Annotated in this window: 61 protein-coding genes, 1 other RNA gene and 1 riboswitch (1 of these 63 only partly in view); of the genes, 53 read left to right on the forward strand and 9 right to left on the reverse strand. The window is 35.3% G+C overall.

The features are described from left to right. The first annotated feature begins 18 nt into the window (after positions 1–18). The 4 genes from NSA01_RS05570 to NSA01_RS05585 all read left to right on the forward strand — a co-directional run bounded on the left by NSA01_RS05570 (position 19) and on the right by NSA01_RS05585 (position 3,287). Positions 19–780, forward strand: a complete 762-nt coding sequence (locus NSA01_RS05570) for an ABC transporter ATP-binding protein (protein ID WP_257480518.1) — start codon at positions 19–21, stop codon at positions 778–780. Further along, positions 767–1,576, forward strand: a complete 810-nt coding sequence (locus tag NSA01_RS05575; protein ID WP_257480519.1) for an ABC transporter permease — start codon at positions 767–769, stop codon at positions 1,574–1,576. The genes NSA01_RS05570 and NSA01_RS05575 overlap by 14 nt, the downstream gene beginning before the upstream one ends. 168 nt (positions 1,577–1,744) lie before the next feature. Then, a complete protein-coding gene (locus NSA01_RS05580) occupies positions 1,745–2,815 on the forward strand; it encodes an NAD(P)H-dependent glycerol-3-phosphate dehydrogenase (RefSeq protein WP_257480520.1) in 1,071 nt (356 codons plus the stop codon). 13 nt (positions 2,816–2,828) lie between these two features. Then, entirely contained in the window at positions 2,829–3,287 is a 459-nt protein-coding gene (locus NSA01_RS05585; protein ID WP_117531788.1) for an RpiB/LacA/LacB family sugar-phosphate isomerase, read from the forward strand. Between the two features lie 78 nt (positions 3,288–3,365). On the opposite strand, the gene NSA01_RS05590 is transcribed toward NSA01_RS05585, so the two are convergent. Continuing rightward, complete coding sequence (locus tag NSA01_RS05590; protein WP_257480521.1) at positions 3,366–3,602, reverse strand: helix-turn-helix domain-containing protein; 237 nt, start codon at positions 3,600–3,602, stop codon at positions 3,366–3,368. Between the two features lie 270 nt (positions 3,603–3,872). Between NSA01_RS05590 and NSA01_RS05595 the strand changes: the two genes are divergently transcribed. Then, entirely contained in the window at positions 3,873–4,784 is a 912-nt protein-coding gene (locus NSA01_RS05595; RefSeq protein WP_257480522.1) for a DMT family transporter, read from the forward strand. Between the two features lie 9 nt (positions 4,785–4,793). Here NSA01_RS05595 and NSA01_RS05600 read toward each other — a convergent pair whose 3' ends face one another. Further along, positions 4,794–5,543, reverse strand: a complete 750-nt coding sequence (locus NSA01_RS05600; protein WP_257480523.1) for a hypothetical protein — start codon at positions 5,541–5,543, stop codon at positions 4,794–4,796. Between the two features lie 9 nt (positions 5,544–5,552). Continuing rightward, a complete protein-coding gene (locus NSA01_RS05605) occupies positions 5,553–6,902 on the reverse strand; it encodes a Mur ligase family protein (protein WP_257480524.1) in 1,350 nt (449 codons plus the stop codon). Between the two features lie 462 nt (positions 6,903–7,364). Between NSA01_RS05605 and NSA01_RS05610 the strand changes: the two genes are divergently transcribed. The 25 genes from NSA01_RS05610 (at position 7,365) to NSA01_RS05730 (ending at position 37,600) form a co-directional block, all read left to right on the forward strand. After that, positions 7,365–8,624: a dihydrolipoamide acetyltransferase family protein gene (locus tag NSA01_RS05610; protein WP_257480525.1), complete on the forward strand. Its 1,260-nt coding sequence runs from the start codon at positions 7,365–7,367 to the stop codon at positions 8,622–8,624. A 14-nt stretch (positions 8,625–8,638) separates the two neighbouring features. Then, positions 8,639–10,000 carry a dihydrolipoyl dehydrogenase gene (gene lpdA / locus NSA01_RS05615; protein ID WP_257480526.1) on the forward strand — a complete coding sequence of 454 codons (1,362 nt, stop codon included), beginning with the start codon at positions 8,639–8,641 and terminating at the stop codon, positions 9,998–10,000. 12 nt (positions 10,001–10,012) lie between these two features. After that, positions 10,013–12,475, forward strand: a complete 2,463-nt coding sequence (locus tag NSA01_RS05620; RefSeq protein WP_257480527.1) for an alpha-ketoacid dehydrogenase subunit alpha/beta — start codon at positions 10,013–10,015, stop codon at positions 12,473–12,475. Between the two features lie 407 nt (positions 12,476–12,882). Then, positions 12,883–16,605, forward strand: a complete 3,723-nt coding sequence (locus tag NSA01_RS05625; RefSeq protein ID WP_257480528.1) for a phosphoribosylformylglycinamidine synthase — start codon at positions 12,883–12,885, stop codon at positions 16,603–16,605. A 12-nt stretch (positions 16,606–16,617) separates the two neighbouring features. Then, positions 16,618–17,106, forward strand: coding sequence for a 5-(carboxyamino)imidazole ribonucleotide mutase (purE, locus tag NSA01_RS05630; protein ID WP_007049915.1), 489 nt, complete (start codon positions 16,618–16,620; stop codon positions 17,104–17,106). Positions 17,107–17,120: 14 nt separating this feature from the next. Further along, entirely contained in the window at positions 17,121–17,825 is a 705-nt protein-coding gene (purC, locus tag NSA01_RS05635; RefSeq protein WP_007049914.1) for a phosphoribosylaminoimidazolesuccinocarboxamide synthase, read from the forward strand. Positions 17,826–17,864: 39 nt separating this feature from the next. After that, positions 17,865–19,283, forward strand: coding sequence for an amidophosphoribosyltransferase (purF, locus tag NSA01_RS05640; protein ID WP_007049913.1), 1,419 nt, complete (start codon positions 17,865–17,867; stop codon positions 19,281–19,283). Between the two features lies 1 nt (position 19,284). Then, positions 19,285–20,316, forward strand: a complete 1,032-nt coding sequence (gene purM, locus NSA01_RS05645) for a phosphoribosylformylglycinamidine cyclo-ligase (protein ID WP_257480529.1) — start codon at positions 19,285–19,287, stop codon at positions 20,314–20,316. Further along, positions 20,307–20,927, forward strand: a complete 621-nt coding sequence (gene purN, locus NSA01_RS05650) for a phosphoribosylglycinamide formyltransferase (protein WP_257480530.1) — start codon at positions 20,307–20,309, stop codon at positions 20,925–20,927. Before purM ends, purN begins: the two co-directional genes overlap by 10 nt. Before the next feature lie 27 nt (positions 20,928–20,954). After that, positions 20,955–22,496 (forward strand): bifunctional phosphoribosylaminoimidazolecarboxamide formyltransferase/IMP cyclohydrolase, encoded by a 1,542-nt coding sequence (gene purH, locus NSA01_RS05655; RefSeq protein ID WP_257480531.1) that lies wholly within the window; start codon positions 20,955–20,957, stop codon positions 22,494–22,496. 14 nt (positions 22,497–22,510) lie between these two features. Further along, complete coding sequence (gene purD / locus NSA01_RS05660; RefSeq protein ID WP_007049909.1) at positions 22,511–23,761, forward strand: phosphoribosylamine--glycine ligase; 1,251 nt, start codon at positions 22,511–22,513, stop codon at positions 23,759–23,761. 12 nt (positions 23,762–23,773) lie between these two features. Next, on the forward strand, positions 23,774–24,670 hold the full coding sequence (locus NSA01_RS05665; protein ID WP_257480532.1) for a ComEC/Rec2 family competence protein: 897 nt from the start codon (positions 23,774–23,776) through the stop codon (positions 24,668–24,670). Between the two features lie 3 nt (positions 24,671–24,673). Beyond that, complete coding sequence (locus NSA01_RS05670) at positions 24,674–24,856, forward strand: DUF3006 domain-containing protein (protein WP_257480533.1); 183 nt, start codon at positions 24,674–24,676, stop codon at positions 24,854–24,856. An 18-nt stretch (positions 24,857–24,874) separates the two neighbouring features. Then, the gene (locus NSA01_RS05675; protein ID WP_257480534.1) at positions 24,875–25,666 is read left to right on the forward strand and encodes a hypothetical protein; all 792 of its coding nucleotides are present in this window, start codon (positions 24,875–24,877) and stop codon (positions 25,664–25,666) included. A 10-nt stretch (positions 25,667–25,676) separates the two neighbouring features. Then, positions 25,677–26,753 carry a metallophosphoesterase family protein gene (locus NSA01_RS05680; protein ID WP_257480535.1) on the forward strand — a complete coding sequence of 359 codons (1,077 nt, stop codon included), beginning with the start codon at positions 25,677–25,679 and terminating at the stop codon, positions 26,751–26,753. Further along, positions 26,754–29,204: an ATP-binding protein gene (locus tag NSA01_RS05685; protein ID WP_257480536.1), complete on the forward strand. Its 2,451-nt coding sequence runs from the start codon at positions 26,754–26,756 to the stop codon at positions 29,202–29,204. It abuts the gene before it with no gap. A gap of 13 nt (positions 29,205–29,217) precedes the next feature. Next, the gene (gene mnmA / locus NSA01_RS05690) at positions 29,218–30,303 is read left to right on the forward strand and encodes a tRNA 2-thiouridine(34) synthase MnmA (protein ID WP_257480537.1); all 1,086 of its coding nucleotides are present in this window, start codon (positions 29,218–29,220) and stop codon (positions 30,301–30,303) included. A gap of 69 nt (positions 30,304–30,372) precedes the next feature. Beyond that, positions 30,373–30,846 (forward strand): hypothetical protein, encoded by a 474-nt coding sequence (locus NSA01_RS05695; RefSeq protein WP_257480538.1) that lies wholly within the window; start codon positions 30,373–30,375, stop codon positions 30,844–30,846. A gap of 33 nt (positions 30,847–30,879) precedes the next feature. Then, positions 30,880–32,031, forward strand: a complete 1,152-nt coding sequence (locus NSA01_RS05700) for a M20 metallopeptidase family protein (protein ID WP_257480539.1) — start codon at positions 30,880–30,882, stop codon at positions 32,029–32,031. Positions 32,032–32,182: 151 nt separating this feature from the next. After that, positions 32,183–33,679 (forward strand): ComEC/Rec2 family competence protein, encoded by a 1,497-nt coding sequence (locus NSA01_RS05705; protein WP_257480540.1) that lies wholly within the window; start codon positions 32,183–32,185, stop codon positions 33,677–33,679. Positions 33,680–33,721: 42 nt separating this feature from the next. Then, positions 33,722–34,732 (forward strand): DNA polymerase III subunit delta, encoded by a 1,011-nt coding sequence (gene holA / locus NSA01_RS05710; protein ID WP_257480541.1) that lies wholly within the window; start codon positions 33,722–33,724, stop codon positions 34,730–34,732. Positions 34,733–34,741: 9 nt separating this feature from the next. Then, positions 34,742–35,587, forward strand: coding sequence for a histidinol-phosphatase (locus NSA01_RS05715; RefSeq protein WP_257480542.1), 846 nt, complete (start codon positions 34,742–34,744; stop codon positions 35,585–35,587). Between the two features lie 142 nt (positions 35,588–35,729). Continuing rightward, positions 35,730–36,323, forward strand: coding sequence for an RNA polymerase sigma factor (locus NSA01_RS05720; protein ID WP_257480543.1), 594 nt, complete (start codon positions 35,730–35,732; stop codon positions 36,321–36,323). Next, entirely contained in the window at positions 36,316–37,176 is an 861-nt protein-coding gene (locus NSA01_RS05725; protein WP_257480544.1) for an anti-sigma-I factor RsgI family protein, read from the forward strand. The genes NSA01_RS05720 and NSA01_RS05725 overlap by 8 nt, the downstream gene beginning before the upstream one ends. Positions 37,177–37,249: 73 nt before the next feature. Continuing rightward, entirely contained in the window at positions 37,250–37,600 is a 351-nt protein-coding gene (locus tag NSA01_RS05730; RefSeq protein WP_257480545.1) for a hypothetical protein, read from the forward strand. Positions 37,601–37,639: 39 nt separating this feature from the next. On the opposite strand, the gene NSA01_RS05735 is transcribed toward NSA01_RS05730, so the two are convergent. After that, a complete protein-coding gene (locus NSA01_RS05735) occupies positions 37,640–37,861 on the reverse strand; it encodes a helix-turn-helix domain-containing protein (RefSeq protein WP_257480546.1) in 222 nt (73 codons plus the stop codon). 109 nt (positions 37,862–37,970) lie between these two features. Between NSA01_RS05735 and NSA01_RS05740 the strand changes: the two genes are divergently transcribed. Beyond that, positions 37,971–38,270, forward strand: a complete 300-nt coding sequence (locus tag NSA01_RS05740) for an FxLYD domain-containing protein (protein WP_257480547.1) — start codon at positions 37,971–37,973, stop codon at positions 38,268–38,270. A 64-nt stretch (positions 38,271–38,334) separates the two neighbouring features. Here the strand turns inward: NSA01_RS05740 and NSA01_RS05745 are convergent, their stop codons facing one another. Both NSA01_RS05745 and minD read right to left on the reverse strand, forming a co-directional pair. Next, positions 38,335–38,598, reverse strand: coding sequence for a cell division topological specificity factor MinE (locus NSA01_RS05745; protein ID WP_257480548.1), 264 nt, complete (start codon positions 38,596–38,598; stop codon positions 38,335–38,337). 8 nt (positions 38,599–38,606) lie between these two features. After that, positions 38,607–39,398, reverse strand: coding sequence for a septum site-determining protein MinD (gene minD / locus NSA01_RS05750; RefSeq protein ID WP_257480549.1), 792 nt, complete (start codon positions 39,396–39,398; stop codon positions 38,607–38,609). Positions 39,399–39,564: 166 nt separating this feature from the next. On the opposite strand from minD, the gene NSA01_RS05755 reads away from it, so the two are divergent. From NSA01_RS05755 to crcB, 9 genes are all read left to right on the forward strand, one after another. After that, the gene (locus NSA01_RS05755) at positions 39,565–39,909 is read left to right on the forward strand and encodes a TIGR04076 family protein (protein WP_257480550.1); all 345 of its coding nucleotides are present in this window, start codon (positions 39,565–39,567) and stop codon (positions 39,907–39,909) included. Between the two features lie 28 nt (positions 39,910–39,937). Continuing rightward, entirely contained in the window at positions 39,938–40,654 is a 717-nt protein-coding gene (locus tag NSA01_RS05760) for an MBL fold metallo-hydrolase (protein ID WP_257480551.1), read from the forward strand. Positions 40,655–40,918: 264 nt separating this feature from the next. Next, positions 40,919–41,092: riboswitch (Lysine riboswitch) on the forward strand. An 83-nt stretch (positions 41,093–41,175) separates the two neighbouring features. Continuing rightward, entirely contained in the window at positions 41,176–42,186 is a 1,011-nt protein-coding gene (locus NSA01_RS05765) for an aspartate-semialdehyde dehydrogenase (RefSeq protein ID WP_257480552.1), read from the forward strand. A gap of 1 nt (position 42,187) precedes the next feature. Further along, positions 42,188–43,069: a 4-hydroxy-tetrahydrodipicolinate synthase gene (gene dapA / locus NSA01_RS05770; RefSeq protein WP_257480553.1), complete on the forward strand. Its 882-nt coding sequence runs from the start codon at positions 42,188–42,190 to the stop codon at positions 43,067–43,069. Positions 43,070–43,081: 12 nt separating this feature from the next. Beyond that, entirely contained in the window at positions 43,082–43,831 is a 750-nt protein-coding gene (dapB, locus tag NSA01_RS05775; RefSeq protein ID WP_257480554.1) for a 4-hydroxy-tetrahydrodipicolinate reductase, read from the forward strand. A gap of 10 nt (positions 43,832–43,841) precedes the next feature. Continuing rightward, positions 43,842–44,573 (forward strand): 2,3,4,5-tetrahydropyridine-2,6-dicarboxylate N-acetyltransferase, encoded by a 732-nt coding sequence (dapD, locus tag NSA01_RS05780; protein ID WP_257480555.1) that lies wholly within the window; start codon positions 43,842–43,844, stop codon positions 44,571–44,573. A 323-nt stretch (positions 44,574–44,896) separates the two neighbouring features. Further along, a complete protein-coding gene (locus NSA01_RS05785; RefSeq protein WP_257480556.1) occupies positions 44,897–46,414 on the forward strand; it encodes a 4Fe-4S dicluster domain-containing protein in 1,518 nt (505 codons plus the stop codon). Further along, positions 46,401–46,922, forward strand: a complete 522-nt coding sequence (locus tag NSA01_RS05790; protein ID WP_257480573.1) for an O-acetyl-ADP-ribose deacetylase — start codon at positions 46,401–46,403, stop codon at positions 46,920–46,922. The genes NSA01_RS05785 and NSA01_RS05790 overlap by 14 nt, the downstream gene beginning before the upstream one ends. After that, positions 46,919–47,293, forward strand: coding sequence for a fluoride efflux transporter CrcB (gene crcB, locus NSA01_RS05795; protein WP_257480557.1), 375 nt, complete (start codon positions 46,919–46,921; stop codon positions 47,291–47,293). Before NSA01_RS05790 ends, crcB begins: the two co-directional genes overlap by 4 nt. 37 nt (positions 47,294–47,330) lie before the next feature. Here the strand turns inward: crcB and NSA01_RS05800 are convergent, their stop codons facing one another. Together NSA01_RS05800 and NSA01_RS05805 are read right to left on the reverse strand one after the other, a co-directional pair. Continuing rightward, on the reverse strand, positions 47,331–47,537 hold the full coding sequence (locus NSA01_RS05800) for a helix-turn-helix domain-containing protein (RefSeq protein WP_257480558.1): 207 nt from the start codon (positions 47,535–47,537) through the stop codon (positions 47,331–47,333). Positions 47,538–47,545: 8 nt separating this feature from the next. Next, positions 47,546–48,091 (reverse strand): hypothetical protein, encoded by a 546-nt coding sequence (locus NSA01_RS05805; protein WP_257480559.1) that lies wholly within the window; start codon positions 48,089–48,091, stop codon positions 47,546–47,548. Between the two features lie 170 nt (positions 48,092–48,261). Here NSA01_RS05805 and NSA01_RS05810 point away from each other — a divergent pair, with 170 nt between their 5' ends. Together NSA01_RS05810 and NSA01_RS05815 are read left to right on the forward strand one after the other, a co-directional pair. Further along, the gene (locus tag NSA01_RS05810) at positions 48,262–48,789 is read left to right on the forward strand and encodes a CDP-alcohol phosphatidyltransferase family protein (protein WP_257480560.1); all 528 of its coding nucleotides are present in this window, start codon (positions 48,262–48,264) and stop codon (positions 48,787–48,789) included. A gap of 125 nt (positions 48,790–48,914) precedes the next feature. Continuing rightward, positions 48,915–49,727 (forward strand): DUF1002 domain-containing protein, encoded by an 813-nt coding sequence (locus NSA01_RS05815; protein ID WP_257480561.1) that lies wholly within the window; start codon positions 48,915–48,917, stop codon positions 49,725–49,727. Positions 49,728–49,983: 256 nt separating this feature from the next. Here the strand turns inward: NSA01_RS05815 and NSA01_RS05820 are convergent, their stop codons facing one another. Then, positions 49,984–50,499, reverse strand: coding sequence for an ECF transporter S component (locus tag NSA01_RS05820; protein ID WP_257480562.1), 516 nt, complete (start codon positions 50,497–50,499; stop codon positions 49,984–49,986). Positions 50,500–50,657: 158 nt separating this feature from the next. Here NSA01_RS05820 and NSA01_RS05825 point away from each other — a divergent pair, with 158 nt between their 5' ends. From NSA01_RS05825 to NSA01_RS05875, 11 genes are all read left to right on the forward strand, one after another. Continuing rightward, the gene (locus NSA01_RS05825; protein WP_007049646.1) at positions 50,658–51,158 is read left to right on the forward strand and encodes a DUF6512 family protein; all 501 of its coding nucleotides are present in this window, start codon (positions 50,658–50,660) and stop codon (positions 51,156–51,158) included. A 101-nt stretch (positions 51,159–51,259) separates the two neighbouring features. After that, positions 51,260–51,628 (forward strand): Asp23/Gls24 family envelope stress response protein, encoded by a 369-nt coding sequence (locus NSA01_RS05830; RefSeq protein WP_007049645.1) that lies wholly within the window; start codon positions 51,260–51,262, stop codon positions 51,626–51,628. A 21-nt stretch (positions 51,629–51,649) separates the two neighbouring features. Then, on the forward strand, positions 51,650–52,048 hold the full coding sequence (gene nusB, locus NSA01_RS05835) for a transcription antitermination factor NusB (RefSeq protein WP_007049644.1): 399 nt from the start codon (positions 51,650–51,652) through the stop codon (positions 52,046–52,048). Positions 52,049–52,129: 81 nt separating this feature from the next. After that, positions 52,130–53,335, forward strand: a complete 1,206-nt coding sequence (gene xseA, locus NSA01_RS05840; protein WP_007049643.1) for an exodeoxyribonuclease VII large subunit — start codon at positions 52,130–52,132, stop codon at positions 53,333–53,335. 1 nt (position 53,336) lies between these two features. Then, on the forward strand, positions 53,337–53,564 hold the full coding sequence (gene xseB, locus NSA01_RS05845; protein ID WP_007049642.1) for an exodeoxyribonuclease VII small subunit: 228 nt from the start codon (positions 53,337–53,339) through the stop codon (positions 53,562–53,564). 2 nt (positions 53,565–53,566) lie between these two features. Further along, positions 53,567–54,451 carry a polyprenyl synthetase family protein gene (locus NSA01_RS05850; RefSeq protein WP_007049641.1) on the forward strand — a complete coding sequence of 295 codons (885 nt, stop codon included), beginning with the start codon at positions 53,567–53,569 and terminating at the stop codon, positions 54,449–54,451. A gap of 20 nt (positions 54,452–54,471) precedes the next feature. Beyond that, positions 54,472–55,131: a PAQR family membrane homeostasis protein TrhA gene (trhA, locus tag NSA01_RS05855; RefSeq protein WP_007049640.1), complete on the forward strand. Its 660-nt coding sequence runs from the start codon at positions 54,472–54,474 to the stop codon at positions 55,129–55,131. Between the two features lie 8 nt (positions 55,132–55,139). Further along, complete coding sequence (smpB, locus tag NSA01_RS05860) at positions 55,140–55,619, forward strand: SsrA-binding protein SmpB (protein WP_007049639.1); 480 nt, start codon at positions 55,140–55,142, stop codon at positions 55,617–55,619. A 3-nt stretch (positions 55,620–55,622) separates the two neighbouring features. After that, positions 55,623–55,971: a transfer-messenger RNA gene (gene ssrA, locus NSA01_RS05865) on the forward strand. Between the two features lie 190 nt (positions 55,972–56,161). After that, positions 56,162–56,485 carry a hypothetical protein gene (locus NSA01_RS05870; protein ID WP_257480563.1) on the forward strand — a complete coding sequence of 108 codons (324 nt, stop codon included), beginning with the start codon at positions 56,162–56,164 and terminating at the stop codon, positions 56,483–56,485. Between the two features lies 1 nt (position 56,486). Continuing rightward, on the forward strand, positions 56,487–57,671 hold the 5' portion of the coding sequence (locus tag NSA01_RS05875; protein ID WP_257480564.1) for a hybrid sensor histidine kinase/response regulator. It continues 621 nt past the right edge of the window; the window shows 1,185 of its 1,806 coding nt (coding positions 1–1,185); its start codon is at positions 56,487–56,489; the stop codon falls past the right edge of the window.

Raw genomic sequence — 57,671 nt, forward strand, 5'->3', positions numbered from 1 at the left:
TTATAAGGAGTAGATATTATGAGAAAGCCTATAGTAGAAATTAATGATTTAGTTAAGAATTTTCATACTAAAAAAAGTGTAGTTACGGCAGTAGAAGGGTTTTCTCTAGATGTATATGAAGGTGAGTTTATCGCACTCGTAGGACCTAGCGGGTGCGGAAAAAGTACAATTCTATCAATGCTTTCAGGATTGATCGAACCAAGCGGGGGCTACTTTGAATATAAAAAAGAAGATCCCAGTATTGGATATATGCTTCAGCAAGACCAGCTTTTTTCCTTTAGGACTATATTAGACAATGCTCTTTTGGGGCTTGAAATAAGGGGTAAGGGAAAAATAGATGATGAAGACAGAGAATATGTTTTGGGGCTTTTAAAGATGTATGGGCTTGAAAGTTTTATGCATGCATACCCAAGGCAGCTATCCGGAGGGATGAGACAAAGAGTAGCTTTAATCAGAACACTTGCACTTAAACCAGATATACTATTATTAGATGAACCATTCTCGGCACTCGATTATCAGACAAGGCTTGCGGTAAGTGAGGATATAAGCCTCGCAATAAGAAAAAGCCATAAGACCGCTATCCTCGTCACTCATGATTTATCGGAGGCAATATCTTTGGCAGACAGGGTTATCGTTGTTTCTTCGAGACCCGCTAAAGTCAAAAATATATATGATATCAACCTTTCAATCGATTCTTTATCGCCCGTCGAAAGACGTAAGGCTAAAGAGTTTTCGGATTATTATGATAAGATTTGGAGGGATTTAGATGTGCATATATAATGAATTAAAAGAGAAAGAACATGAGCAGTTCCTAAGAAAACAGAAAAAGGAAAGGTTCATAGTTAGTTTTTCTAGGATAGGTATCCTGGTTTTATTTCTTGTTTTATGGGAAGCAGCAGCCAGACTTGGATGGATCAATCAATTTATTACTTCCTCTCCAAGCAGAGTATTTGAAACTATAGTGGATTTAATAAAGACCCACAGTCTATATAACCACTTATTCGTAACGACATTCGAAACCGTCGCCGGATTTACTCTCGGAACGGTGTTCGGGACCATAATAGCAATGATGCTATGGTGGAGCGAAAGGCTCGCAAAGATTTTGGATCCTTATTTGGTAGTGCTAAACGCACTTCCTAAAGTAGCTCTCGGTCCTGTTATAATCGTATGGGCAGGAGCAGGAATGGGTTCTATTTTGATTATGACCCTTGCAATTTCCATAGTTGCTACAATAATAGGAGTATATTCCGGATTTATGCAGGCAAGCGAAGAAAAGATAATTTTACTGAGGACATTCAATGCCAGTAAAATGCAGATTTTCACCAAAGCAGTTTTTCCTTCAAGCATAAAAAATATTATCAATGCTTTGAAGATAAATGTCGGTCTTTCATGGGTCGGCGTTATAATGGGTGAATTTCTTGTCAGCAAAGCGGGGCTCGGATATTTGATAGTATACGGTTCTCAGGTATTCAACCTTGACCTGGTAATGGCAGGAGTCGTTATATTATCTGTGGTTGCGGGACTTATGTATTTCCTAGTTTCATATTTGGAGAAAAAAGTTGTGAAATATGATTAAAAATATATTGAAAAATTTTCATGTTTCGTATATAATGTTAATAACTTAATACAAGTTTTGGAAGAGATTATAAGAGAAACCATAACACGAGCACATTGTAAATGTGTTATTATGTTATGGTTTTTTTATATAATATACAGTAATTATATAAAGAGAGGTACATATAATATGGCTAATGTTACAATACTTGGCGCCGGTGCAATGGGCAGTGCCCTAACCACACCGCTTAGAAAGAACGGACACGATGTAAATTTATGGGGGACTCATCTTGATACTAAAATCATAGACCAGCTGAAAAAAGACGGGACTCATATTAAGCACAAATGCAAACTTGCTCAGGGGATAAATTATTTCTATAATGAAGAACTTGAGGAGGCTATGAAAGATGCCAACCTTGTTATCATGGGGATAACCAGTGACGGGCTTGCAAGTGTATTTAAAAAAACTATACCTTATTTAAAAGAAGGTATGGTAGTGGGAAGTGTGGCAAAAGGGTTTGAATATGATTTAAAAGATAAGGATAAAGTAATAATCCTTCCGGATATATTGGAAGAGCTGCTTCCAAAAAATTTAGCAGGTAAAATTCCTTTCGTCTTTGTAGGGGGACCTTGTAAGGCTGTTGAAGTCGTTTGGGAATGTCCTAACTCAGTGGATTATGCAAGTAAGGACTTAGAAGCTGCAAAATATATGAGAAGCCTTCTGGTAACGGATAAATACAATGTAGGTATATCAAGTGATGTCATAGGACTTGAAATCTGTGCGGCAATGAAGAATGCTTATTCTATAGGACTGGGTATGGCGGAAGGCTTTAAAGAACTCGACGGCAAACTTAACAATAACTGCAAAGCGGCACTGTTTACTTTTGCGGTAGCTGAAATGGGTGTTCTTACAAAAGCAATGGGCGGAAGCTATTCTTCTGTTATCGGACAGCCGGGAGTAGGGGATTTGGAAATCACATGTGAAGCGGGAAGAAACAGGATACTCGGAGAAGTGTGCGGGGGCGGAATGCCGGGAACGAAAGCCATAAAGAAAATGCGAGACGAAGATATAACCGTTGAAGGTTACAATGCAATAAAATTTGCATGGCAGCTAATTCCTCAGCTGGAAGAAAAGGGTGTTTTGGACAGAAGTAAACTTCCGTTCCTACAGGCCCTTTATGAAATACTTTTTGAAGATAAAAACGCATATGACACAATAGTCAAAGTCATGAATAAATGTACCGGATTTGATTACGAATAAAAGGAGAGATTAGATGAAAAAAATAGCAGTAGGTGCCGACGCAGTCGGTTTACTTTTGAAAGATGAAATAGTATCTTATTTAAAAGATGAAGGATACGAAGTTACGGACCTTGGTGTAAAAGAAGAAAGCGACAAGACTTTCTATGCTAACGTTGCAGAAAAAGTCGCTTTGGCTGTAAGGGACGAAGATTACGACAGAGGTCTTTTGTTCTGCGGTACAGGGATTGGTATGAGTATTGCCGCAAATAAAGTTCCGGGAGTATTCGCTACTGTTTGCCATGACCCATATTCGGCGGAAAGGGCAAGCTTAAGCAACAATGCTAAAATTATTACTATGGGATACAGGGTAATAGGAAAAGAAACTGCAAAGGTTGTTTTGAAACACTGGCTTGATAATGACTTTGTAGAGGGATGTAAGAGTCAAAGTAATGTGGATGAAGTAACAAAGCTTGACGAAAAATATAAAGGCTGATTATTTCCAAATAATTATATATGTTTACCATTTTTCCATAAAAGGACCGCTTCAATATAAAGCGGTCCTTTTACATTTTTATATATCTTCGTATTCATTGAATATTGGGCTGTCAAAGAATTCTGATAATGGGATATTTAAGCCTAGACAAATATGATACACCGTTTTCAAACCCGGATTTTGACTCTTGCCTTTCTTTATACTGTAAATAGTTGATGGCGGCATACCACAAATATTTGCCATCGAATTGATAGTCATATGATTTTCCTCGCATAATTCTTTGATTCTGTCTGTTACTGCTTTCCTTAAATTCATGAATAAATCCTCCTTAAAAATAATATTGATATCGAAGTTTGTATGTACATTTCTGGGATTGGAGGATATAAAAATATATCTATAATAATAGTATTTTTTACGACAGAATGTGTGTGATATATCGCAAACTTAACAAATTATTACTATTTTTTTAAGAAAAATCAATTTATAATCTATTTTATTTCTAAATATTCGGTTAAATTTGTATTTTGGTTTCATTTACGGTATTATTAATGATATTTGAAAAAAATAAATATAGAGAGAAACAAAATGAAAAAGAAGTTGACCATTGGGATTATTTGTGCGGTAGTCTGTGAAACGATATTCGGACTCAGTTATTTATTTACGAAACATATAACGTTATCTTTTTCTCCTCTTGATGTTTTAAGCTGGAGATTTATGATTGCCTTTATCGGCATAAACCTATGCTTATTATTTAAGATAATAAAAGTAGATTTTAAGGGTAAAAATCTAAAACCTATATTAATGACCGCCTTGTTTTGTCCTATCCTTTATTTTACTTCTGAGACTTTCGGTATAGATCTTACTACCGCTTGTGAAAGCGGAACGATAATAGCGAGCATACCTATTGTTACCTTATTATGTTCAGCACTTATTTTAAAGGAAAAACCAAGTAAAAATCAGATAGTCGGTATAGGTATTACTTTCACCGGTGTCATCATTACCGTTATAGTAAAAGGTTTGGATGCTTCCTTTGACATTCTTGGTTACATAATGCTTTTTATAGCTGTTTTGTCTTACAGCCTATACTCTGTATTTTGCAAAAAAGCAGCTGATTTTACAAGTATCGAAAAGACTTACATAATGATAACCATGGGTTTTGTTTTCTTTGGTCTTATCAGCACGGGTGAGCATTTGTTAAAAGGTACTTTTAATGAATTCATGATGTTTCCTTTTTATAGTCGTGATTTTTTGATTACAGTATTATATTTGGGGTTTGGTGCTTCAATAATCGCATTTCTCCTTTCCAATACCGCTATCGAATTTCTCGGTACCAATAAGACTGCTTCTTTCGTCGGGCTTTCTACCGTCGTTTCTATTTTAAGCGGTATAGTTATACTCTCCGAAAGTTTTACATTTCTTCAGCTGTTCGGAAGCATTTTGGTCCTCTTAGGTGTATATGTTTCCAATATGAAACTAAAACAAAAAAAAGAGGCATAACGCCTCTTATTATTTTACCGCTTCTTTTTTACTGATAAAATCTTTTATTGTTTCTTTTGACGCTATTTCCAAAGAAAAATCCAAGTCTTTGTTTTTTACGTCAATACCTTTTTTATCGGCTATATCAATGATTATTTCCTGAGTCATCCAAGGGTTTTTAATGAATACCGGTCCCAAAGCATTTGTGTAAATAAGATTGTTTCTTATTGCTCCTTCTTTATGTTCGCTGTCATTTCCGTATCCGTAATTGACATTTCCGAAGGGAGTTATATCTGTATTAAATTTTATATTTATGGAATTTATCTGACAAGATATTATTTCCATTTCCTGTCCGTTTATGTCTGCATTGAATGTAAGATCATCTCCGTATATAGAGCTTCTTTCCTCTGCTGTCATATCGAAGATACCGAGACCTTCTTTTTTGTTTCCGTTTTCGAATACTATATCTTTTGCCAGTATCGCTCCCGTAGTCCCGATAGTAAATAAGTACTTATTATCTTCTATATACTTTTCAAGCTCATCTCTTTGTTTACTAAACGCATTTATGATAGTATCCATTACTTTCAGTTCGCCGGGAGATAAAAGGATTATATCAAATTTGTCGAAGTCTATTTTTTCACTGATACTGTCTACCCTTGTAGTTATTAGTTCGATACCCATTTCTCCTGCTATTTTATCAAAAGCAAGGACGTTCCCTCTGTCGCCGTGTAGGTTTAATATATCCGGATATAGGTAAGCTAAATTTATTTCTTTTCCCATTTTTCTCTCCTATAAATTGTTTTTCTTAACGTAGTTTTTGATGTCTATAAATGTTTCAAGCCATGTTATCAAGTATACATTTTTACATCCCGCTTTATCCACTTCTTCAAGTATCTTTTCAACATTATCCGTGTTTAAAACAGCTATATTTTCTTTATCAACACCTTCGTATACAAATCTGTTTGCCGTATCGTAGCATACGTATTTAGAAAAGGCGATGTATTTTTTTATATTTGAATTTACCAGTTCATGGAAGTTACAATCGTAAGCATAAAATGTATTTGTATAGTGAGGCGGTTCGTCTTTGATTATGCAAAGTCCCAAAATGAAAGTCTTTTCCTCTTTGTCATTTGACACCACGTCTATTGCAGACTGAAGAGTTTCGGGATTTTCCTGCTTTATCCTTATATATTTAAGCTCTTTATCTTTGTATTTTATAGTCTCTATTCTTCCGCCTATATTTATAAAGGTGTTGAAAGAATGCTGCATTTGTTCTTTTGTAAGCCCCAGTGTATCTCCGAGAGCGATAACAAGTGCATAGTTATACATCATGAAAGGAACGTTGTAAGGCATTTTGAATGTTGTCCCGTCGTACGTGAAAGTTGCGTTTTCGAAATCCACATCTTTCATTTGATATTTAGGTGAATTTTCACTTTTAAATCCGCAGTTTGTGCAGTTAAAATCACCTACGTTGTCTACGTTATAATAATTGAAATTGATTTTATGGTTGCATTTAGGACAAGGCATCGTGACCCCAAGTCTGTCTTCATCCACAACAGACCTTACATTTTTATCTACGCTGTAGTAGGTAACGGTATCGGCACTGTCTTCAAAAGATTTGCTTCTCGGTTCTTCGTTATTTAGGTATAAATGCATATCCTCTTTGACTACACCTTTTATCTTCCTTAAGATAAAGTCGGGGTCCGCATTCCTGTGTACCTGGTCTTTTTGAAGATTTGTTATCACCAAGTGTTTTGCAGGGATAACTCTGTGTATATTTTTAAGAGACCTTTCATCTATTTCAAATACGAAGTATTCGGGTTTAAGCTTTCCTGTTATTGTGGAATTTTTAATAAGTGTCGTCGTTATACCCGCAATCAGGTTTGCTCCTTCCAGGTTTGAAGCGACACTGAAATCATTTGATTTAAGTACGTGATGTATCAAATTCGTCGTGGTGGATTTTCCGTTGGTCCCCGTTACGAAAATCACCTTATCATAATCTATATTTTTAAATCCCAGCGGGAATTTTTTATTAAGTTTCAAAGCGATTTTTCCCGGTAAATCGGTTCCCCTGCTTTTATCAATAATGTTTATTAAGAATATTATTAATTTTGATATTATCATATCGATGTAAAACATATTACTTACCTCTTTTTTAATATTTATCATGGTAAAATATTGTATCATAACTGTAAAAAAAAGTATAGTCATAATTAATTTGTCTGAAAATTTTAATATTTACTGTTGAGTTACTGCGAATAAATGCTTACATTTAGTTTCGTGCTGAAAATAAAAATAAGTATTTTTACGTTTTAAAGCTTATTTTCTTTGACAAAAGAAACTTTATAAAGTATAATTACGGTATAGAAGACATTTTATATAAACTCAAAATAATAATTAAAAATAAAATTTTTATAAAATATTATTTACAGTAATTTTTTGATTATACATCTTAAAAGTAAAGTGTGAAATTTAAATACTCATTATAAATATTTGGACGGAAACAGTTCCGATAGGATAGCAGATTATATTATTAAAAACTTTATAGATAAAAAATAGTAAATAACTATTTGAAATAACTTTATTATGAGGAGGTAAAGTATGGCAACCGGTGTTATTATGCCCAGACAGGGGCAGTCAGTCGAAAGCTGTATCATCACAAAATGGAACGTGAAAAAAGGTGACAGCGTAAATGAAGGAGATGTTTTATTTGAATATGAAACGGATAAAGCTGCCTTTGAAGAAGAAGCTAAAGTGAGCGGTACGGTTTTGGAAATTTTAGCTGAAGAGGGGGACGACGTACCTTGTCTAGACACAGTATGTGTGATCGGAAATGAAGGAGAGGACATCAGTGAATTTTTAAGTGCTTCATCGGGAAGTGAAGAGGAAAACGAAGCGAATGAAGAAGTTAAGGAAGAAAAAGAAGAAGTAGCTTTAGTATCTACCGGCAGGGGAGATGAAGAAAAAATTTCTCCGAGAGCAAAGATGATGGCGGAAGAAAAAAATCTTGATTTGTCTAAAGCAGTACCTACAGGACCTGACGGCAGGATAATAGAACGAGATGTTTTAACTCTCGCTAAAAACGGATTTAAGATAGTAAAAGGTGAAGATAAAAAAGAGGTTTGTGACGCCGTCGATGTAAACGTTGCAAATAATGCAGAAATTGCTGAATATGAAGATATCAAACATTCCAACGTAAGAAAAGTTATCGCAAAATCAATGCATGCTTCGCTTACAAGTATGGCTCAGCTTACTTTCAACAGGTCCTTTGACGCAACGGCTATGATGTCTTACAGGAAGTCATTAAAGAAAAGCAGTGAAGCGATGGGGCTTGTGAATATAACTATCAACGATATCATAATGTATGCAGTTTCTAGGACTTTACTCGATCATAAGAGTTTCAACGCCCATTATGATGATGAAAAATTAAGAGTGTTTAATGATGTAAATTTAGGTATGGCTGTGGATACACCTAGGGGACTTCTCGTTCCGACTATATTTGGTGCAAACAATATGTCATTAAACGAGATATCTATAAGAGCCAAAGAACTCGGTTCTATGGCAGGAGAAGGAAAGATAAGTCCCGATTTGCTTACGGGAGCAAGCTTTACGGTAAGTAATCTCGGTTCGTTCGGTATAGAAAGTTTTACACCTATAGTAAATCCTCCGCAAACGGGTATACTCGGTGTATGCGGACTTACTGATAAGGTAAAAGTGGTGGATGGAAATATCGTTGCTTATAAATCCATGAACTTATCACTTACTTGTGACCACAGAGCCGTTGACGGAGCGGATGCTGCAAGGTTACTCAAAGACTTATGCGAAAACTTGGAAAACTTTAGTGCATTACTTGCAAAATAGGAGGAAATATTTTTATGTATGATGTAATCGTTATTGGTGCAGGTCCGGGCGGATACCTCGCTGCCGAAAGAGCGGCTGAGGGCGGAAAGAAAACTCTTTTGATAGAAAAGGAACATATCGGCGGGGTATGTCTAAACGAAGGATGTATACCCACAAAGACCTTATTATATTCAGCCAAGCTATATGACGGAGCTCTTCACGGGGAAAAGTACGGAGTCAAAGCTGAGAAGATAAGTATAGACCACGAAGCAGTGGTTAAAAGAAAAGATAAAGTGATAAAGACTTTGGTCGGTGGAGTATCAGCGGCTCTTAAATCCAAAAAAGTAGAAGTAGTAATGGGAAGTGCCGTAATAAAAGGCAAAAAGGACGGCAAAGTACAAGTCGAAGTAAACGGAGAAATAAAGGAAAGTACATATCTTATAATCGCCAGCGGTTCGGACAGTGTAAAACCTCCTATACCGGGAGTGGCAGAAGGGCTTGAAAGCGGATTTGTACTTACCAATAAGGAAGTTTTGAAGCTTGAAGTTCCTCCTAAAGAATTCGTAGTGATAGGCGGAGGAGTTATAGGTCTTGAAATGGCAAGTTATTTCAACAGTATCGGAAGTAAAGTAACCGTAGTTGAAATGCTCGATAAAATTGCGGGACCGATCGATTCTAAAGTTTCTGAAATCTTAAAGAAAGAATACGAAAAAAAAGGTATTACATTTAATTTAAGTTCAAGAGTGATTAAGCTTGATAAAGAATACGTATATTTTGAAAAAGACGGAAAAGAAGAAAAAGTAAAGGCGGATAAAGTACTTCTTTCAATAGGAAGAAGAGCAAATACCGCAGGTCTCGGACTTGAAAGTTTAAATATATATATAGAACGCGGATGTATAAAAGTAGACGAAAAACAGGAAACGAATGTGGCAAACGTTTATGCAGTGGGTGACTGTGTAGGCGGGATAATGCTTGCTCATACGGCTTACAGAGAAGCTGAAGTGGCGGTAAACAATATCCTCGGCAAAAAGGACAGGATGAAGTATAACGCAGTGCCGAGCGTAATATATACAAATCCCGAAATAGCCTCTGTGGGAGAGAGCGAAGAAAGCGCAAAAGAAAAAGGAATGGATGTAATTGTAAAAGAACTTCCTATGCAGTATTCGGGAAGATACGTTGCGGAAAACGAAGGCGGCAGCGGTATAATAAAAATCGTTGTGGATAAAAAATGGAATACTTTGGTAGGCGTACATATGATAGCAAATTATGCAAGCGAACTCATACTCGGCGCTGTGACTATGGTAGAAAGCCAGATGAGTATAGATGAAATCAAGAAGATAATATTCCCTCATCCAAGCGTAGGCGAAATTATAAGAGAAGCGATATTTACTTTATAAGGAGAGTTAAAAATGACTAAAAGCATATTTGTAGACCCTAATGAAATGAGAAAAAAGGGCGAAATAAAGTTTGAAAATATAAAAGTTAACGAGTATCAAAAGAAAGTTAAAGATGTTACAGATGAATTCTCTAAAGATGATTTTAAGAGGATTTACAGAGATATGTGGTACATAAGAGAGTTTGAAACGATGCTCAATCTGATAAAGACCACGAACAGCTACGAAGGTATGGAATATAATAACCCGGGACCGGCGCATCTTGCAATAGGGCAGGAAGCGGCTTATGTAGGTCAGGCTTACGACCTTACAATAGACGATTTTTCTTTCGGTTCTCACCGTGCCCACGGAGAAGTTTTGGCTAAAGGTCTTTCCGCAATAGAAAAATTAAGCGATGAAGAACTTATTAAAATCATGGAAGAATTCGATGAAGGAAAGATATATAAGATAATAAAAGAAAATACGGATACTGATGACGTAAAAGAAATAGCAAGAGACTTTTATCTCTATGGTTTCCTTGCTGAAATATTTGCAAAAGAAACGGGATTTTCAAAAGGTCTAGGCGGTTCGATGCATGCTTACTTCCTGCCTTTCGGACTTTATCCCAACAATGCCATAGTAGGAGGTTCCGCTCCTATAGCAACGGGTGCGGCACTATTTAAAAGAGCCAACAAGAAAAAAGGTATAGTAATTTCCAACTGCGGAGACGGAGCAATCGGCTGCGGTCCCGTATATGAATCAATGAACTTTGCGAGTATGGACCAGCTAAGAGGACTTTGGGAAGAGGGATATAACGGCGGACTTCCTATAATATACAATGTATTCAACAACAGCTACGGAATGGGTGGACAAACAAAAGGCGAAACCATGGCTTACGATATGGTGGCAAGACTTGGTGCGGGAGTGACTCCTAACCAAATGCACGCGGAAAGAGTAGACGGATACAATCCTCTTGCGGTAATAGACGCATACAGAAGAAAGAGAAAGATAGTGGAAGACGGCGAAGGTCCCGTTCTGCTTGAAGTGATTACATACAGGTTTACCGGACATTCTCCTTCAGACGCTTCTACATACAGGACAAAAGAAGAAGTTGCCGCTTGGGAAGCTCAGGATTCAATAATCGATTTCGGAAATCAAATGATTGAAGCAGGTATATGCGACGAAAAAGATTTAAAAGATATCGAACTAAAAGTAAGAGAAGATATCAAAAAAGCCGTTAAACTTTCCATAGACCCTGAAATCTCTCCTAGAATGGATTTGGATAATCATCCAGAACTTATGGAAAACATCATGTTCAGTGATGAAAAAATAGTAAACAGAGATGAAAGCAGGACTCCAGAGATAAACCTTGAAGATAATCCGAGAGTAAATGCCATATCAAGAAAAGTAAGGTCTGCTTATGATAAAGACGGAAAAGCAGTGTCCAAGAATAAGACATTCCAAATCAGAGACGGCTTATTTGAGGCTATACTGGAAGGATATAAAAATGACTCTACGTTAATAGCGTACGGCGAAGAATGTCGTGACTGGGGCGGAGCCTTCGCCGTATACAGAGGTCTTACGGAAGCACTTCCTTATCACAGACTATTTAACTCTCCTATTTCTGAAGCAGCCATAGCAGGTACCGCAGTAGGATATGCAATGGCGGGCGGAAGAGTCATAGCTGAACTTATGTATGCCGATTTCATCGGAAGATGCGGAGATGAAGTATTCAATCAAATGGCTAAATGGCACGCAATGAGTGCGGGAGTACTTAAGATACCCGTAATACTAAGACTTCCTGTGGGCAACAAATACGGTGCGCAGCATTCTCAGGACTGGAGCGGACTTTGTACACATATACCGGGACTTAAAGTAGTTTATCCTAATACTCCTTACGACGCAAAAGGTCTTATGAATTCTGCCCTAAGAGGAACCGACCCTGTAATATTCGTTGAAAGCCAAAAGATGTACGATAAAGGCGAAGAATTTGAAGCGGAAGTTCCCGAAGGGTATTACGAAGTGGAATTCGGTGAACCGAGCATAAAGAGAAAAGGAACCGATGTAACGATACTTACGATAGGACCTACATTATATACCGCAATAGAAGCTGCGGATAAACTCAGCGAATATGGTATAAGTGCGGAAGTAATCGACGCAAGGAGCCTTGTTCCTTTCAATTATGAAGTTGTTATTGAATCTGTTAAGAAAACCGGCAAGATAATCCTCGCATCGGATGCGGTAACCAGAGGTTCACATCTTCAGGATATGGCAAGTAACATAACAAGACTTGCATTCGATTATTTGGACGGACCTCCTGTAGTAGTGGGAGCTAAAAACTGGATAACACCTGCACATGAACTTGACCATACATTCTTCCCTCAGCCTGAGTGGATAGTAGACGCATTTCATGAAAATATAATGCCAATACCCGGATATTCACCATCTCATAACTTCACTGATACAGAACTTATCAGAGAAAGCAAACTAGGCGTATAATACTGAATAATTTTATTTATCCCTTCCTTTATAATATGAGGAGGGGATGTTCATATTTCGGGGCACTACGCCTGCTAACGCAGATTCCGCGCCCCTTACTTCTCTTTTAACATCGAATTTATATTTTATTCTTTATTTTACATAAAATTAAAAACCTAAAAACATTGAAAAAAATTGTGATTTATTGTAAAATTTAGCGTATTTCTTTTATTATAAAACACACTATGTGACACATGTTATATTAAAATTTATTTAAGAGAAATTGTCTGATTTATAACAGGATTTTATAGTTTTTTATATAAAAAAGTATAAAAAGACTAATTACTTTTTATAAAAATGTGGTATTATTAAATAATACATAAAAAGTTATAAAATTTTTAATATTATTACATGATTTGGAGTAAAAGATGATAAAAAGAGTATTTATAGGTAAAAAAGATGGATTTGACACTTCAGGTGCAAATTTGCTGTCAGACTTAAAAGTAAATCTTAATATATCGGGTTTAGTCAAACTCAGTATATTCAATCGTTATGACTTACTTGCGGACAGTGAGGAACATTTTGATAACCTTGTTAAAAATGTTCTAAGCGAAGTAAATGTAGATGATGTATTTATTGATGAACTACCTAGTTTTGACGGAGCTAAGATTTTCGGTGTTGAATATCTTCCCGGACAGTACGATCAAAGGGCAGATTCTGCAGAACAATGTGCAAATCTTATAATGTCCAATAAAGATTTAAAAATCAAAAATGCAAGGATATATGTACTTGAGGGAGATATAACGGATAAAGACTTAGATGAAATAAAGAATTATCTTATAAATCCAGTTGATTCAAGGGAAGTTGACGTAAACAGTAAGATAGATTTAAGCGAAGAAGAAGTAGAAGTTAAAAAGACTCCGATAATAGAAGGATTTACAGACGGAGATGAAGATTATTTAAATAACCTTTTGAATGAAATGGGTCTTGCCATGGATATAAATGACCTAAAACTCATTCAGGAATACTTCAAAAACGACGAAAAGAGAAATCCGACTTTGACGGAAATCAGAGTTCTTGATACATACTGGTCGGATCACTGCCGACATACTACTTTCTCAACTCATTTAAATGATATTCAAATCGAAGAAGGCGGAGTAAACGATGAAATAAGATCGGTTTATGATGAATACTTATCCCTTAGAGATAAATTATATGCGGGAAAAAACAAGCCTGTTACGCTAATGGATATGGCTGTGATAGGTACAAAAGAAATAAAGGACAGAGGACTTGTTCCCGACCTTGAAGAAAGCGACGAAATCAACGCATGCAGTATTAGAGCCAAAGTTGATGTTGACGGTAAAGACGAAAAATATCTAATCATGTTCAAGAACGAAACACATAATCACCCTACGGAAATAGAGCCTTTCGGGGGTGCCGCAACTTGTCTCGGCGGCGCTATCAGAGACCCGCTTTCCGGAAGAGCTTATGTTTACCAGTCTATGAGAGTAACGGGAAGTGCGGATCCTACCGTTCCTTACGATAAAACATTAAAGGGTAAACTTTCTCAAAGAAAGATAACTACAGGGGCATGCCACGGTTTTTCTTCTTACGGAAACCAAATAGGACTTCAAACAGGGCAGGTCAAAGAATATTATCATCCGAATTATGTAGCAAAGAGAATGGAAGTCGGGGCTGTTATAGCTGCGGCTAAAGAAGAAAACGTAAAAAGACTTACTTCCGACCCGGGAGACGTTATAATCCTCGTTGGAGGAAGAACGGGACGAGACGGTATCGGCGGCGCCAGCGGTTCATCAAAAGAGCACACCGAGAAATCAGTACTTACTGCCGGAAGTGAAGTTCAAAAGGGTAATCCTATAGAAGAAAGAAAACTTCAAAGACTGTTTAGGACAGATGAAGTTGCGAAGATGATAAAAAAATGTAACGACTTCGGAGCAGGCGGCGTAAGTGTTGCAGTAGGAGAGCTTGCAGACAGTTTGAATATAAATCTCGACAGTGTTCTTAAAAAATATGACGGACTGGACGCTACGGAAATCGCAATAAGCGAGTCTCAGGAAAGAATGGCTGTCGTAATCGCAAAAGAAGATAAAGATAAATTTATCGAAGCCGCTAAAAAGGAAAACCTTGAAGCGGTACAGGTCGCTACGGTTACGGACGACGGAAATATCGTAATGACAAAAGACGGCGAAGAAGTACTTAAAATCAAGAGAAGCTTTGTGGATACTAACGGAGCAAGCAAGAATGCTTCGATAAAAGTTGGAAAAACTTCCGATGAAATAACTTCTTTAGCTGATAAAAACAAATCTCATAAAGAAAACTTTATAAACATACTCACAAATCACAATGCTTGTTCTCAAAAGGGTCTTGTCGAATATTTTGACAACACTATCGGGGCAAACAATGTTTTGATGCCTTACGGCGGTAAATATATGTTAAGCGAAGTGGACGGAATGGTTTCAAAAGTTCCTCTTGAAAAGGGCGATACCACTACGGCTACGGTTATGACCAACGGTTTCGACCCTGAGCTTTTAAGTGAAAATCCATATATAGGTGCGGTTTATGCGGTGCTTTCTTCAGTATCGAAAGCTGTAAGCATTGGTGCCGATTATAAGAAACTCAGACTTTCATTCCAGGAATATTTTGAAAGACTAAGAAAAGACCCAACAAGATGGGCTAAACCTTTCATAGCACTTCTCGGTGCTTTAAAAGTTCAGCTTGAACTTAATACTCCCGCAATAGGCGGGAAAGACAGTATGTCGGGTTCATTCGAAGATATAGATGTCCCTCCTACACTTATTTCATTTGCGGTCGGTGTCGTGGATGCAAATAAAGTCGTAAGCAGTGACTTTAAAAATGCAGGTAATAATGTATATGTAATAAAAATAGATAAAACCGAAAACAATACTCCAAACTACGACAGCGTAAGAAGTGCTTTTGATTTGGTTCATAAGTTGATCGAAGAAGGAAAAGTAAAATCAAGTAAATCCATTACCGTAGGCGGAGTCGCAGAAGCGGTATCAAAAATGTGCTTCGGTAATAAAATAGGTTTTGAATTCACAGATAGTGATTATGATATTTATGCTAAAAACTACGGTGACATAATAATCGAAACAAGCGAAAAATTAAGTGACAAGAATGCTGTTTTACTGGGTAAAACAATAGAAGAAAGAATTATCAGGGTAGGAAATGAAGAATTAGACCTTGATAACTTGATAGAAAAATGGGAAAATCCTCTAACCGGTGTATTCCCAATCGACAGCGGTGTTGAAACAGAAGCTAAAGAAATCAAATATACAAAGGGAAGCATAATCACAAGAAAGACGAGTATTGCTTCTCCGAAAGTCCTCGTTCCCGTATTCCCGGGTAACAACTGCGAATATGATACGGCAAAAGCTTTTAATGAAGCAGGGGCTGAAAGCGATATATTCGTATTTAAAAATAAAACTCAAAATGATATCGAAGATTCCGTAAAAGAACTTGAAAGAAGAATAAAAAGCTCACAAATGATAGCTCTTCCGGGAGGTTTCTCTGCGGGAGACGAGCCCGACGGTTCGGCTAAATTCATTGTAAGCGTATTTAAAAACGAGAGAATAAAAGACGCTGTCATGGATCTTCTTAAAAAACGTGACGGTTTGATGCTCGGTATTTGCAACGGCTTCCAAGCACTTATAAAGACGGGTCTTGTTCCTTACGGAGAAATAAGGGATTTGGACGAAACCAGTCCTACGCTTACATTTAATTTAACAAACAGACATATTGCGAATATATCTTATATAAAAGTTGCTTCAAACTTATCGCCTTGGTTCAAAAACGTAAAGGTAGGAGATACTTTCATAAATCCTATCTCACACGGAGAAGGAAGGTTTGTATGTAACGATGAAGTGCTCTCTTCACTTATAGAAAACGGACAGGTCGCAACTCAGTACGTAGATGCAGACGGAAACTTATCCTCTTCTCCTAGAGTAAACCAAAACGGAAGTGTATGCGCCATAGAGGGTATAACATCTCCTGACGGAAGGATCTTGGGTAAAATGGGACATAGTGAAAGAAAAGGCACAAACCTATATAAGAATATCTATGGTGAAATGGAACAAAATATATTCCTTAGCGGTGTTGAATATTTTAAATAAAAGGAGAGAAAAATGGGTAAAGTAGCAGTTATAATGGGAAGCGACTCCGATTTAGGAGTTGTTGAAAAAGGTTTAAAAGTATTAAAGGATTTCGGTGTTGAATATGAAGCGAGAGTGATCTCCGCACACAGGACTCCGAAGCAGGCGGAAGACTTTGCGAGAAATGCAAAGGAAAACGGATTTGATGTTATCATTGCGGCGGCAGGTAAAGCTGCTCATTTAGGCGGAGTTTTGGCGGCTATGACTACTCTTCCCGTTATCGGTATACCGATAAAGACATCTTTGATGGGCGGTATGGATTCGCTTCTCAGCATAGTTCAAATGCCTAAAGGTATACCCGTTGCAACGGTAGCGGTTGACGGTGCGGAAAATGCGGCTCTTTTAGCTATTCAAATGATTGCCCTAAAAGATAAAGACTTGGAAAAGAAGCTTGAAGAATATAAAGTAACAATGGAAAAAGAAGTTGTTGAAAAAGATAGAAAGTTACAAGAAAGAATTTAAGGAGAGTATTTAAAATGGAAAAATTAGAAATGTTATACGAAGGAAAAGCAAAAAAAGTATTTAAGACCGACAAGAAAGATGAATATATCATCGAATATAAAGATGACGCGACAGCATTCAACGGAAAGAAAAAAGATACTATTTCAAATAAAGGTGTAGTAAATAATAAGATGACGAGCATTATCTTTGGTATGCTTGAAGAAAAAGGTGTTCCTACACATTTTATTAAAATGCTTGACGACACACATCAGCTTGTAAAAGCAGTTGAAATCGTGCCTGTTGAAGTAATCATCAGAAATGTTGCTGCGGGTTCTATTTGTAAAAACTTAGGTTTGGAAGAAGGAATGGAGCTTGATCCTACAGTATTCGAATTCTGTTATAAAGAAGATAAATACGACGATCCTTTGATCAATGACTACCATGTACTTGCAATGGGACTTGCTACAAAAGAAGAAATCGAAACTATAAAAGATTATACTTTTAAAATCAATGAACTTCTAAAAGAATTCTTTATGAAAAGCAATCTAAAACTTATCGATTTCAAAATCGAATTCGGAAGATATAACGGACAAATCGTTTTAGCTGATGAAATCTCTCCTGATACTTGCAGACTTTGGGATAAAGATACAAACAGAAAAATGGACAAAGACAGATTTAGAAGAGACCTTGGTGATGTTGAAGAAACATATAAAGAAGTTTTGGACAGAATAAGTAAATAATTGGTTTTAATCTTTAATACTTATAAAAAATAAGGAGAAATAACTTTGTATCAATCAGATAAATTTAAAGATGAATGCGGTGTAATGGGAGTACTTCAGGATACCCCCGAAAATACTGCGGCATATGTATATTTGGGACTTTACGCTCTTCAGCACAGAGGACAGGAAAGCTGCGGTATAGCAGTAAACAACGATACCGAAATCACTCAGCACAGAGGAATGGGGCTTGTTGGAGATGTATTCACATCCGAAGAGTTAAGGAAGCAAAAAGGCGATATTGCCATAGGACATGTAAGATATTCCACGGCAGGGGACAGCGATATCAAAAACGCTCAGCCTCTTACGGTAAACTGCAAAGACTGGCAGATAGCCCTTGCTCATAACGGCAACCTTGTAAATGCCGACGCAATAAAAAATATGCTTCAGGACGACGGTGTAATATTCATGACCAGTTCGGATACCGAAGTTATCGCAAACTTGATTGCGAGAAACTATAAATTCGGTATAGTAGAGGCTCTTAAAAGAGTAGGACAAATAGTTAAAGGTGCATATGCTCTCGTCCTTACTATGGGTGATATGCTTATCGGTGTAAGGGATCCTTACGGACTAAGACCCTTATGCTTAGGTCAGCTGGATAACGGCGGTTACGCTCTAGCCAGCGAATCTTGTGCGCTCGACGCTATAAACGCCAAGTTTGTAAGAGACGTTGAACCGGGAGAAATAATCGTTATAAGCGATAAGAATATAGAAAGCTACAAAATTGAAAGCTGGGCTAAACCGAGAAGATGTATATTCGAACTCGTATACTTTGCAAGACCCGATAGTTTGATTGACGGCGATGAAGTTCATGAATCCAGAGCCAGAGCTGGAAAACTCCTTGCAAAGGTAGACGAAGGCAAGATAAATGCGGATGTTGTAATGGCGGTTCCCGACAGCGGAGTTTCCGCTGCGATAGGATATGCGGAAGAGTCCGGTATTCCTTACGGTGTAGGTCTTATCAAAAACAGATATATCGGAAGGACTTTTATTCAGCCTACTCAGTCTATGCGTGAAGAAGGTGTCGATATAAAGCTAAATGTTTTAAGGTCAAACGTTGAAGGAAAAAGCGTAGTTTTGATAGACGACTCTATAGTCAGAGGTACTACTTCAAAGAGGATAGTCGATAAACTTAAAAAAGCCGGTGCTAAAGAAGTCCACTTCAGAGTTGCTTCTCCTCCGACATCTTATAGCTGTTTCTTCGGTATAGATACACCGAACAGAGATAAGCTCATTTCTTCCAAACTATCTATGGAAGAAATCAAAGATTTCATAGGTGCGGATTCTTTATATTATTTAACGATAGATGAACTTAAGCAAACGGTTGCCGATTTTGATAAAGGTTACTGTATGGCATGTTTCAACGGAGATTATCCTATGGAAGTGCCTTTTAAAGAAGAACAGGTAAGGAGCAGTAAATAAAGTGGAAAAATTAACATATAAAAACAGCGGTGTGGATAAAGAAGCCGGTTATGAAAGTGTTGAACTTATAAAAAAACACGTTAAGGAAACGTTCAGTGAATATGTACTTACCGGTCTTGGAAGCTTCGGAGGAGCGGTTGAGCTTCCCGAAGGATATAAAAAACCGGTACTTATAAGCGGTACCGACGGGGTAGGTACAAAACTCGTACTTGCTCATAAGCAGGATATTCACGATACTGTGGGTATCGACCTTGTCGCAATGTGTGTCAACGATATTTTATGTCACGGTGCAAGACCTTTATTCTTCCTTGATTATATAGCCTGCGGAAAAAACTTTCCCGAAAAAATCGAAGCTATAGTCAAAGGTGTAAGCGAAGGCTGCAAACAGGGTGAATGCGCATTGGTAGGCGGTGAAACCGCCGAAATGCCTGGAATGTATAAAGAAGAAGATTATGACCTTGCGGGTTTTTGCGTAGGTGTTGTGGACAAGGATAAATTTATCTCGGGCAAAAATATAAAAGCCGGTGATAAAATCATCGGGCTTCCTTCAAGCGGTCCTCACAGCAACGGATATTCTCTATTAAGAAAGCTCTTCTTTGATATAAAAGGCTATGAAGTGGATACTTACGTTGAAAGTCTTGGTACCACAATAGGAAAAGCACTTTTGACTCCTACAAAGATTTACGTAAAGAGTATCCTTCCTTTGCTTGATAAAGTAGATATCAAAGGTATGTGCCATATCACGGGCGGCGGATTTGTCGAAAATATCCCTCGTGTTATTCCTAAGGGACTTTGTGCTAAAATAGATACCAAAAAAGTAGATGTACTTCCTATATTTGATTTGATATCAAAAGAAGGCGAAATCGACAGAAAAGAAATGTTCTCCACTTTCAATATGGGTATCGGGTTTGCGGTTGTTGTTGATGACAAAGATGTGGATAAGACGGTCAAAGAGCTTGAAAGTTTAGGTGAAAAACCGGTTGTATTCGGAGAAGTAACCGAAGGCGAGGAGAAGATCGAATTATGTCTTTAAAGAAAATCGCTGTTTTGATAAGCGGAGGCGGAAGTAATCTTCAAGCCGTAATAGATAAAGTACATAAGAAAGACGGGATAATAGATGTTGTTATTTCCGATGAAGATGACGCGTACGGACTAACAAGAGCCAAAAATGCAGATATTGATACTTTGGTTATAAATAATAAAAGCTATCCAACCAGAGAAGAATTTGCGGATAAAATAAAAGAAGAACTGTTAAACAGAAATATCGACTTAATAGTTCTTGCAGGGTTTATGAAAATCCTTCCTCCTTCATTTGCCAAAACATTTAAAAATAAGATAATCAACGTACACCCTTCTTTGATACCTTCTTTCTGCGGTAAGGGGTATTACGGGATAAAGGTACACGAAGCTGTACTTAACTACGGTGCAAAGATAACCGGAGCTACCGTTCATTTTGCCGATGAAGGAGCAGATACCGGACCCATAATAATCCAGGGCACCGTCCCTGTATTTACCGAAGATACTCCCGAGATATTACAAAAGAGAGTTTTGGAAGTTGAACACATGATTTTGCCTAAGGCGGTAAGTTTATTCTGTTTGGATAAGCTTGTGGTAAAAGGCAGGATAGTATATATTAAAGAATAAATCAGATTTTATTAAGGAGATATACCAATGATTAAAAGAGCACTTATAAGCGTTTCTGATAAGACGGGCATAGTAGATGTAGCAAGAGAACTCGAAGAAATGGGAGTAGAAATAATTTCTACGGGCGGAACTAAAAAAACACTGGAAGAAGAAGGCATAAAAGTTATTTCCGTTGAAGATGTTACAGGTTTCCCCGAATGTTTGAACGGAAGAGTAAAGACTCTTCATCCCGGGGTTATGGCAGGTCTTCTCGCAAAAAGAGATAACGAAGAACATATGCAGCATTTATTTGATTTATCTATCGAACCTATAGATATGATAATTGTAAACTTATATCCTTTCAAGAATACAATTTTAAGAGAAGGCTGTACTTTTGAAGAAGCGATAGAAAATATAGATATCGGCGGACCTACGATGCTTAGAGCTGCCGCTAAAAATTTCCAAGATGTTGCTGTTGTGATAGACCCGAGTGATTACGATGTCGTTTTAGGTGAACTTAGAGAAAAAGGCGAAGTTTCTTACGATACAAAACTAAATTTAGCTAAAAAAGTATTTATGTCGACAAGTTATTATGATACATTAATAGCAAGTTATTTGAGAGAACAGGTAGGAGATGATTCTTATCCCGAAACTCTTACCCTTTGCTATGATAAAGCTCAGGACTTGAGATACGGAGAAAATCCTCATCAGGACGCTGTTTTTTATAAAGAAGTACGTCCTATGATAGGTTCTCTTCCTCTTTCAAAACAGCTTCACGGTAAAGAGCTTTCTTATAATAACATCAACGACACCAACGGTGCACTTGAGATATTAAAGGAATACAGCGATGAACCAACCATAGTAGCGGTAAAACACGCAAATCCTTGCGGGATAGCTTCAGATGCTTCTATCGCAGTTGCATTTAAAAAATGTTATGAAGCGGATCCTCAGTCCATATTTGGTGGTATAATCGCTTCAAATGAAGAAATAGACGAAGAAACAGCTCTTCAAATCAGCAATATTTTTATTGAAGTAGTCGTTGCTCCAAGCTATACTGATGAAGCCTTAAAGATACTTACAAAGAAGAAAAATATAAGAATATTGCAGCTTGATGATATAAAACACAATCAGGAAGGCAAAGATATTAAGAAAGTTATGGGCGGGCTTCTTATGCAGGCAAGAGATACCAAGCTTTTAAGCGATGAATTAAAAGTGGTTACTAAAAGACAGCCTACGAATAAAGAAATGCAGGATTTGATTTTCTCATGGAAAGCAGTTAAGCATACGAAGTCTAATGCTATTTCAATAGCAAAAGATAAGATACTCGTTGCCAACGGTCCCGGTCAGGTAAGCAGGATATGGGCACTTGAAAATGCCGTTAAACAAGGCGGAGAAAGCGTAAAGGGAGCGGTCCTCGCATCCGATGCATTCTTCCCATTTGACGACTGTGTAAAAGCTGCTTATGAAGCAGGCATAACCGCTATAATCCAGCCCGGCGGTTCGATAAGAGATGAAGATTCTATAAAAGCTTGTAATGAATATGGTATTGCCATGGTATTTACAGGAGTTAGACATTTTAAACATTCATAAAAGGAGAAATTGAAATGAAAGTTTTAGTAGTTGGTTCCGGTGGCAGGGAACACGCATTAGTTTACAAATTAAAGCAAAGTCCATTGGTCACGGAGGTATTCTGTGCACCCGGTAATGCGGGGATAGCGAATATCGCGGAATGCGTAGATATCAAAGTTGACGACATAGACTCTCTTAAAGAGTTTGCCAAGACAAATGAAATAGGTCTTACCGTAATAGGTCCCGAACTTCCATTGGTCATGGGTATTGTGGATGAATTTGAAAAAGAAGGTCTTAAAGTTTTCGGTCCCAATAAGAAGTGCGCGGCTTTTGAAGGAAGCAAAGGGCTTACAAAGAGATTTTTGGAAAAATATAAAATACCTACAGCTAAATATTTGGAAGTCACCACATATGAAGAAGGTGTGAAAAACCTTGAAAACTTCGGTTTTCCTGTGGTTGTCAAAGCTGACGGGTTAGCTGCAGGCAAAGGCGTTATAATCTGCGAAAACAGGGAAATGGCTGTTAATGCTTTAAAAGACATTATGGTCGACAAAGTATTCGGAGATTCCGGAAACAGTGTCGTTATCGAAGAATTTTTAACGGGAACCGAACTTTCCACACTTTGTTTCGTTGACGGCAATAAAATAATCCCTATGGAAAGTGCAAGGGATTATAAGCCTGCCTACGATAATGATGAAGGTCTAAATACAGGTGGTATGGGCAACTATTCTCCAAACAAGATTTTTGACGATAAACTAAATGCAAAAGTCAGGACAAAGATCTTAGACCCTATCATAAAGGGATTTAAAAGTGAAGAACTGGACTATAAAGGAGTGCTTTTCATTGGTCTTATGGTTGAAAACGGAGAACCTAAAGTCCTTGAATTCAATGTTCGTTTCGGCGACCCGGAAACACAAGTCGTAATGTTAAGACTTGAAAGCGACCTTGCGAATATCATGCTCAATACCGCAGACGGTATCCTTGAAGAAGACGATATCGTATGGTCTGATGAATCTTCTGTCTGTGTGGTTATGGTTTCCGGAGGATATCCTGAAAGCTATGAAAACGGAAAAGTAATAAGCGGACTTGATAAAGTAAGCGAAGATGTTATAGTATTTCATGCAGGAACGAAAAGAGAAGGCGAAGATATCGTTACAAACGGAGGCAGAGTCCTTAACATTTGTGCAGTAGGTGAAACCTTGGATGAAGCGAGAGAAAAAGTATATAACGAAGTAAATAAGATTTCTTATGACGGAGCTTATTTCAGAAACGATATTGCAAGATAAAAAAGGTAACTAATGACTAAAACTAAAAAAATAATGATAATATTGCTGGCAGTAGTTTTAACTTTTATGACTGCTGCCTGCAGTTCTGATTTACAGGATTTATATTCTTTTGTAAGCGGGGATGATTACATATCAGAAATAGAAGACGGTTCGACCCTAGTTGAAGATATAGATGTAGGTCAGGGCGACAGCTATTTGATTTCTAATTCCGGTTTTGGGAATATACTAATAGATACCGGAGATACCGAGCATAAAGATATTTTGGTTTCTCATCTTAAAAAGAGAGGGATCAAGAAAATAGATTATGTTATTTTGACTCACCCTCATTCCGACCATATAGGGGGAATGACAGGTGTACTCGATAATTTTAAAGTAGAAAATATTTATATGCCTAAAATGACACATAATACCGCTACATTTAAAAAGATGATAAATAAAGTAAAAGAGAAAAATCTTTACTTTAAAGAAGCTAAAAGCGGTGTCAAGATAAGTCTCGGTAAGGGAAGCAGTATAAACTTTTTGTCTCCCACAAAGGATATGTCTTTGAAGGACTTGGATAATTCCGATGCGGTATGCATGTTAAAGACAAACGGAAGGAAAGTTTTGTTTACGGGAGATATATTTAAAGAAACAGAGCTTAAATTGATTCCGAGGATAGGTAAGATAGATATTTTAAAGGTTGCTCATCACGGAAGTCATAAAGCAACCAGCAAAGAATTATTGACATCTTCTAAGCCTGAATATGCAATGATAGGTGTGGGAGAAGACAATAAATATGACCATCCGTCTAAGTCCGCTTTAAACAGACTGGATAAATATAATGTTAAAGTCTACAGAACGGATCTTAACGGAAATATCGGATTTACAATAAACAATGATGGAAGTATTGAAGTAAACACTAGCAGGTAAGTTATGATAAAAGGTATAATAGATAGATTTGAAAACGATAAAGTCGTAATAGAATTTGAAGATTTGAAAATCGGAGTACTCCCTAAGAATATCTTTAAAAAAGGTATAGAAGAAGGGGATGAAGTGACTCTTGACATAGATACAAAACATACAAAAAATATTGATATTGATGAACTATTCAAATAGTCATATGAGGAGATATTTATGAGCGAATATTACATGAAAATGAAAGAATTGATTTCCAGGCTCAAAGCCGACGGATACAGCATTACGGGAAGGATGATAAAACACTATATCGATATAGGTATCCTTCAAAAACCGGAGTATAAATGCCCCAATCAGGCTTTATATGCAGACTTTCATTATATAAGACTTAAAAGGATTTTATCAAGTAAGAAATCAGGAAAAAGCATTGCCAAAATCAAAGATGAAATATTTAAAGAAAATGACGATTTACTTATTAAAATCAAAAAAGATGATTTAGACAGTTATGATATAAATGAAATTATCAAAAAATTGGGTATAGTCGAAAAAGAAGAAGCGGATCTAATAAAGAGCGAACTTAATGATAATAAGACTTATACAAAAGTCGATATATTGGAAAAGCTTGACAGTGACGGAAGTATACTCGATTTAGCCGTTGATACGGGAGTAATTTCAGATAAAGATACTTACAACAGTTATGAACTTTATATTTTGATTTGCATAAAGAATTTAATAAAAGTAAAAAAACAAAATAAAAATGCAAGCGGACAGCTTATAGAGAGAATAAGCGAGATTTCAAAGCTAAACAGTATTGCTAATGAAATTTCATATTTAATAAACAGTGATAAAGATAACTCTTGGCTTTACACTTATCTTTTAGAGTCAATCGTTTTAAGTAAAGTCGATAAGAAAATCATTAGAAAACCCATAACGGAAGATGATGATTATAAATATAAAAAAGCTTTGGAAGATTTGGAAAGCATGGAATTTGATAAAAACTATGAGGGATAGGAGGTAGATTATGAAGTTTATACATACAGCGGATTTACATCTCGGTTCTTCGTTTCTATCTTCTTCTTTTGATAAAAACACCGCAAAAGAAAGAAGAGAAGATTTATTTAAAGCATTCAATAAATTGATATTAGCCTGCAAAAAAAGAGAAGCGGATATTCTTTTGATTGCAGGTGATTTATTTGAAGATGAGTTGGTCAGAGCCAGTGATGTAAACAGGATAATAGACGGATTTAAAATGATTCCCGAAGTAAAAGTAGTAATAGCGGCGGGAAATCACGATTATATCCATGAAAAATCTTTTTATAAATTACTTTCTTTTCCGAAGAATGTAACTATATTCGATAGCGATACATTGGATAAGATAGAGTTTGAGGAAATAAATACTTGTGTTTACGGGCTTAGTTTCCTAAAAAAACATTATGAAGAAGATATTTTTGAAGTACCCGAACTTGATTTCAGTAAAAACAATATACTTCTCCTTCACTGTGATGCAATAAGTAAGACTAGTGATTATCTTCCTGTTAATAAGAATAAGCTTGCATCTTCGGGATTTGATTACTGTGCTTTGGGTCATATACATAAGTCTGTCAAATTATCGAATAATTCTGTATATCCGGGCAGTTTGGAGCCTTTGGACTTTTCCGAAACGGGGTATCACGGATATATATTCGGAGAAATAATAGATAAAAAAACCGGTGTCAAACTAATTAAAAGTAACATCAAGCAGTTTGTAAGTTTCGGTGTAAATATAACGGGTATAGAGTCTCTTGAAGAGGTCATAAACCTAATAAAAACCGAGGCTAAGATAGGATTGGACAAGTTCTTATTTAGAGTGAGCATTGAAGGTACTTTGAGTGACTTGGTTAAAATGGAAGATATAAAAACCAGGTTAAACGAAGAGTTTTATTATATAGAAGTAGTCGACAATACCGCAGTTGATTATAATATAGCTAAGATTTATGCGGAAAATAAGGATAATGTCATCGGTCATTATATAAAAGCATTAAAAGGCAAAGATGACGAAATAGATACGGAAGCATTGTATCTGGGTCTTGATGCACTTCTTAACGAGGGGGCTAAATAGATGAAGATAAAGAAATTAGGTATAAAGAGTTTCGGTAAATTTCAGGATAAGGAAATCGATTTTAAAAACGGACTTAATATAGTTTACGGTAATAACGAAGCCGGTAAATCTACTACACATAAGTTTATTCAAGGTATGTTTTTCGGTTTCTTTAAGCCTTACAGCAAAAATAAGCTCTACAGTGAAGAGTATAAAAGATATAAACCATGGAACAGCGATTTATATAAAGGAAGCCTTGAATTTACCATAGGTAAAAGCGAGTATAGGATAGAGAGAAACTTCGATAAGAAGAATGAAGATTTTAAACTCTTCGATAATATTACCGGAGAAGAATTAACGGACAAGCTTCCTTATGACGGTTCTACAAAGCAGCATATAATATCTCCTGTTATAAGACTAAACAGTGTTTTATTCAATAATACCATATCAATAGCACAGCTTGGTAATAAGACCGAGAAAGACTTCAAAAAGGAAATCAGCGAAACTCTTGCAAATTACGAAAAGGGCAATGATAATAAGATTTCCGTAAATAAAGCTATCTCGTATCTTGAAAAGCAAAAGGCAGAAATCGGAACGAGAAAACAGTCTAAATCAAACTACGGCAGTGCGGTAATAAAACTTGAAGAATTAAAAAAATCCAAAGAAAAAGCCGTTATTGCAATGGAAGAAAACAAGGATTATTACCTTCAGGTAAAAGCCTTGGAAGAAAAACTCAAGGAACTTAGAAAGAAAAAAAGAAAATTAGTTAAAGACTTAAATGATATAGCAAGGAACAGAGAAAAGCATATTTTCTTCAAATACAAAGCTGTCGAAGATGAAAATAATCAGATAAGAGAAAAAATAGAAGAATTAAAGAAGTATAAAGATATTAATAACGATATTTATACTCAGTTTTTAAACCTTTATACAGAAAACAAATCTTTGAACGAACAGCTTGAGGATTTAAAAAACAAGCAGGAATATGTCAATAATACTCTTTCGGACCTTGATGACGAAGCAAAAGAGGTAAATAAAGAAACAAAGGGAAAAGACTATAACAAAATAGTTAATGACATAGATATCCTTAAAGACAGACTTGGTAATATCGAAAGACTTAAAGGTAGATTATCGGAAAAGAAAGATGTTTCCGTTGAAAAAGATTATTCTTCCAAGAGCACTACAAATAAGGTCATCAATATTGTATGTATAGTAAGTGCTGTCATAACGATATTTATGCTTGCATTCAGCTTTACCATTTCAAAGAGTCTGATGCTTTATTTTTACATTGCTCTGGGTGCTACCGTAGTTCTTGGGATAATGAAGTTAGTCATAATGAGTGTATTTAAGGAAACGAGTAAGAAGTATGATAAATATGATACTTCGCTTATCAGGACTCAAAATATGATCGAACTCAATGAAGTTGAAATCAATAAACTCTTAATGGATTATGAAGAAGAAGATCCATATAAACTCATTGAGATACTTGAGGAGAAGAGTATCATTGCAAAAGAAGCTTCCGTAAATCAAAGCAAGCTTGAAAAATATAAGATGGACCTTGAAGATTTTGAAGGTACAACCAAAATTTTAGAAGAGAAAATAAGCGAAAATATCTATAAGATGAATGAAATACTTGTAAATAATAATATTTCAAGTATAGAAGAATTCAAAGATGCTCTCGAAAAGAGAGAAGAGTATGAAAAATCCATTGAAAGATATGAAAGCAACAATAAGCTTCTGTTAAATATCATAGACGGCAATGATATAGCCGAGCTCGAGAAAAAATTCGCAGGGGAAGAAATAGACCAGGCTACTTTGGATACCATAAAGTCAAATGACAGTGCATTCCTTACGAACAGTGTAGATGATTTAAATGATGAAATCACCGGAGTGTCTGCGGAGCTTTCAAGGATAAACGGTATATTGGAAGAATCCAATGCATTCAACGAAAATCTTTGTGTAATAAACGAAGAGATTTATAAATATGAAAATAAAATCAAAGAGTATGAACATAAACTGCTTGCTTTGGAAACCGCAATAGCAACAATAAATAACATCTCCAAAGAAATCCATACCAGCGTTGCACCCAGTCTCAACGAGACTTTGGGTACTATCATGACCAAGATAACCAAAGGTAAATATTCTACGGTCAAAGTAGACGATAACATGGATGTAATGGTTCTTGATGAACAAAGCGGTCAAATGGTGGACGCCGAAAGTTTAAGCAACGGTACTATAGACCAGATTTATTTGGCTTTAAGATTTAGTATCATAGATAATCTTTTAGCAAGTAATAAAATGCCTATCATTTTGGATGATTGTTTTGTTCAGTATGATGATTACAGACTTAAAGAAGTCCTCGAATATCTTCACAGCGTATGCGGTGAAAAACAGATCATCATGTTTACCTGTCATACCAGAGAAGCGAGAGCTCTTAATGAACTAGGGATAGATTATAATAAAATCGTTTTATAAAAGGAGGATTTAATTGAAGAAAGTTGTCATAGGAATGAGCGGCGGAGTAGACAGTACCGTAAGTGCTTATCTATTAAAAAAGCAGGGGTATGACGTCATAGGCTTATTCATGAAAAACTGGGATGAGACGGATGAAAACGGAGAATGTACCGCTGAAGAAGACTACGACGATGCGAGAGCCGTATGTCTGAAGCTCAATATCCCTTGTTACACCGTCAACTTCACAAAAGAATATTGGGATAATGTATTTACTTATTTTCTTGATGAATATAAAAAAGGAAGGACTCCAAACCCCGATGTTTTATGCAATAAAGAAATCAAATTCAAATGTTTCTTGGATTATGCCATAAATGTACTCAATGCGGATTATATAGCTACTGGACATTATGCGAAAGTCGAGCATACAAAAGAAGGTACTCGCCTTTTAAAAGCAAAAGACCAGCATAAAGACCAAACTTATTTTCTGTCTTTACTTAAAGAAGAACAGCTTGAAAGAGTTATTTTCCCCCTTGCGGATGTGGAAAAAGGTGAAGTAAGAGAAATCGCTGAAAGGGAAGGCTTCAGAAATGCCAAGAAAAAGGACTCAACGGGGATATGCTTTATCGGTGAGAGAAACTTCACTCAGTTCCTTCAAACTTATCTTCCAAATCAGCCGGGAGATATGATAGATATGGATACGGGAGAGAAAAAAGGTGAACATATTGGTCTTATGTATTACACTTTGGGACAGCGTAGAGGTCTTGGAGTCGGCGGATGCGGAAGTGGAGAAAGATGGTACGTAGCAGATAAAGACTTAGATAAAAATATTTTATATATAGTTCAGGGAGATAAAAATCCGAAACTTTATAAAAACGGATTTATAGCTACGGATGTAAATATGATTTCAGGTCATTATCCAAGCGATAAGTTCAAATGTGAAATGAGGTTCAGACATCTTCAGCCGCTTAAAAAAGTTACGGTGGAAGTAATAGACGAAAGCACCGCAAGAGTTATTTTCGATGAAGAGCAAAGCTGTGTGACTCCGGGGCAAATAGCTGTCTTTTATGACGGAGATGTATGTCTCGGCGGGGGAACAATAGATAAATTAATCAAATTTTAACATATTTTTTCTATATATTTAATTTTCTTTATGGTAAAATATATGTTGAATGAAAAGAGGTAATCAATTATGAAGAGAATGAAGCAAATACTTAGCATTTTAATTATTACTATATTTTTAGGGACTTTGTTCGGCTGCGGTACCGAACCGTCTGCACACAGCAAAGACTTTTCCGATGCAAAAAATAAATGGACACAGGACAGTATCTATATAGATGCACATGCAAAGAAACCGGTTAAGAATACAAAGACGGATATGGTGCTTGATGATTCATCTATGACTGTTACCGTTACATCTAAAAAAGGTTCCCCTAAGACTACTACATATACCGTAAGCGGGGCGAGTGACGGAAAGTTTACTGCTTCAGGAGATGGTGAAACAATAGAATATACTTTTAATTATGATCCGGGAGCAAACATTTTACATCTTTATAATACGGATTCTAAAGGCAGAGAAGTACATACGGTCTACAGAGAATATTCCGAAGCTCTTCCTTGGGATGACGGAAGTGCCAATAAAACCAATAACAACACTACAAAATAATTTTTGTAGTGTTTCTTATAATAGGAGACAAAAATGTTTAATACTTTAAAAGAAAAATATTTTGATGAAATAAAAAAATTAAGAAGAGACCTTCACAGGATTCCCGAAGAGGGGCTTAAGGAATTTAAGACCAGCAGGTATATAAAAGACTACCTTACCGACCTTGGGCTTGAATACGAAGAGACAGCGGGCACGGGGGTGCTTTGTTATATTGATATGGGAAGTGAAACGACATATGCTTTCAGGACCGATATGGACGGGCTCAGTATAGTAGAAAATAATGATATAGATTTTAAAAGTACTAACCCTGATATGATGCATGCCTGCGGTCACGACGGTCATATGTCTATACTCCTAATCTTCGCAAAATATTTAAGTGAGAATAAAGATAAACTTAAAGATAGTATTTTGCTTATATTCCAGCCCGCAGAGGAAGGACCGGGAGGAGCTAAGCTCATTATTAAAGAAGGCGTACTTAAGAAATATAATGTGAAGAATGTATTTGCTCTTCATTTAAGTCCCAATGTTCCAAAAGGCAAATATTCTTCAAAGCCTTACGGTTTTTATGCGGCTTCAACCGAATTCACCGTCTTTATAGACGGGAAGTCTTCTCACGGTGCTGCGCCTCATAACGGCGTCGATGCTATAGTTATTGCCTCACAGTATATAAATGGTATACAAAGCATAGTAAGCAGGAACATAAATCCCATAAGAGAAGGGCTTGTTACCATAGGTACTATTAACGGAGGCGACAGGATAAATATAATCGCCGAGCATGTTGAAATGGAAGGTACCATAAGGACTCTCGATAAAGATACGTACAAGATAATCGATAAAAGGATGCATACTCTCGCAGAAGGTTTAAGCGAAGCTTATGACTGTAAGATAACTTATGACTGGAGACCGTTCTACGGGATAACTTATAATGATAAAGAATTATATGAAAAAGTGGTTCCTGCATTTAAAGATGATTATATCCTCGGTGATGCGATATTGAGTGCGGAAGATTTTTCTTTTTACTCTGAAGAAGTACCTTGCTTTTTCTATGAGCTTGGTATAAGAGAAGAAGATAAAGGGTATGTTCATCCTCTTCATAACGCATGTTTCAACTTCGATGAAGAAAGTCTTTTATATGGCGTAATGGGCGATATCAATATATTAAAGACTTTAGGTGCAATTGAATAAATATCTATAAATTAAAAGCTTCCTTACGGGGAGCTTTTTTTGTGGATTAACTGTGGATAACTATCCTCTCATATCATTCCGATTAGTAGTATTAAAAGCTGATTTTTATATGCTAGAATTTAATAAAAATGTTGAAATACGGAAGATAGATATGAATATCAAAAGACCTGCTTTAATAATATTTCTATATATTTTATATGGACTTTTAATGTCTTATTTTAATGCGGAAAATATCATATTCTTTCCGTTACTTTTGATTTCATTTATTTTGCTGTTCATTTTATTTAGGGATATTTCTCTTAGGATAATCTTTATTATTTGTATCCTTCTCAGTACTTTTACTTTCTATCATACTTCTTACAGACTTGATTATATAAGCGAATTGGATAAATTCACCGATGATAATATAAGCATAACCGCTCAGGTAGTGAGCGCACCTTCTTATAAAGAGAAAACTACTTGGATTTATGTAAAAGACGTAAAGTATGAGTTGAATGGGAAGATACACACTTCAAAAGATAAACTGCAAATAGTTATTTATAATGATAACGGAAAATATAAAGTCGGAAGCTATTACAGATTTTACGGAAAAGTAAAACATCCCATTGCTTTTAAAGGCTTTAACTATAATTTATTTTTAAGGACTTTGAATGTTTATAACTACATGAATGTAAACTATAAAAATATCGATTTTGTAAGGGAAGACCACTTTCCCTTTTATTTGGATAAGGCATTTGTTTTAAGGGACAGATACAGAAGTAACTTGGAAAGAAATATGAAAAGTGAAGATAACGTCAATCTCCTAATGGGAATGCTTTTCTCCGAAAAGAATGTAGATGATGAAACTTATGCAAATTTTAAGATAACCGGTCTCAGCCATGTACTTGCGGTCTCCGGACTTCATGTCGGTCTTATTTATGCCGTGATAATTTATTTTCTTTCGATGTTTGATATAAAGAAACGCTACAGAGTATTTATAATCGCTCCGATTTTATTTGTGTATGTAATGCTTGCGGGGATGTCCTTTTCTGCCACCAGAGCCATGATGTTATGTCTGTTTAATGAAGTTTTATCCATGAAACACGAAGAAGACAACGATCCTTTCAACCATACTTTTATAATTGCCTCTATACTTCTTTTAATAAATCCGCTGAGTATCTTCCATGTAAGCTTTCAGCTTTCATTCGCAGCTGTCATGGGAATATTTCTTTTATCTCCGGTGATGAGAAATAAACTTCTCGATATATTCAATGAAGATAATAACATTGTGAAATATTTTATTGAGATGTTTTGTATAAGTACTTCTGCGTATTTATTTACTCTTCCGATAATTATAAATACTTTTGGTGCCATGTCTGTGATAAGTATATTATGCAATTTAATAATAGTTCCTTTTATTGCTCCCATTATCGTAATGGGACTGGTTGGCGGTATTTCCGGAAGATATGTGTTTGGATATATAGTGTTAAATCTTTTGGATTTGATATTGACCTTTATCAGAAGAGTTGTTAAATTACTGGCTTCCATACCCTTTGCTTCGGTAAAGGTCGGTCATTTGAATATTGTTTTTTTATTTTTATATTATATTTTGCTTCTTATATTCGCGGGATATATAACTATTCCAAAAAAGAAAAAAAGTAAATTTTAATTATTATATTTTTATGATACAATGTCCATATGGGAGACGGCTATGGATTACATTAAATTAAACGATAATATAAAGAAGAAGAATTTTAAAAATATATATCTATTCAACGTAGGGGAAAATTACATTGCGAAGATGATGCTGGACAGCCTCAAAAGTGCTCTTATATTAAAGGACTATGAAGATTTCAATTACTCTGTATTCGACGGTAAAAAACTTGATATAAATAAAATATATGAGCTTATGGAAACTCTGCCTATGCTCGATGAACATAGGCTTATACTTATAAAAAGCGAATACGCAAAAAATAAAGATTTCAGCAAGAAGCTTAACGAAATCATCAAAGACATACCTCCTTCAACAGTAATTATCATTTGGTCGGAGGGTAACTTTGATAAAAGGACGGCTCTTTTTAAAACAATAAAAAAAGAGGGGGATATCGTTGATTTTGAAAAGTTCAAGGAATTTAAGCTTGAAAACTGGATAAGGAATAAGGTAAAAAACAAAAATTTCATTTTATCAAAAGACGCAATAGGCTATTTCATAGAAGCCAGCGGATATTTGCTTGACGGCAGTGAGGTCGACCTTGGATACTTCGTAAGTGAAATAGATAAGCTTTCCAGTTTAGGAAAAAGAGAAATCGATTTAGAAGACGTAAAGAAAATAATAAGTGTCAATATAAAGGACGAGATATTCAAGCTTACCGATGCTCTCAGGGATAAAAATACCGACTACGCTTTTAGACTTCTCAGTAATTTGGAATACAACAATGTAAATTTCATGCAGATTTTGGCTGTTGTAATAAGAAATCTCGAAAACATGTATTTGTGTAAGGAATACATGAAAAAGAAAAAGAGTGAAAAAGATATAGTAAATGATTATTCTCTGCATCCCTATGCGGTTAAAATGGCGAATATTTCCGCAAAGAAATATTCCGATAAGGAGATACATGAAGCCTTGAATTTATGTCTGGACTTGGATTATAAAATCAAGATAGGCGAAATGAGGAACAGGGAAGCGGGAATAATACTCATAGAAAAAATTTCAAACAGGTAGGAGGTAACAATGTATAAAGTATCACTGCATAATCACACGACTTTGAGCGACGGGAAAACCGATATGGAAGAAATGGTATTGGCTGCAATTGAGAGAGGATTTACTCACTTTGGTATAACGGATCATGTTTGCACTTATAAATATGAAGACCACTCTTTAAAACCGGATAAATACGACGAATATGTCGATAAAGTTCATGAGCTTAGAGATAAATATAAAGATAAAATAGAGCTGTTCGCGGGTATAGAGAGCGAAAGATATGCAAATAAGGGGTATCTTGTAAGCGACTTAAGTAATATAAGACCGAGACTTGATTATATAGTAGGTTCCGTACATGTTACATATCCGGGCGAGATAATGGAGCCTGTGGATGAACTTTGTTCTAAATTCAGGAAGTCTTTGGAAAGAAGTTACGATAATGACGCAAGAAAATTTGTGACGGATTATTTTGAAAATTATTATAATAACTTGGCTGAACTGAAACCGGAGGTTGCGGGACATATAGATTTGATAAAGAAAAACAACATAGACGGGATTTTCTTTGACGAAACCGCATGTTGGTATAAGGATTTGGTTTCGGATGTGCTTGATAAAATAAAGGAAATAGACAGCGTGCTGGAGCTTAATACCGGTGGAGGTTATAAACATGGTGTTAGAAGTCTTTATCCCTCTGATGTAATAATAAAAATGGCAAAGGATAAAGGTATCAAATTCACCATGTCAAGCGACGCTCATAATATAGAAATGCTTGATGTTTTGTATGATCTCGGTGTCAACAGATTAAAGGCAGCGGGTATAAATAAGCTATATACTTATTCCAATAAGGAAAAGGGATTTATCTCATTTGATATTTAAAGGATATATTTTTATATCCTTTTTTATTTTTATGCAATAAAATTATCTTTTGAATTGTTATATTAGTGAAAGTTTTGAAGCCAAATTGATTTTATAGAAAAATATTGTTATACTTTGTAAAAATATAAAATGAGGATAAATTATGTTACTTTTTGCTGAAATCTTTGGAGGGGAAGATAGCGTAAATACTAATAAGGAAATACCTATAGACGATAATACGATAATCGAAATAGGTATGAGTTCCAAAGAAGCTTTTGAAAAGCTTTATTATGCGACCGATAAAGTTTTATATGCTTATATACTATCATTTTTGAAAAATCATGAAGATACTATGGACGTACTTCATGATACATATATAAAAATAAGATCGGCGGCACATCTTTATAAACCCATGAATAAACCCATGGCTTGGGTATTCACTATTGCGAGGAACCTTGCAAAGACTAAAATAACCCAAAACAAAAGAAATTTATATCGTGATAATACCGATATAGAGAATGATTTGAGCTTTTCTTATGTGACGGACGCAGAGGATAGAATGGTGCTTATTACCGTACTCAAAGAGCTGACGGAGGAAGAAAGAAGTATAATCCTGCTTCATGCGGTTTCTGGTCTTAAGCATAAAGAAATAGCGGAGGATTTAAAACTGCCGCTGTCAACGGTTTTGTCAAAGTATAACAGGGGACTGAAAAAACTTAAAAATAAACTTGAAAAGAAAGGAGTAAGATATGAATAAATATGAAGAAAAACTAAAGAATGCCATATATCAAGCTCCTTTACCGGAGCCGGACAAACTTTACGAAGAGGCTATCATAAAAATGGAAGAAGATGATGAAATAACGTCTGATAAGAAGAAATGTGATTTTAAGAAGTTTTTTGCTCCCGCAATCAGTGCCGTTACATGTTGCCTTATGATTTTTGTATTTTGGTATTCTCAAAACCTTATGCCTTATAATTCTATAGATATCGATGTTAACCCAAGCTTGGAAATAGTGACAAATAAGAAAAATAAAGTAATAGATATAAAATCATACAATAAGGGTGCTTACGAAGTAGTTGATGGAATAGATTATAAAAACAGAGATATTGATTTTGTAATAAAAAGAATACTTGACAATATGTTAAAAGAAGGTTACTTGATAGAAGGATATGATTTACTGATGCTTTCAACAAACGATAAGAATAAAGACTTATCAAAAAAAATATTAGATGATTTGGACAGTTATATAAAAGATTATTTATCGGCATTTAATGTTTCCTCCGTTGTATTAAAACAATATTATGATGACAGCAGTCATAAGAATATTGATATAAAGGGATGCTCATTGGGTAAATATAATCTGATTGAAGAAATTATCAGCTTAAATCCTTCATTAAATGAAGAAGAGCTTAAATTGTATTCCGTAAGAAAACTTGTAAGCATATATTATGAGCTTAGCAATAACGATGAAAAAAATCATTTGCATGCAAGTAATAAGGAAGATGTCATAAAGGCATGCGGACACTCCAATACAAAAAAAGAAATACATGACAAAGGACACGAGAAGAAAAAGGAACATAAAAAAGAAAGAGAAAAAAATCATCATTAAAAATAAAATTTTATGCAATAAATACTCTATGTGATTAGTTATATTAATATAACAATAAAAAGGAGATTTATATATGAAAAAGAAAAATTTAATTATTTGGGGAGTATCGTTGTGTTTTGTATTCGGAGTATTTTTGTTCAGTAATTATTCCGTGACAAATGCTGCGAGTGCTTCCGTTTCACAAAAAGTAAAAACCGTAAATTGTACAAATGAATGGTGTTTAAAAAACGATGAACATAAGAGTATCAATCATACAAAAGTTTGCGATAAGTCGAATTGTAAAAATAAAAATTGTGATGGAAAAAATCATGTGTACGAACATAAAAAAAGAAGCGAAAATCATAAAGCATATGTAAATAATAATCATGGTTTAGGTAATCATCATAACAATAAATCACATTATAATGGCGGACATCATCATTAATAGCATAATACAAATAAAAGCCCACAAGTATGTGAGCTTTTATTTGTTTATTTTTTTGTTTTTAGTTCTTCCCAGAATATAATCTGCCGAAACATTATAAAAGTCAGCAAGAGTTATAAGATGCCTAAGAGGCAGTTCATTTATGCCAAGTTCGTATCTTGAATATACTTGCTGAGTCGTCTTTATAATAGCTGCTACTTCGCCTTGCTTAAGGAAGTTATCTTCCCTCAGCTCTCTTAGGATTTCTGCATATTTTTCCATATACACCCCTCCAATAGAAATTATTATAATCAAGGTATGTTTTAATAATTGACTATACATCTTATGTGGTGTATAATGATTATTAAAAATATGTAAGGGGTAAAAATCGGTGATTTGTAAAGAAAATAAAAACTCGGATATTGAAATTTTAGAAAAGACGACTTCATATAAAAATCACGATAATAGCTGCTTTTATATAAAAGGAACTTTATATAATAAAAGTAATCAAAATTTCGGTTACGTTCAAATTACTTTTGATTGCTTTGACGAAAAAGGAAATTATATCGATTCAGCCATAGATGTAATAACAAATCTTATTTCAGGTAATAAGTTCGGGTTTAGTGCAGTATGTTCAAAAAATATTGAAATGATATACACTTATAAATTAAAAGAAATATATTACAATTAGTATAAACCGTTTATTTTAATTTAAACATAAAAAAGTCCTATAATATAGTTTATAGGACTTTTTATTATTCTTTTATTACCATAAGCGAAATGAGGACGTTTTCTTCTTTTTTCTCTTTTCCGATTTTCATCTTTGTAAGATAAGTCTTACTTCTCATTTCATTTACTTCAAAATATTCGTTAACCACCGACAATACATCTTTTTTTACCATTTCCAGCTTATCGTTTGAAATATTGGTCCTTTCTTTCATAAGTATGTTTTGAAGCCTTTCTTTTGCGACATCTTTGCTTTTGGTTTCATCTGTTTTATCTTTTAAAAAATCAAACATATCTCCTCCTAAAATCCAAGACTGTGAACGAGTCTTCTGACAAGATTTTCTTTCTTTACTATTTCCGTTATAGGTATCTCTTCTCCCGTTATCCTTCTTGCTATATCCATGTAAGCCTGTCCGGTTATAAGGTCATTTTTTCCAGCCACCGGTTCGCCTCTGTTGGAAGATATAACTATTTCTTTTTCATCGGGAACTATACCTATAAGCTCTATACCCAAAATATCCAGTATATCGTTTGTATCCATCATCTGACCTTTTTTCATCATATCTTCTTTGGCTCTGTTTATGATAAGTTTTGTATTTTCGATTTCATTTACATCCAGTAAAGATATAATCCTGTCTGCATCCCTTACCGCCGAAACTTCCGGAGTAGTAACGACTATCGCTTCTTCCGCTCCTGCAATGGCGTTTTGAAATCCCTGTTCTATTCCCGCAGGAGAATCGACTATTATGTAATCAAAAGTATTTTCGAGTTCTTTGCAAACTTTTTTCATCTGCGATGGGCGCACCGCACTTTTATCTTTGGTCTGAGAGGCTGGGAGCAGATATAAACCGTCGTATCGTTTGTCTCTTATCAAAGCTTGCTTTAGTCTGCATCTCTTTTCGACAATATCGACTATCGTATAAACGATCCTATTCTCAAGCCCTAATACTACATCTAAATTTCTAAGCCCTATATCAGCGTCGATAACAACTGTCTTTTTTCCTAATTTGCTGAGTGCCACTCCTATATTAGCGGTAGAGGTTGTCTTACCGACGCCGCCTTTACCCGATGTAACTACTAAAGTCTTTCCCATTTTCGCTTTCTTCCTCTTTTCTCTTTTCACTGTTTTTAGTAAATAATAGCAAGATAATGTAAAATTTTTTGTCTTTATTTGTTAACTAACATAAAATTTGAAATTAATTTTATTTATGTTAGAATATATTTAAAATTATAAGAGTATTTTGAAGGAAGTGTACATAATGAAAAAAGTTAAAATAACTGTACTTAAGACGACTTTAGATGAAGAACTTGCGAAAGAGTATGGGGCAGAGGGGCTTGATAAATGTCCTATGATGAGAGAAGGTCATGTTTTTTATGCTGATTATGCGAAACCTGAAGGATTTTGTGATGAAGCTTGGAAGGCGATTTATCAGTATGTGTTTGCTCTAGCCCATAACTATGGAGATGAACTGTTTTATTACGGAGACTGGATAAGAAAACCGGGTGTTGCGATATGCAGCTGCAATGACGGGCTCAGACCTGTTATATTTAAACTTGAAGCAACAAAAGAAGATGCTGAAATCAATTATACTCCCATTCGTTAAATTATATCATAGCAGAAAGGAATAGAATATGAAACTAAATATACTCGGATGCTACGGACCCATTTCATGCAGTGACGGTCCTACAAGTTCGTATTTAATGGAAGTAAATGATAAAAAAATATTGATGGATATGGGAGCGGGTTCTCTCATAAATCTTCAAAAAATATGTAAGATGGAAGATATAGATATGGTAATATTATCTCATCTTCATGCAGACCATATAAATGATTTGTTTATACTTAGATATTATTTGAAACTTATAGATAAAAAGATACCTCTTTATGCTCCGAATAGTCCAATCAGTGAATTTGACAGATTTAAAGATGAGGAATGTTTTGATGTCAAAGTATTAGAGGATAATATGGAAGTGAAGTTAGATGATATCAAGATATCATTTTTAAGTGCCGAACATCCCGTATCTGCTTTTATGACAAAGATTGAATATAATAACAAAACATTCGTTTACAGCGGGGACAGCATAGTAAATAATAATTTAAAGACATTTATAAAAGGTGTTGATTTCGCACTTTTGGACGGTGCGTTTTTAAGCAGTCAGAAATTGAATAGGAATACTCATATGAGTTCCTATGAGGCAGCAAAAACAGCTGTAGACATGAATGTTAAAAAGTTAATGATCACTCACCTTGCACCGTTTATAGACAGAAAAGAATATCTTTTTGATGCAAAAAAAGGTTCTGATGAGGAAATATTGCTTGCAGTACCGATGTTAAAAGTTAAAATTTAATTTGTATCATAAAAATATCAAGTGTTTTATTGCTTGGTATTTTTTATTTCGGGGCACTACGCCTGCTAAAGCAGATTTCGCGCCCCTTACTTTTCTTCATATATTCATTTAATCAAACACATAAAAACCACTTAAAACCTTTGTAAAAATCATTATATAATGACAACCATATAAATTATTTTAAATATGACAAAAGTATTATAAAGTACTTGCATAAATACTCTTTTCCCTCTATAATAAAGGAAGATTAAAATTAATAAGTAGTGTTAAGATAGAGGCGCGGATTTTATCAGTAAATTATTTGATGCAGGTAAATGCAGATAAGAATGATCGAAAGGAAAATCTGCCGAGGAAGTTTATATTTTACCGTTTAGATTTCCGGGCTTAATGTTAAGAGCATTAAGACTGTCATCGCTTAGATGGAGTGCTATTCACAAATACTAATTTTTTTGTGTATTAGAGTCGCTTTGTCGGCTTTTATTTTTTATAACACTATAAAAAATACACTTAGGAGGAATAATATGGGAAAATACAATGTAGCGATTGCGGGAGCAACCGGTGTTGTAGGACAAAAAATGATTGAAGTTTTAGAGGAGAGCAATATAGCCGTAGATAATTTCTACCCTATGGCGTCAAGCCGTTCGGCAGGTAAAAAAGTCGAGTTCAGAGGTAAGGAGTATACGGTTGAAGAATTGAATGAACATTCTTTTGATAAAGATATAGATTTTGCACTATTCTCTGCAGGAGGCGGAACAAGCAAGAAATTTGCTCCAATAGCCGCAAAAAACAATGTTGTCGTTATAGATAACTCATCACAGTGGAGAATGGATGAAGAAGTGCCGTTGGTAGTTCCGGAAGTAAATCCGAAGGATGCACTTAAGACCAAAGGTATCATAGCAAATCCTAACTGTTCTACGATACAGGCTATGGTTGTTTTAAAACCTCTTCACGATGCATATAAAATTAAGAGAGTGATCTATTCTACATATCAGGCTGTTGCAGGTTCGGGGATAAAAGGTATAAAGGATTTGGAAGAAGGAGTAAAAGGCGGTAAAAACGAATTTTATCCTGTACAGATAGCATACAACTGTCTTCCTCATATAGATGACTTTACGGAAAACGGGTATACGAAAGAAGAGCTTAAAATGGTAAATGAAACTCATAAGATACTCGGAGATTATGACATCAAAGTTACCGCTACTACGGTCAGAGTCCCTGTATTTGTGGGACACAGCGAAAGTATAAATCTTGAATTCGAAAAACCATTTGACGTAGATGAAGCCAGAGAACTTCTTAAAAATGCTCCGGGAGTAATAGTAAAAGACGATATCTCCGTTTTGGAATATCCTACGGTTTTGGACGCTGCGGGAAATGATGAAGTATATGTAGGCAGGATAAGAAGAGACTTCTCTGTCGAAAGCGGGATGAACCTATGGTGCGTGGGAGATAATATCAGAAAAGGTGCTGCTTCCAACACTGTACAGATCGCCGAGTATTTGATAAAAGAAAACTTCTTCGGAAAGGAAAACTAATATGTCAATTTTTAAAGGTGTTGCTACGGCTTTAGTTACGCCGTTTGATGAAAATAACAAGGTCGATTTGAATGTTCTGGAAACACTTATCAACGACCAGATAGAAAGCGGGATAAACGGTCTCGTTATATGCGGTACCACCGGAGAATCTCCAACGGTTACCGATAAAGAAAAAGATGAAATCTTCAGAGTAAGCAGTGAGGTCATAGGGGGAAGAGTTCCTTTTATTGCCGGTACCGGAACGAACAATACTCAGCATGTATTGGAGCTTACGGAACTTGCCGCAAAAAGAAATGCGGATGCGGTTTTAATAAATAACCCTTACTACAATAAATCAAGTGACGAGGGTATTTATAAAAGCTATGAATATATAAGCGACAGGGTAGATGTTCCTATTATCGTTTATAACGTACCTTCAAGAACGGGGAAAAATATTTCAGCTTCCCTTGCGATAGAACTTACAAAGATAAAAAATGTAAAAGCATTTAAAGAAGCAAGCGGAGATTTATCTCAGGTTGCTAGGATAATGAAAGACATTCCCGAAGATGTTGAGCTTTATTCCGGAAATGACGACCAAATCATGCCTGTACTTTCATTGGGCGGAGACGGAGTTATTTCAACTTGCTCAAATATAATCCCTAAGATTTGTGTAGAGCTTACCGACGCATTTTTCAGCGGCGACATCAAGACTGCAATTCAAAAACAGCTTGATATTTTACCTATGTGCGATGCACTGTTCTGTGAATGTAATCCTATCCCCGTTAAGACAGCTATGAAAATAATGGGGCTTAAAACCGGAGATATGAGACTTCCTCTCGTTGAACTAACGGGAGATAAGAGAGAATTCTTGGAAAAGACTTTAAAAGAATATTCTTTGATTTAAAGAGGATAAGAAATGATAAAAGTAATGATCAGCGGCTTTAACGGAGCCATGGGACAAAACGTTAAGAATATCGTAGAAGGATACGATGATATGAAAATCGTATGCGGTTTTGATAAATTATCAAAGGGCAAAGAAGAGTATCCGATATATTCTTCATTCGATGATATAAAAGAAGATATTGATGTTGTAATAGATTTTTCACACTTCAGCTTGGTAGATGATTTAATAGACTTCTGTGTAAAAACAAATACTGCGCTTGTATGTGCTACTACGGGGCTTGAAGACTGTACCAATGAACATCTGGAAGAAGCAAGTAAGACTATCCCTATTTTTAAGACAGGGAACTTCTCTTACGGCATAAGCGTAGTGAGCAAAATGCTTGAGCTGGGTGCAAAAATGTTATGTGAAGATTTCGATACGGAAATCATCGAAAAACATCACAACAGAAAAGTAGACGCTCCCAGCGGGACCGCATATATGCTTGCGGATGTTATAAAAGAAAATGCGGATAAAGAACTTGAATATAAGTTTTCAAGGTATGGTAAAGACGTAAAAAGAGAAAAGAGAGACCTTACCATTCACGCTGTCAGAGGCGGTACCATAGTAGGAGAACACGAAGTTATCTTCGCAGGAGAAGATGAAATAATAGAAGTAAAACATACTGCCTTATCGAGAAAGGTATTTGCCGTAGGAGCCGTAAAAGCAGGCAGATATATTTACGATAAAGGCAGAGGATACTTTGAAATGAATGATATAGTATAAGGAGAAAAGAATGGATAACAGTAAATTAAAAGAACAATTCGATTTAACAAACCCATATGAAATCGCAAAATATATTAAAGCGGCAGAAAAAAGTACGCCTATAAAATTATATGTTAAAGGTGATTTGGTGGAAAATTTACTTGCGGGACTTGAATATTACGGAAACAACGGTTCTTATATAGTATTCGGAGAAAAAGAAGAAGTATTTGATTTCGTTGAATGTAACAAAGACAGGATCGAAAGCTACAGAATGGAATATGACAGAAGAAATTCTGCGATACCTATGATGGATACAAATGACGTTGACGCAAGGATAGAACCCGGTGCAAACATCAGAGAAGGTGTTCAAATCGGTAAGAACGCTGTGATAATGATGGGTGCAACAATAAATATCGGTGCAGTCATAGGCGAAGAGTCTATGATAGACATGAACGCTGTTTTGGGTGCCAGAGCTACCGTGGGCAAAAGAAGTCACATCGGTGCGGGTTCTGTTTTGGCGGGCGTGCTTGAACCTCCTTCAGCGACTCCTGTCATCGTAGGGGATGACTGTATGATAGGCGGAAACGTAGTAGTACTCGAAGGTGTTCAGATAGGTAACGGCAGTGTAGTTGCCGCAGGAAGCGTTGTAACAGAAAACGTGCCGGAAGGTGTTGTGGTTGCGGGAGCGCCTGCAAAAATCGTTAAAAACAAAGACGATAAAACTGAGGAAAAGACTGAACTTCTTGATGATCTTAGGGGATAACACATTAGGGGCTTTGCCCCTAAAACCCCATAAATATTTTTCCAAAGCCAAAAATATTTAATAAAAGGCTTCCACTGCGTGGAGCTTATAACGCGATTAGATTTTCTAAAAATTTCTACCCGAAATTTTTGAAATAATCGCTACCCCAACCCAATGATTGGGGAGGGAGCAATATGAAAAGTACATTAAAGAGAACCAACCAAAGGTTTTCTTTTTTTATTGTAGTGATTTATAAGTATAGGTGGAAATTTACTTTTTTCGTTTATAAATTTCCCTATTTTGGTAAATAATATTATATAATAATTTATATTAAGGAGAGATTTATGAAAGAGATTTTTACGCCCATCGTTGATATAAGAAGAAAAGTATTTAAAGAAGTGGCACTGCTTGCTTATGAAAATAAGGAGCTTGAACTTGAAAAATTAGCTTCAAAAATAGTAGAGGATCAAGATAACAAGATAACCAACAAAAAAAGAGAAAAGGCTTTGATTTTGGAAAGAATAAGGCTTGCTCTCGGGCTTGATGTAAGCAGTAACGAAAATCCTTTTGATGAAGATAAGGATAGAGAAGATATAAAGGGAGAAAAAAATGTACTTAAATTACCTCTTGTAAATGTAGTTTCCAAGGCTTGTATGCAGTGTGAAGAGAATACTGTTTTTGTCACAAATAACTGTAGAGGCTGTTATGCTCATCCGTGCAGTGAAGTTTGCCCGGTCGATGCCGTTTACTTCGAGAACGGGAAAAGCGTAATAAATAAGGATAAATGCGTGAGGTGCGGAAGATGTGTGGAAGCTTGTCCTTATAATGCTATAGTCAAATACGACAGACCTTGCAAAGCAAGCTGCGGGGTCAACGCATATACCGAGGACGAAGAGGGGAATGCAAAGATAGATTATGAAAAATGCGTTTCCTGCGGACAGTGTATAGTTGCTTGTCCTTTTGGTGTGGTAAGTGATAAATCGGAAATTTATCAAACTATAAAGGCTATTCAAAATAATAATGAAGTGATTGCGGAAATCGCACCTGCATTCGTAGGTCAGTTCGGAAAAGGTGCCAGTCCCGAAAAGATAAAAGAAGCATTAATAAAACTGGGGTTCAGCGATGTTATCGAAGTTGCCCTCGGAGCCGATATGGGTGCTGTTTTCGAAGCAAAGCATTTCATCGAAAAGGTAAAGACAGGTGAAGAGCCTTTTCTTGCTACTTCATGCTGTCCGTCATGGGCTGTTATGGCAAAGAGAGATTATCCGGACATTGCACCATATGTTTCTCCGGCACTTACACCAATGGTAGCAACCGCAAGAGTAATAAAAGAAAATCATCCAAATTCAAAAATAGTTTTTATAGGACCGTGCTCCGCTAAGAAGCTTGAAGCGAACAGAAGAAGCGTAAAAAGCGATGTTGATTATGTCCTTACATTTGAAGAGGTCGCAGGAATGTTTGAAGCAAAAGGAATAGATGTAGACAGCTTTGAAGGTGAAAGACTTGATGATGCAACGGCTGCAGGAAGAGGCTACGGATATTCCGGAGGTGTTACAAAAGCTATTGTGGGTGCAATAAATAAACTCGATCCAGAACTTGAAGTTATGACAGACAGAGCCGACGGTCTTAAAGGATGTAAGAAGATCCTTACTCTTGCAAAATCAGGTAAAAGAAACGGATATCTTTTGGAAGGTATGGGCTGTCCGGGAGGTTGCGTAGGAGGAATGGGAACACTTATTTCTCAGGCTAAAGGAGAGAAAGAAATAAAAGGATTTGAAAATAAAGCAGATAAAAAAGAAGCTTACGAAAATAAATATGTAAAAGAAATAGATGAGGCAGGTATAGATGATGGAAAGATGTAAAATCGTTTTGGGAGATATCACAAATGAAGAGACCGACGCTATAGTCAATGCCGCTAACACCTCCTTGCTTGGAGGAGGAGGCGTTGACGGCGCCATACATAGAGCCGCAGGGAAAGAACTTCTCGAAGAATGCAGGACCCTTCATGGGTGTAAGACTGGGGAAGCTAAGATAACTAAGGGATATAGCTTAAAAGCTAAGTATGTTATCCATACCGTAGGACCGGTATACAGAGGCGGGAGAGATAATGAAGCTTTGCTTCTTAAAAATGCTTATAAAAATTCCCTTAAAGTTGCCAAAGAAAATGGGGTTAAGACCATCGCTTTTCCTTCTATAAGCACAGGGGTATATTCTTATCCTTTGAATGAAGCAAGTGAGATCGCCGTAAATACGATACTGGATTTTTTAAGTAAAGATGATACAATAGAAGAAGTAAAGATAGTTTGTTTTGATAAAAGGACTTATGATTATTATGTAAAATCATTAGAGAAATTCGGAGATAAAATATGATAAATATATTGTTTGTAGGATTAGGCGGTTTTATAGGGGCTTCACTCAGGTATTTGGCAGGGAATATTTTTTCTTTCACTTCTGACTTTCCCTTTGTGACATTGATGATAAATCTGGTCGGTGCTTTCTTGATAGGATTTATTTCTTCAGTTGCGGGAAGCAGCGGATACATAAGCAAAGATTTGCAGCTATTTTTACAAACCGGGATTTGCGGAGGATTTACTACTTTTTCGACATTCTCTTTGGAGACGGTAAATTTGATTGAATGCGGAAGATTAGTATTTGCGGGATTATATGTTTTATCAAGTGTAATCCTTTGTATAATAGGTGTCTTAATCGGAAAATACGTTGCGGGTTTGATTGTAAATTAAAAGCAGACTAAAATAGTCTGCTTTTTTGTTTTTATTCTTAATCTTTTTGATATTCCAAAATATCCCCCGGCTGACAACCCAGGACTTCACATATTGAATTTAGTGTAGAAAATCTTATTGCGCTTATTTTTCCTCTTTTTATATTTGATAGATTTACATTTGATATACCTACCTTATCGGCAAGTTCTCCAAGGGATATTTTCCTGTCCGCCATTACTCTGTCCAATCTTAATATAATTGCCATATTTACTCCTATAATGTTTCGTCTGCGTCTTTTTGAAGCACGGCTCCGTATGCAAATATTTCGGATAAGCAGTAAAATACTATTACGACCAAAATCATCGAAAAGTTAAAATTTATCGTTGCTGTCGTTCTAAATAATGTTGCTATGGAAATGGATAATACGGGAGGGACTATCACCAATATCTTCATTATGTTCGCTATTTTTTTTATGATATTGATATTTTTTATATCAAAAGGTGTATGACTGTTTTCTATGCTCTCAAATAGAATTAGAGTACTGTCCATTAGTATATATAAAATAATTCCGGAGATCAATGCGTTTATAAATTCCAATACTGCGTAAGGAACATTCAGTGTCCCGTTTATGATGTAATCTTCTGATAAAATATTTGATACGGAAGTCCAGATCCCTTCGGTTTGTCCTATCGACAATAATGTAACTCCTATTGCCATAGCTATAAGTATCATTGCTATGATTAAACATACTTTTGTTATTTTGCAAAATATACAAATAACCTTGCTTAAACTGTTTATTTTCTCTTTTTGTTCGTTCATTTTATTTCTCCTTAAATTTATCTTGATTTAAAGATATCATCTTTTAACTTGTTTGTCAATAAATATTTAATGATAAACGATAAATATTTTATATTTCACATAAAATACTATAGTAAAATTTAAATTTATTTTATTAAACTTATGTGTTAATATAACTGAGAGGTAATAAAATGAAACGTATCCCGAACATAATAACCGCATCAAGAATAATTTTTACAATGTTATTATTTTTTATATCCAATAATGATATTTTATTTATTTGTCTATATCTTTTATGCGGGTTAAGTGATGTGCTTGACGGATATATTGCCGGAAAGTATCATTTTGAAAGTAGTTTCGGAGCTATGTTTGATAGCTTTGCGGATTTTATTTTTGATATACTTATTCTTAAATTACTCTTTAAACTTATAGGTATTAAAATAATATATTTTATTTTAATAATTTTATTTATTAAGCTGATTACCTTTTTTGTAGGATACAAAAAATATAAAAAGCTTGCTTTTTTACATACGTGGTTAAATAAAGTATCCGGGATATTGCTCTTCATATTTCCCGTAATATATCTGAAATATAAATCCGATATTATTATTTATATTTTGTTTGTTTTTGCTTTTATATCTGCACTAGAAGAGCTTATTATAACTTTAAAATCCAAAGAACTTGATTTGGATATCAAGTGTATTTTTAAAATAAAATGAATTATTTGTCTCTTGGGATATACTTCCTTAAAAATTATAATATGATTAAAAAAGTTTTAATTTTACAAAAAAGATGTTATTATACAATATATTTAAAAACAATTTTATTTTATAAGGAGTAATTTATGAAAAAAATAATTGGATTGATTATGTCATTGATGATTTTAACCATTCCTCTGTCAAATGTTTTGGCAATAAATGCGGGACAGGAAATGGTAGCTATAGGTTCAAATTTGAGTGATGATCAAAGAAAGACAGTTTATGATTATTTCGGTAAAGAAGAAGGCGATGTCAATGAAGTTGACATTACGATAGATGATGAAAAGAAATATCTTGAAAACGTCGATCCTTCGAGGATAGGAAGTAAGAGTTTATCTTCTATATACATCTTAACAAGAGATAAAGGTGAAGGGCTTGATATTGAACTGCATAATATCGACTGGCTTACAAAAGATATTTATGAAAATGCTTTGACTACTGTAGGTATAACCGATGCTAAAATAGTTATAGCTTCACCTATAAATGTTTCGGGCACGGCGGCTCTTATGGGCGTATATAAAGCTTATGAACAGATGAGCGGTGAAACGGTTCCCGAAGAAACAAAAGAGGCTGCGACGGAAGAACTTGTCACAACAGGTGAATTATCCGATGATATAGGAAGCGAAGACGCTTCAAATCTCGTTAATGAATTAAAATTATCAATGGATGATATAAAGGATGCGGATGACAGTACTGTTAAAGAGAAAATTAACGAAATAGCTAATGAAAAAGATATTACATTGACAGATGAACAAGTTGAACAATTATTGAAGCTTGCAAGAAATCTTGAAAATGTAGATTTAAGCAGTGTTTCGGAACAATTACAAAATATATCCGATAAGTTTAATGATTCGGGACTTTGGGATAAGATAGTTAATTTTGTAAAAGATTTGTTTTAAGCTGGAATATTAAAATAGTAAAAACCTGTACAATATGTTGTACAGGTTTTATTTTGAATTCTAACGGTGTTTTTTAGCATAGATAAATCATTTAAGATTTTTATATTTGGGGTCTTATTTGATATTGTATGACATTTAGTATAAATGTATTGAATTATTATTTAAAATTATATTTGATAGAGAACCTTAATTATTAATCGATTTTGCATATATTTCAAAAAGCATAAATATTAAAAAACACCCTGAGGGTGTCTTTTTAATATTGTTCCGTTTTATAACATATTTTATTTTTAATAAGTATCTTTGCTATAGGTACGCCTATAACTATAGCTACCATATCCGAAATGAATTCTCCGGGCATTGAAGCCATCGGTGCAATCCAGTTTCCGTAAATCAGTGCTTCCGCAAGGTAATATCCGCCCATACCTATTATGGTGTATATGACCATAGCAAGGATAACTCCGGAAATTCCTTTTTTAAGAAGAAGCTTTGATACTACGATACCTTGAATGAGCCTTATCACGAATGTAAAAGGTGCCCATACCGCATAAGGGGAGAGCATATCAAACAGTCCCATACCTATTGCTCCGGCTAACCCTGCTTCCACAGGCATAAGTAAGAATGTTGCTATTACTAAAACCGATCCTCCGAGGTGGATAAGTCCTCCGTCCGTAAATGAAATCGGTAATCTTATATTAATGTATGTTGCAATAAATATAAGTGCCGCCATTACTCCCGTCAATACTACATTTAAAGTCTTTTTGTTTGCCATAATTTCCTCCTGTCAAATTGCTTTTTGTTATTATAGACTTAATCTTTTTATATTGCAAGGTCAAATTCAGTATATATGTGTATTTTTATGCAAAAGTTGACATATTTTTTACTTTGTATTTTTTATAGTTATATTGTAATAATTAGGAGGTAAATGAAATGAAACTGATTAAGATGGAACGAATAGGAACTATACTCATTGTGTTATTTACTTTAATACTCTCAAACTTATATTTATCTACGGATATGGGACTGTTCAGAGTGGTGGGAGCAAATAATGCCAGCGTTATGGAACAGATGAAAGTGATTTATTTTTCTTTGATATTCTTTATAATCATAGAAATGTTATTCAAGGTCCAGTATAATGATAATTTCTTTTATGCAAAAGCGATAAGTTCTTACATATTGGTATTCAGCGTACCTATGCTTTTTTATACATTTAAAAATATGTTCGGAGTTATGAATATGTTTATGTATATATTACTTATATTTTTAGCTGCTTTATTATGTCAAAGCTTCAGCTGCAAGATACTTCTCGATGAACAAATCGGTACTCTGAAAGGGAAACTCATAAGTATTTTGAGCATACTTCTGCTTGGTATCATCCTTGTTTATTTTTCTTATAATCCCCTTTCTACGCCTATATTTATGGCAGGTTAAATTTTTATTAATGTATCTAATATAATTGCAATAACTGAAAATAATGTTATAATTGTATTATTAATGATGAGTATAGAATTTTACTATTCGGAGGTAAATTTATGAGTAAGAATATAGAAGAAAATATCGGTATCAAAGAGACTTTGGAAAAAGGCGATGAACTAAATATAAGCGAAAACGTCATTACTTCCATCGTTGGGCTTGTAACTGCCGAAATAGACGGTATAAGCGGATTTTACGGCGGTCTTGATATAGGTGAACTGTTTGGTAAAAAGAACGTGGGAAAAGGTGTGAAGACTATTATAAGTGGAAAGAAACTTATAATCGATGTCTCTCTCATAATCAAGTACGGAGCGATTATCCCCGAGCTTACAAGTGAAGTAAAGAAAAAGGTAAAACAGGCAATAGAATCCATGACGGGATATAGTGTAATACAAGTAAATGTTTATGTTGAAGGGCTTGAATGCTAATAGCATTTAAAGGAGGATACTTTGAAACGAGACGTAGCAAGAGATTTAGTATATAAGATAATTTTTCAAATAAATTTTCACGACGATTTTGCTGAAAGATATGAACAAATGATTTTAGACAGCGGTATAAAAGGTACTCAGGGTGAGTATGCCAAGAAAACGGTAAAAGGTATTTTGGATAACCTTGAAGAAATAGATGATACCATAAAGGATAATTTAAAGGGGTGGAAATTCGAAAGACTATCTACTCATGTCATTGCGGTACTGAGACTTGGGGTGTTTGAAATAATGTATAACGAAGATATCCCTCCGTTAGTGGGACTGAATGAGGCTGTAAGCCTTGCTCACACATATTCTGATGAAAAAGAAGCGACCTTTGTAAACGGGCTTCTTAACAGTGTTTATAAAAAAGTTATTTAATAAATGTATTGACAATACCGTTAGTAAGTGATAACATAGTATTCAATACTAGATGATATGGTTTTAAATATAGGTGTTTAAATGATAGATAATGTAATTTTAACCGTCAGAGATGTTAACAAATATATAAAAACACTGCTTGATTACGATGAACTTTTATCAAATTTGAGAGTGGAAGGAGAAGTGTCTAATTATAAAAGGCACTCTTCGGGACATTTATACTTTTCGATAAAAGATAACAGCGGAAAAATCAACTGTGTCATGTTCAAATCGGACACATATTCTCTCGCCTTCGAACCAATGGATGGTATGAAGGTAATTATAGAGGGGTATGTGTCTGTTTTTGAAAGAAACGGTAATTATCAGCTTTATGTCAAAAGCATGAAGAAAAAGGGGATAGGAAGGCTATATGAAGAATATAACAGACTTCTTGAAGAGCTTAAGGCTCAGGGGTATTTCGACCAAGATAAAAAGAAGTCAATTCCTTCTTTTGTAGATACCGTTGCAGTTGTAACATCACCTACCGGGGCGGCGGTAAGAGATATAATAAGTGTAATAAAAAGAAGAAATAAGAATATAAAGATAATAGTATGTCCCGTAACGGTTCAGGGAGAGGGAAGCGGTGAAGAAGTCGCGCAGATGATATATGATATAAACAGGCTCAAGCTTGCTGATGTGATAATCACCGGCAGAGGCGGCGGAAGTATCGAAGAACTCTGGGCTTTTAACGAGAGAGTCGTTGCTCAGGCGGTTTTTGACAGTGCTATTCCCGTAGTTTCCGCGGTAGGACATGAAACCGACTTTACCATATGCGATTTTGTTGCGGATTTCAGAGCTCCGACACCTTCCGTTGCAGGGGAAGTCGTAAGCGAACCTTTGGATAATATAGTATATACCGTAGATGTTTATGAAAAGAAGATAAATAATTCTCTTAAAGGTCTTATCGACAAATATACTGAAAAATTAAATAATATAATAAACAAGCCAGTAATGAAAAGACCAAATGCTTATATAGAAAATATGGAACAGTATATCGATACTTTAAAGGATAATATTGATTTAAGTTTATATAATAAGATTAATCTTTTGAAGCATAAAGTAGATTCCAGCGAAAAGCTGATTCATTCTCTGTCGGCGGTAAGCGTTTTGGAAAGAGGTTTTGCTATTGTAGAAAGTAATAATAAAGTAATAACTTCGGTCAATGATGTAAATGTAAAAGATGAAATAAGTATAAGAATGAAAGACGGTAAGCTGAATTCTGTTATCAGTGAGATAGAAGGAGAGTAAAATGGGTGATAAAAAAACTTTTGAAGAGAAACTTCAAAGACTTGAAGAAATAAGTACATTGATGGAAGAATCAAAGATAACCTTGGATAAATCTGTAAAGCTTTATGATGAAGCCGATGTACTTATAAAAGAGCTTAAAGAAGAACTTACAAAGGCAAGCGAAAAAGTAAAAGTACTGGTAGATAAAAAAGACGATGAACCTATAGTCGAAGATTTTGAAGAGGAATAAAAATGGATATTAAAAAAGAATTAAAAGATAAACAATCATTCGTAGAAGATGTATTAAAAAAATATACCATAAAAGAAGGTAAACCCAAAAGTATTTTCGAAAGCTTCAATTATTCTCTCTTTGTGGGAGGAAAAAGGATAAGACCTATACTCTTGATGGAAAGCTGCAAATGTGTAGGAGGAGATACTAACGAAGCCCTTCCTTTAATGGCGGCTATGGAAATGATACATACTTATTCTCTAATTCACGATGACCTTCCTTGTATGGACGATGATGAGCTGAGAAGAGGAAAACCCACCAATCATACGGTTTACGGCGAAGCTACCGCTTTACTTGCGGGAGACAGTCTTTTAAATCTTGCTTATGAAACAATGTTGAAAGGTGCTAAGTCGTCAAAGGATATAAACAGATATGTAGAGGCTATGAATGTAATTGCCGACAGTGCGGGAGTAAAGGGAATGATAGCGGGGCAGGTAATGGATATGGAGAGCGAAGGGAAAGAGCCCGACGGTGAAACTCTTGACTTTATACATGACAATAAAACCGGAGCTATCTTGAGAGCAAGCGTTATAAGCGGTGCTGTCGTAGGCGGTGCCACAGATGATGAATTAAAAAACTTAAGTGAGTATGCAAGAGCTATCGGACTTATGTTCCAAGTCGTGGATGATATACTCGATGTGGTATCCGACGAGGAAACTTTGGGTAAAAAAGTAGGTATGGACAGCGAAAGAAATAAGATGACATATCCTTATGTTTACGGGCTTGAAAGATCTTACGAAAAGGTAGATGAACTATTGAATATATCTTTAAACAGTTTATCCGATTTTGGCAGTGAAGCCGATTTCCTAAGAGAGCTGGCTCTATATTTGGCAAAACGAAAAAATTAACTTAGAAAGAGGCGTTTATTATGAGTAGTGACGAAAAAGATTTGACAAAGAGATATACTCTTGGTGAAGAAATTTTTAACTCCGTTTCTCACGGAGTAGGTGTGTTTTTTGCTGTGGCAGGCTGTGCGGTGCTTATTGTACTCAGTGCGATATATGCTGACCACTGGGCAGTCATAAGCAGTGTTATTTACGGTATAAGTATGTTCTGCCTTTATTTGGCTTCTACTTTATATCATTCATTTCAAAATAAAAAGATAAAAGAGATACTTAGAGTCTTTGACCACTGTACCATATTCCTTCTCATTGCAGGAACATATACTCCTTTTACTCTTTTTACTTTGAGAGCAAGCGTAGGCTGGTTCCTTTTCGCGGTGATATGGATAAGTGCCATAGTAGGTATTATTTTGAATGCGATCAATCTTAAAAAATATGAAAAGATATCTTTATTGCTGTATTTGGTAATGGGATGGGCGGTAGTTTTTGCCGTAAAACCTTTGATTGCAGTAGTATCCATTTTAACATTGGTACTTTTAATTGCAGGAGGATTGATGTATACTTTTGGTGTGATATTTTACTGTATGACCAAATATAAATATATGCATTCTATTTGGCATTTATTTGTTCTTGCAGGCACGATTTTACATTATTTTGCAATTTTATTTAATATTATAGGTATGTAGGTAGAAACATGGGTGCAAACAAAAATAAAGAAGATAAAAAAATAATAGCAAAGAATAAAAAGGCTGCATTTGAATACCATATCATCGAAACTTATGAGGCAGGTCTCGAACTTAAGGGGACCGAAGTCAAGTCTATCAGAAACGGTAAGGTAAACCTTAAAGACAGCTATGCCAATATAAGTAAAAATAATGAGGTTTTCATAATCGGTATGCACGTAAGTCCTTATGAATTTGGGAATATAAACAATGTAGACCCTTTAAGAGAAAGAAAGCTTTTATTGAATAAAAGAGAAATCAGGAATATTAAGGATTATCTTACAAAAGATGGTTATACTTTAATTCCTTTAGATTTGCACTTTTCCAAAAGCTATGTTAAAATGAGTATCGCCGTATGTAAAGGTAAAAAACTTTATGATAAAAGAGAAGCCTTGAAAGAAAAAGCGGCAAAGAGAGACATTGACCGAAACTTCAAAGTAAGTTTCAGATAAAATGGGGGTGCAATGGTTTCGACAGGGTCAGTGCGGTCAGATAAGCGAGTAGATGAGCTTAGCATCTTTAAAATAAGCAAACTTAAAATTAAACGATAACAATAGATTATCTTTCGCTGCCTAGTTGCGGCGCGGTCGTGTATCTCTGACCTGCAAGGGATATAACGATTGTCAAATTTTAGCAGGGACCTATACTTTGGGTGTCTTGACAAAGCATAGTATCAATTAAGGCTCGCGGGTTATAATTTTGTTCGTTTTATAATAGCTCGTTAAATTTTAAAACAAACTGCACTCGGAGAAAGTCTGGTTTACCCGGTTTTGGACGGGGGTTCGATTCCCCCCACCTCCACCAAAATATTTATATTTATATGATTATCTCACACGACAAAGGTCGTGTTTTTTTTATGTTTTTCTTTTTTATGATTATGTTTAATTGTAGATTTGAATTATGTTTGATAATATGCTATAGTCATGTATATATACTTAGATATGAAATCAATAAATAAAAGGTTTTCTTAATAAGTAAATAGGGGAGAATTATAATGAAACTTATTAATTATTTATATAATAAATACAATAAATGGTTTATTTATATCATTATTTTTATTCTTTCTTTACTTATACTTTCAAGCGGATATTTTTTATATAAAAAAAGTGTCGAACATGCGGTATACAACACCACTGTTTCATTTATGGAACAAATAACGGACCATGATATACAGAATATCGAAAATCAAATAGAGTCAAAATGGGAATATATCGAATCCCTTTCAGGAAGGATCAGAAATACCAGAGCAGAGAACGTTTCTGATTTATCATATATGCTGAGTATCGAAGCACGAAGCACGAAGCACATCTTTCAATAAATTGTATATTATAACGAACAAAGGAAGAGTTTATGATAATGCTCATCTAATAACTTCCATTGATAAGATGAACTGGAAAGATACATATAAAAGTTCTAAGGGTAAGTTTATTAAAAAATTTCAGTATAATGCCAGGGAGTGGTGGCAGGACAGTATTCTCTTCGGAATTCGATTTGAGGAGGGGTTTAAATATAAAAATGAAGTTATAGAAGGGATTGTCGGGCTTGTTCCAGTCGAAGATTTCAGAGATAGGATAAAACTTGAAAGTTTCGATGGTAAAGGTGTTGTCCTAGTAATGGATGACGTAGGTGATATAGTAACTTCAAGTAAATATTATGATACCAAAACAAATCAGAACTATTTTAATGAACTTGAAGTTTCCGAAATAGATGGCAGTAATACTCTGAGTACTTATAAAAACGATATAAAAAACGGAAAAGATGTATTTATAAAGTATAAATATAATGACCATAATTACTATTCCATGATGAAGACAATTAAGGATAATGGTTGGTATATAGTAGTAAAAGTTTCCGATTCCGTAACCGGTGAGCAAACCAAAATACTTCTTTTAAGATCCTTATTTTTCTTCTTCCTTATAGGTATAGTAATAATAGTTGTATCTATATTTATTTATAGAACTATAATGAATGCAAAAATTGCACGGGAGGCAGAACAGGCAAAATCTTCTTTCTTGGCAAATATGAGTCATGAAATTCGCACCCCTCTTAACGGAATAGCCGGGCTTCATTATTTGATCAGACAGAATATAGATGATAAAGATAAAATCATGGAATATCTTTCCAAAGCGGATGTTTCTGCCGAGTATTTAAAAAGCGTGATTTCCGATGTTTTGGATATGTCAAAGATCGAGAGCGGACAAGTAGATATATATAACGACAATGTTGATTTGAATAAATTTATAGCTGATATCGATATATTAATAGGTACTCAGGCAAGTGAGCGAAATCTAATATTCAATATAGATGTTGATAATGTGATCGAGCCTTATATAATAGGGGATGAAGTGAGACTTAAACAAATCGTAGTTAACCTTTTGGGCAATGCTCTTAAGTTTACTCCCGCTAACGGTACCATAAGTTTAAAAATAGAACAATTTGAAGAGGGAAATATTTTAAATACGACTTTTGTTATTTCGGATACCGGATGTGGTATGACTCCCGAA

The sequence above is a fragment of the Anaerofustis stercorihominis genome, from assembly GCF_024623185.1.
Lineage (GTDB): Bacteria > Bacillota > Clostridia > Eubacteriales > Anaerofustaceae > Anaerofustis.

Coding starts and splice junctions, on each gene's coding strand:
- dapB (WP_257480554.1), top strand. CDS start 43,082: ATGATAAAAGTAATGATCAGCGGCTTTAACGGAGCCATGGGACAAAAC.
- lpdA (WP_257480526.1), top strand. CDS start 8,639: ATGTATGATGTAATCGTTATTGGTGCAGGTCCGGGCGGATACCTCGCT.
- NSA01_RS05620 (WP_257480527.1), top strand. CDS start 10,013: ATGACTAAAAGCATATTTGTAGACCCTAATGAAATGAGAAAAAAGGGC.
- NSA01_RS05830 (WP_007049645.1), top strand. CDS start 51,260: ATGAGTAAGAATATAGAAGAAAATATCGGTATCAAAGAGACTTTGGAA.
- crcB (WP_257480557.1), top strand. CDS start 46,919: ATGATAAATATATTGTTTGTAGGATTAGGCGGTTTTATAGGGGCTTCA.
- NSA01_RS05705 (WP_257480540.1), top strand. CDS start 32,183: ATGAATATCAAAAGACCTGCTTTAATAATATTTCTATATATTTTATAT.
- NSA01_RS05850 (WP_007049641.1), top strand. CDS start 53,567: ATGGATATTAAAAAAGAATTAAAAGATAAACAATCATTCGTAGAAGAT.
- minD (WP_257480549.1), bottom strand. CDS start 39,398: ATGGGAAAGACTTTAGTAGTTACATCGGGTAAAGGCGGCGTCGGTAAG.
- xseA (WP_007049643.1), top strand. CDS start 52,130: ATGATAGATAATGTAATTTTAACCGTCAGAGATGTTAACAAATATATA.
- NSA01_RS05570 (WP_257480518.1), top strand. CDS start 19: ATGAGAAAGCCTATAGTAGAAATTAATGATTTAGTTAAGAATTTTCAT.
- NSA01_RS05790 (WP_257480573.1), top strand. CDS start 46,401: ATGGAAAGATGTAAAATCGTTTTGGGAGATATCACAAATGAAGAGACC.
- NSA01_RS05820 (WP_257480562.1), bottom strand. CDS start 50,499: ATGGCAAACAAAAAGACTTTAAATGTAGTATTGACGGGAGTAATGGCG.
- NSA01_RS05575 (WP_257480519.1), top strand. CDS start 767: ATGTGCATATATAATGAATTAAAAGAGAAAGAACATGAGCAGTTCCTA.
- NSA01_RS05580 (WP_257480520.1), top strand. CDS start 1,745: ATGGCTAATGTTACAATACTTGGCGCCGGTGCAATGGGCAGTGCCCTA.
- NSA01_RS05810 (WP_257480560.1), top strand. CDS start 48,262: ATGAAACGTATCCCGAACATAATAACCGCATCAAGAATAATTTTTACA.
- purN (WP_257480530.1), top strand. CDS start 20,307: ATGTCTTTAAAGAAAATCGCTGTTTTGATAAGCGGAGGCGGAAGTAAT.
- NSA01_RS05825 (WP_007049646.1), top strand. CDS start 50,658: ATGAAACTGATTAAGATGGAACGAATAGGAACTATACTCATTGTGTTA.
- NSA01_RS05715 (WP_257480542.1), top strand. CDS start 34,742: ATGTATAAAGTATCACTGCATAATCACACGACTTTGAGCGACGGGAAA.
- xseB (WP_007049642.1), top strand. CDS start 53,337: ATGGGTGATAAAAAAACTTTTGAAGAGAAACTTCAAAGACTTGAAGAA.
- NSA01_RS05755 (WP_257480550.1), top strand. CDS start 39,565: ATGAAAAAAGTTAAAATAACTGTACTTAAGACGACTTTAGATGAAGAA.
- NSA01_RS05610 (WP_257480525.1), top strand. CDS start 7,365: ATGGCAACCGGTGTTATTATGCCCAGACAGGGGCAGTCAGTCGAAAGC.
- NSA01_RS05745 (WP_257480548.1), bottom strand. CDS start 38,598: ATGTTTGATTTTTTAAAAGATAAAACAGATGAAACCAAAAGCAAAGAT.
- NSA01_RS05685 (WP_257480536.1), top strand. CDS start 26,754: ATGAAGATAAAGAAATTAGGTATAAAGAGTTTCGGTAAATTTCAGGAT.
- NSA01_RS05720 (WP_257480543.1), top strand. CDS start 35,730: ATGTTACTTTTTGCTGAAATCTTTGGAGGGGAAGATAGCGTAAATACT.
- NSA01_RS05785 (WP_257480556.1), top strand. CDS start 44,897: ATGAAAGAGATTTTTACGCCCATCGTTGATATAAGAAGAAAAGTATTT.
- NSA01_RS05590 (WP_257480521.1), bottom strand. CDS start 3,602: ATGAATTTAAGGAAAGCAGTAACAGACAGAATCAAAGAATTATGCGAG.
- NSA01_RS05605 (WP_257480524.1), bottom strand. CDS start 6,902: ATGTTTTACATCGATATGATAATATCAAAATTAATAATATTCTTAATA.
- NSA01_RS05665 (WP_257480532.1), top strand. CDS start 23,774: ATGACTAAAACTAAAAAAATAATGATAATATTGCTGGCAGTAGTTTTA.
- purE (WP_007049915.1), top strand. CDS start 16,618: ATGGGTAAAGTAGCAGTTATAATGGGAAGCGACTCCGATTTAGGAGTT.
- NSA01_RS05805 (WP_257480559.1), bottom strand. CDS start 48,091: ATGAACGAACAAAAAGAGAAAATAAACAGTTTAAGCAAGGTTATTTGT.
- smpB (WP_007049639.1), top strand. CDS start 55,140: ATGGGTGCAAACAAAAATAAAGAAGATAAAAAAATAATAGCAAAGAAT.
- purC (WP_007049914.1), top strand. CDS start 17,121: ATGGAAAAATTAGAAATGTTATACGAAGGAAAAGCAAAAAAAGTATTT.
- NSA01_RS05730 (WP_257480545.1), top strand. CDS start 37,250: ATGAAAAAGAAAAATTTAATTATTTGGGGAGTATCGTTGTGTTTTGTA.
- holA (WP_257480541.1), top strand. CDS start 33,722: ATGGATTACATTAAATTAAACGATAATATAAAGAAGAAGAATTTTAAA.
- NSA01_RS05815 (WP_257480561.1), top strand. CDS start 48,915: ATGAAAAAAATAATTGGATTGATTATGTCATTGATGATTTTAACCATT.
- NSA01_RS05670 (WP_257480533.1), top strand. CDS start 24,674: ATGATAAAAGGTATAATAGATAGATTTGAAAACGATAAAGTCGTAATA.
- trhA (WP_007049640.1), top strand. CDS start 54,472: ATGAGTAGTGACGAAAAAGATTTGACAAAGAGATATACTCTTGGTGAA.
- dapA (WP_257480553.1), top strand. CDS start 42,188: ATGTCAATTTTTAAAGGTGTTGCTACGGCTTTAGTTACGCCGTTTGAT.
- NSA01_RS05680 (WP_257480535.1), top strand. CDS start 25,677: ATGAAGTTTATACATACAGCGGATTTACATCTCGGTTCTTCGTTTCTA.
- NSA01_RS05800 (WP_257480558.1), bottom strand. CDS start 47,537: ATGGCAATTATATTAAGATTGGACAGAGTAATGGCGGACAGGAAAATA.
- NSA01_RS05595 (WP_257480522.1), top strand. CDS start 3,873: ATGAAAAAGAAGTTGACCATTGGGATTATTTGTGCGGTAGTCTGTGAA.
- NSA01_RS05585 (WP_117531788.1), top strand. CDS start 2,829: ATGAAAAAAATAGCAGTAGGTGCCGACGCAGTCGGTTTACTTTTGAAA.
- purD (WP_007049909.1), top strand. CDS start 22,511: ATGAAAGTTTTAGTAGTTGGTTCCGGTGGCAGGGAACACGCATTAGTT.
- NSA01_RS05625 (WP_257480528.1), top strand. CDS start 12,883: ATGATAAAAAGAGTATTTATAGGTAAAAAAGATGGATTTGACACTTCA.
- NSA01_RS05600 (WP_257480523.1), bottom strand. CDS start 5,543: ATGGGAAAAGAAATAAATTTAGCTTACCTATATCCGGATATATTAAAC.
- NSA01_RS05675 (WP_257480534.1), top strand. CDS start 24,875: ATGAGCGAATATTACATGAAAATGAAAGAATTGATTTCCAGGCTCAAA.
- NSA01_RS05735 (WP_257480546.1), bottom strand. CDS start 37,861: ATGGAAAAATATGCAGAAATCCTAAGAGAGCTGAGGGAAGATAACTTC.
- NSA01_RS05870 (WP_257480563.1), top strand. CDS start 56,162: ATGAAACTTATTAATTATTTATATAATAAATACAATAAATGGTTTATT.
- NSA01_RS05765 (WP_257480552.1), top strand. CDS start 41,176: ATGGGAAAATACAATGTAGCGATTGCGGGAGCAACCGGTGTTGTAGGA.
- dapD (WP_257480555.1), top strand. CDS start 43,842: ATGGATAACAGTAAATTAAAAGAACAATTCGATTTAACAAACCCATAT.
- NSA01_RS05760 (WP_257480551.1), top strand. CDS start 39,938: ATGAAACTAAATATACTCGGATGCTACGGACCCATTTCATGCAGTGAC.
- NSA01_RS05725 (WP_257480544.1), top strand. CDS start 36,316: ATGAATAAATATGAAGAAAAACTAAAGAATGCCATATATCAAGCTCCT.
- NSA01_RS05700 (WP_257480539.1), top strand. CDS start 30,880: ATGTTTAATACTTTAAAAGAAAAATATTTTGATGAAATAAAAAAATTA.
- purH (WP_257480531.1), top strand. CDS start 20,955: ATGATTAAAAGAGCACTTATAAGCGTTTCTGATAAGACGGGCATAGTA.
- NSA01_RS05695 (WP_257480538.1), top strand. CDS start 30,373: ATGAAGAGAATGAAGCAAATACTTAGCATTTTAATTATTACTATATTT.